Here is a 57,671-nt window from a genome sequence, read left to right as displayed (position 1 = left end):
TTCACAGATGCTAAATCCTGTAGCTACTATATTAGACAAGATAAAGCAAAAAAATGAAGTTTTAGAAGTAAAATTATTAGCAATGGAGTAAATATGTTAGAAGAAAAAAATTTCAAGAAAATAATTATTATTGCAACAATATTAGTGGCTCTTTTGGTAGCAGTAAGCTATACAATGTATTACAAAAGTATGCCTCAGTTAAGTAAAGATGGTCAGGTTAGCGAAAAAGCCGAAGAAAATAAATTTCCGATTTTGCCATTTGATGCTTTTTCTATGGTTAAAAGTGATTTAACCCTTAAATTTGGTGAAGGCACACAAGGTGACGGCTCAAACTATGACAACCAATATATTGACTATGATCAGCATTGGTTTAATAAAGACTTCAAAGCAAGATATTATTATGGACTGCAAGATAGAATTTATCAGATAAACCTACCGGTAAAAAAAGATGACATCAAGGCAGTATATGAAGAAATGAAAGTAGAGTTAGGCACACCTTTTTATGACTCACTGTTTGATAAATCTAAGCCGTTAGAAGAAAGCTATACACATTGGATAAAAGACTCTACAAGATACAGCCTTTTATACGACCAAGGTCAAGCCTTTGTAAAAATGAAATTAGAATATTATGCCAACCCTGATGGACACAATCTAGGTGCAAGACCTACAGTTATTCAAAGAATAGACAATGATAAAAAGGTACTTGGAGGAGATGCATCAAGCATCTTACTTATTGGTGACAAGGAAGAATACACACAAAAATATTATAAAAATTTATATGTTGTATTGGGCAGCAAAAAGGGTAGTATAGTAGGTAGATTACCAAAAGATACTGACGGAGGTATGTATCCAAAAATGAGCATAATGGATATTAATGGCTCAGGAAATCAAGATATTTTGATAGAGGCTGACAATGAGTATCTAAAATGGTTTACAGGTTTTGAATATAAAGATGGTAAGCTAAATGTCATATATTCAAAAGAAGACAGACCTGAAGAAGGCGATACAAACAACAAACTAGAGACTGAAAAAGAAAAATAGAAACTAAATTTAACAATTTAATATCAAGGAGGTCATATGAGTAATACAGCTACGAAAGTGACTGGCAAAGACCTACTACCAATTATAAAAAAAGCTCTGCCGGCAAATATCAGCTTGGTAGATGTAACAGATGATTTTTCTTATAAAGATGTTTTTGTATATGATTGTAAAATCAGTGCGAAAAATATGCACGTTGGCATAATAGACTCACAAGGCGATATAAAATATATAGAGCTTGAGGATATGATTTTAATAGACGATGAGGCTGCATTAATAATAGGCAGCATCACACAAAAGATAGAGGATGAAATAAGGTTAAGTCTAGGCATAGACAACGTAAGTGTAGACTATGAACCATATACATTTTTAGACTACAGATACGATATAATGTTTGTATTATTAGTCGATTTTAGTGATGAGGACAGAAGAGATTTAAGAATTAAAAGAAAAAAAATTGCCTATGTTCAGCAAACAGGCAAATCTAAATATTTAAATTAGGAGAATAAAATGGGATTAAAAGATTTTTTTGGATTTAACAAAAAAGCAGAAGAAAATAGCACATCAAAAACAGACAACTCTGATAAAAGTATGTTTTTAAATCAAGATAAAAAAATACCAAATGAAGACCTTTTAAAAGAAGAACCAAATTATGACTCAAAGCAAACAGAATATTTTGAAGATATGTTGGAGAAAAAAATTGTTCAGGGTCATGCAAACGCAGCAAATAGTCAAACTAATACAGCAGTAAAATCAGCACCAATAGAAGATATATACATTCCAAACTCCAATCTTTATGAGGCAGAGACTGTAAAAGCAGATATGGATAGGTTCGCAGCTCAAAATCAGAGCGTAGCTACACAAATAAAACAAGAAGATGTAGCAGCAAGTGAAGAATTAGAAAAAAAAAAGATGAGTCAAAATCTTTAGGTTTTTTTGCAAGATTAAAACAAGGTCTACAAAAGACAGGACAAAATTTTAGCGACAAGTTTGACAATTTATTCAAGAACCATATAGAAATAGATGAAGATTTATATGAAGAAATAGAAGAAGTTTTGATAACTAGTGATATAAGCTATGAAACCACACTAAACATCGTAGAAAAACTTAAACAAAACATCAAAAAGCATGGTGTAACAGAAGTAGATAAGGTACACGATGAGCTAAAAAATACAGTATATGAGCTTATACAAGACAATAATTCATCGCTGGATACCTCTTCAAAATCTGTAATAATAGTCGTTGGAGTAAATGGAGTAGGTAAAACCACCACAATAGGGAAAATTGCATTAAAATTAAAAAATGAAGGCAAATCAGTTTTACTTGCTGCCGGAGATACATTTAGAGCAGCTGCAGAAGAACAATTGGAGGTTTGGGCTGAACGTGCAGGCACGACAGTTGTTTCTCACAGTCAAGGAGCGGACCCCTCCGCAGTTATTTATGATGCGGTTCAAAAAGCTAAGTCTCAGGGAACAGACGTACTTATTTGTGATACAGCCGGTAGACTGCACAATAAGAAAAATTTGATGAAAGAGCTTGAAAAAATAATTAGAACAGTAGATAAAGAATACCCTGAAGCAAAAAAACAAGTCTTATTAGTAATAGATGCTACAACAGGACAAAATGCACTTAATCAAGTAAGTACCTTTGGAGAAGTGACCAAGCTGGATGGTATAGTATTAACCAAGCTAGATGGTACAGCAAAGGGCGGAATAATTTTGTCAGTAATAGACGAATATAAAGTACCGGTTAAATTTGTTGGAGTTGGAGAAAAAGTAGAAGACCTGCAGATTTTTGATGCTAAAAACTTTGTGGACGCCATTTTTGAAAAGTCTAAATAAAAGAAGGAATTTATATGAAAGATATTCCAAAAGAAGTATTGTATGATAATATAAAATATCTAAATTTATTATCAAACACTTTCACAAACATTACCTCTGCTGTAAGAGAAGTAGTAAATCTTAAAGCTATCTTGAATTTACCTAAAGCTACAGAACATTTTTTGACAGATATACACGGCGAAGCGGAAGCATTTAACCATGTTATGCAAAATGCCTCAGGTACAGTGAGAAGAAAAGTTTACGAAGAACTTGGTTCAACAGTGAGCATAGAGGATTTAGAAGAGCTGACCTCTCTTATTTATTATCCTCAGCAAAAACTTGACCTTATCAAATCAGAAAAAAAAGACCAGCTGATACTTGAAAACTGGTATAAGCTGACAATTTACAGGCTTATAAAAGTAGCTAGAGCATCCGCCTCAAAATATACTAGGTCAAAGGTAAGAAAGATGCTACCAAGTGACTTTGCATATATTATGGAAGAGCTACTACAAGAAGATGAGCATAGATTTAACAAAAAAGAGTATTATAACGAAATAATTGCATCCATAGTTGAATATGAAAGAGCGGACTTATTCATCATACAAATTTCACAAGTAATCAAAAGATTAGTTGTAGACCATCTGCACATTATAGGCGACATATTTGATAGAGGACCTGCTCCTGATAAAGTCATGGACAATCTTATGGAGCAAAGAGATGTGGATATTCAATGGGGAAATCACGATGTCCTATGGATGGGAGCAGCGGCAGGAAATCCGGCTTGCGTAGCAAATGTAGTAAGAATATCGCTCAGATATGCAAATGATGACACACTGGAAAATGCCTACGGAATAAGTCTACTCCCACTAATAACCTTTGCAAGCAAGGTATATGCTAACGATGAATGTAAAGATTTTATGCCTAAGGAGTCAAGGGGCGAAGCCTTTGATGTAAATAAAAAACTATTTGCAAAAATGCACAAGGCAATTTCTATCATTCAGTTTAAAGTAGAAGACCAAATCATAAGCCAGCATCCTGAATATAACATGGAAAACAGACGTGTATTAAGAGATATTGACTTGGCGGGCAAGACAGTCAAAATAGAGGGCAAAGCATACACCTTAAATGATGTGTATTTTCCCACAATAGATAAAGATAATCCGGCTCAGCTAACCAAGGAGGAACAGTATGTTATAGACACACTTTGTAAGAATTTTACCAATAGTGATAAGCTGAGAAAGCATATACGATTTTTATATGCAAAGGGTAGTATGTATACAATATTCAATGAGAATTTATTATTCCATGCCTGCATACTGTTAAACGAAGATGGTACATTAAAGAAAAAGAAAATTAATGGCGAATACTTCTCAGGCAAAAGTTTAATGGATAAATACGACCAATTGGCAAGACAAGCTTACTTTGACCGCAGAAATAATCCAAAAGTTACTGATTTTTTGTGGTTCTTATGGTGTAATGAGGACTCAACTCTTTTTGGTAAAGATAAAATGACCACCTTTGAGAGATATTTTATTGATGATAAAGAGTCACACGAAGAAAAATATTCTCCATACTACACCTTGATGAAGGTAGATGACGGCACTATAGCTAAAAGCATTTTGGAGGATTTTGGGTTAAAAGGAGCTGACAGCCATATAGTCAACGGACATACACCAGTTAGAGTATCCAAGGGTGAAAATCCAATAAGAGCCGGAGGCAAACTTTTAATAATTGATGGAGGCTTTTCAAAGGCATATCAAAAAAATACAGGAATAGCCGGATTTACTCTAACATATAATTCTTACGGACTGACACTAATAAGTCACAAGCCATTTGAATCAGTTGAAAAAGTTCTTAGAGAGGGCTTTGATATAAAATCTACAAAGCAGGTTGTAGAGCAATTGACCTCAAGAAAAAGAGTAAAAGATACAGATATAGGTAAAACACTGCAATCAAAAATATATGATTTAGAGATGCTGATAAATGCTTACAAAAAGGGTATATTAAAACCAAAGGATTGATAAATAATATATTTTTTAAATTAATAAAATTTAACAAAATTAAGGGGAAAAAATGATTAAAATTACATTACAAGGCAAGAACGAAAAAAGCTATGACGCTCCAGTAAGTGCATTAGATGTGGCAAAGAGCATAAGCGATGGATTTGCAAGAAGTGTACTAGCTGTAAAAGTGAATGGCGAAAGCAAAGACCTTACAACCGTCATCGACAAAGATAGCAATCTTGAATTTTTAAAATTTGAAGATAAAGAAGGAAAAGAAGTTTTTTGGCATACAAGCACGCACATAATGGCTCAAGCTATAAAAAGACTATATCCGCAAGCTAAGCTAGGTACAGGACCTGCTGTAGACAATGGTTTTTATTATGATATAGATTTAGATACTCCACTTACACAAGAGGAATTGACTAAAATAGAAGAAGAAATGAAAAAAATAGTCAAAGAAAACTTGGAAATAAAAAGAAGTGAATTATCTAGACAAGATGCTCTTGATTTATTCAAAAAAAGAAACGAAACATATAAAATAGAAATAATTGAAGGCATACCGCAAGATGCTGCTATATCTATCTATACACAAGGAGAATATATCGACCTATGTAGCGGACCACATCTTATGAGCACTAAGTATGTTAAAGCTTTCAAACTCACATCAGTAGCCGGTGCATATTGGAGAGCGGACGCTAAAAATAAACAATTACAAAGAGTATACGGCATTTCGTTTGAAAAGAAAAAAGACTTGGACGATTACCTAAATATGCTTGAAGAGGCGAAGCTAAGAGACCACAGAAAACTTGGTAAAGAGCTTGACTTGTTCTCAATGCACGAAGAAGGACCGGGATTTCCATTTTTCCATGCAAAAGGAATGGTTCTTAGAAATATACTTGAAAGCTTTTGGAGACAAGAGCATACAAAAAGAGGCTATGATGAAATCAAGACACCACTAATATTAAACGAAGCACTATGGCATCAGTCAGGTCACTGGGACCATTATAAAGAAAATATGTATTTTACAAAAATAGATGATGCTGATTATGCTATAAAACCCATGAACTGTCCAGGCTCAATCTTGATTTACAACTCACATAAATTCAGCTACAAAGACCTACCACTTAGATGGGCTGAAATGGGACAAGTCCACAGACATGAATTATCAGGAGCACTTCACGGCTTGATGAGAGTTAGAACATTTACCCAAGACGATGCTCACCTTTATGTATTACCATCTCAGGTTACTGACGAATTAGTTGGAATAATGGAATTAGAAGACTACGTTTACAATATATTTGGATTTAAATATCACGTTGAGCTTTCCACTAGACCTGAAAATTCTATGGGTACGGAAGAACAATGGGAGATTGCAACAAATGGACTTATAGAGGCACTGAAGAGAAAAGGCGTTGACTATGTAGTTAATGAAGGAGATGGAGCTTTCTACGGACCTAAAATAGACTTCCATCTAGAAGATGCTATAGGCAGAACATGGCAGTGTGGTACTATACAGCTAGACTTCCAGTTGCCTGAAAGATTTGATATGACATATACTGACAGTAATGACGAAAAACAACGTCCTATCATGATTCATAGAACAGTGTTTGGAAGTATGGAAAGATTTATAGGAATATTAATCGAACACTTCGCCGGTAAATTCCCTGCTTGGCTTGCTCCGGTGCAAATAAAAGTTTTACCAATATCTGACAAATTCCTAGACTACTCTAAAAAAGTTGCAGCAGAGCTTAAAGCACAAGGCTTTAGAGTAGAATTAGACACAAGAGCAGAAAAAATAGGATTTAAAATCAGAGAAGCCCAATTGGAAAAAGTTCCTTATATGCTTGTAATAGGTGAAAAAGAGGTAGAATCTTCCAATATATCCGTTCGTAGCAGAGATATGGGAGAACTTGGTGCAATGAGTATTCAAGATTTTATAACTAAATTAAAAGAAGAAGTTGAAACAAAAAAGATTTTAAGCAAATAAGCAAATAAAACTAAAATATAATAAAAGTGATAGCAATCTGATATTCATTTAAATATGAATATCAGCCATGCTATCACTTTTTGTTTTAATACTAACCTATACTAATACCTAATACTAAATTACTTTGAAAATTGTAGCATACATATTAAAAAGAAATTTATGCTAATACCTTATGCAAAAATTTTTATAATAAAAATGAATACTACATTTTCTTATGTAAGTTAGTATAAGATACATAATTAAAATATCTTTCCTTAAAAATATTGTAGCAATTATAACAAAAACTTATTAATTAAAAAGCCTACCAAAAAGGTAGGCTAAGTGTATTTTTATAAAAACTCTTCAATTTCTAAATCTGCGAAGTATTTTGATGACAAATCAATTAAATCTTTTGTATCGGAAATTTTTATAATTGGTCTTAATGGAGCATTTGTATTAATAAATAAAATCTCACCTAATTTGCCATTGGACAATTTTACAGGATTTCCAATATAGTTTGATGCAACTTTATTGATAAATTTGGATAAGATTACAATGTCAATTTTTTGCATATAATCAGTTTCTAATATATGTATCGCATCAAAAGGTGTATATTTATTTCTATATGGTCTACTAGAAGTAAGTGCGACAAAAATATCAGCAAGGGCAATGATTTTAGAAAATGTAGGAATTTGGTCGCCTTTTAAGCCATATGGATACCCTGAGCCGTCTGCACGCTCATGGTGAAACTTTACAGCGTCAATTATTCTATTATTAAAGCCGGCATTTGATAGTATTGTTACTGAATTATCAACGTGTTGCTTTATGGCCTCAAATTCAGTGAAAGTTAAGTTGCCTTTTTTTGTGAGTATTTCTTTTGGAATGTTATATTTACCTATATCGGAAAAAAGTGCAGCTAAAGATAACTCTTTCAAGTCATCGTCATTCATCTTCATCCAAGAACCGATGGTGTATGACATGAGAGCAACGGAGTTACAATGTGTAAAAGTAACATCTGATGAATTTTTTAGTTTTTGCAGTAGCTGAAATACATTTAAAGTACTATCGTATGTAGTGCTAAAGGCCTCCTCCAGCAAAAGCTCAGCATCAGCCTTATTACCTTTAGTAATTAAATTTTCGATAACTTCCGATTCAAACCTGTTGACACATTTAGTAAATTCTTCTATGAAATTTCTTATCTCATTTACTTTTTCTATATCATCAGCATAGAATTCTTTTAAGGCATCAGATACAGCCTGTGAGCTATCCTGCAAGGTTAATACTTTTATTTTTTTTATGTTATTGTTTTTTAGAAGCTGTATCATTTTATCATGGTCATTGACGGCAGAACCCTTTGAAAGTACTAATGACCCCAAGGAGGTAAATATATCTTCGTCTATAATCATGTTTTCTTTTAAATCCCTAATTGGTATTCTCATTTAACTTCACCATTATAATATTTCTATTATTTTATTGTTCTTATACATGTCACTTTGTAAATTAATTATTTGACCATCAGCTGTTTTTATAAATGGTAGCATAATCTGATTTTCCGGTACAAATACTACTACTCCGCTTGTACCATCTGAAAGTCTTAAAGTAGAACCGATGTATTTGTTTGCAACTCTGTGCAAGAAGATATATAAAATCTTTGGGTCAAGTAAAGGGAAGTAATCGTTTTGCATAACTTTTAAAGCGTCAAATATAGATAGTTTTTCATGTAATTCATTACTTGTGGTAAGTGCATGGAAAACATCAGCAATAGCAATTATTCTTGCATAGTAAGGAATTTCTTCACCGGAAAGACCTAATGGTCCTGAGCCATTACTTCTTTCTCTAGTTGAAAGGGCAGATTTAAGAACATTTTTAGATATGCTGTCAGTGCCCTTTAGTTCGTTTTGATTTTCACTGTTTATACCTGCAATAGTGAATACTCCTGCAAGCATTGCAGCTTTTGATAAGTCAGTCAACTCATCTTCTTCAAGACCCATCCATGCTCCTATAGCATAGGATAGTAAGGATACTTGTAAGGTATCGGAATATTTGTTGCTATTTTCAGTTTTTACTCTTTCAACTAATTGAAAAATAGTTAGCACTGAGTCATGATTATCTTTTGCAATATCTTCAGCTTTGTCAAGCTCTGTCAATTGGGAAATATCTTTATTTTCTGTGAAATCATCTATTTCTTCAACAAGATTTTCAACTACCTTGTTAAAGTCTGCCTTAAATTCTTCGACCTCTTCTACGACCTGTCTTGAGATTCTATCAGTTTCTTTAACTGTTTCAATGACATTTTCATCAGTATCTTTAATTGATATAAAGTTAATGCCATTTCTGTGTAGGACTATAGATACAAGGTCAGGGTTTTCAATTTTGAAACCCTTGTATAATAAAAGTGACCCACGTTTGCTAAATATATCGCTATTGACAATCATACCTCGTTCTAAGTTATTTACAGACACATCACTCATTTGAACTCTCCTAGAAATATTGTTGATAAAATCATATATCCTATTATAACCTTAATTGACTAACTTATCAACTTAAATTTTTATAAATTGCATATATATGTGTATTAATTTGATATTATATAAATCTAGTTTTTTGAAATATAGAAAAAATTAAAGAATAATTAAAGAATTTAGTATAATTTCTTTATGTATTTTCCAAATAAATTATATATTTTTTTGTTGACTTTAGGAACAATTTAGAATAATATAATAGTGTACATTTGCTTACATGATTTAGGAAGGTAATTATTAATGAGACTTAAAAAAGGTCTTAGATTGTCAGCTATTTCTAAGATACTTTCTGATAATCCAAACAAGATTATTTCATTTAGTTATTTTACACATAGGTTTGGCTCAGCTAAGTCTACTATCAGCACGGATATAAATAATCTAAAGTCGGTTTATGATGACCAAAAGCTGGGTAAGATTGTCACTGTAGCGGGTGCTGCTGGTGGGGTTAAATACATACCTACTTTGTATAAAGATGATGCAAAAGTTTTTTTGCAGAGTTTGGCAGAAAAACTTTCATCAAAAGAAAGAATTTTGCCGGGTGGTTTTTTATACCTGATTGATTTGATTTACGACCCGTATACGGTTGAAAAAATAGCTAAAATCTTTTCCGGTTCGGTAGATTATTCACAAGCTGATTATCTTGTGACGATTGAAACAAAAGGTATTCCCATGGCAATTATGACAGCTAAGATGATGAATTTGCCACTTTTAATCATCAGGAAAAATACCAAGATTTCTGAAGGGCCATCTATTAATATTACATATATTACTGGCAAGAACAACTCAAAAATTCAGACTATGTCATTGCCTATAAAGAGTATTAAAAGAGGAACAAAGGTCATTTTAATTGATGATTTTATGCGTGGCGGCGGTACTATAAAGGGAATGTGTGAGTTAATGGAGCAGTTTGATGTGTCTGTATTATCTAGTATGGTAATTATAGAAACGAAAGAGCCAAGAATTAAAAAAATTAGTGGTTGTAGAAGTCTTTTGACTTTAGATGAAGGGGATGGGAAAAATATTTTAAGACCGTCTGAAAATATTTTAGCATCTCTTGAGGATTGATAAAACAATTTAAGGGATTACCTTAGATTATTTTATATAAGCACATCATAATTTCGTCATAATTACATATGACAACAAAAGAAGGAGTATTAAATGAAAATCACAGATGTAAGAGTCAGAAAACTTTCTGATGAAGGAAAGATGAGAGGTATTGTTTCAGTTACTTTTGATGACGCATTCGTTGTTCACGATATTAAGATTATTGAAGGACAAAGCGGACTTTTCATAGCTATGCCTAGCAGAAAAATCAATGAAACTGAATTTCGTGACATTGCCCATCCAATCAATTCTGAAATGAGGTCAGAATTGCAAGACAAAATTCTTGAGGCTTATGAAGTTGCTAAAGAAAGAGCAGAGGTTGAAGAAGAAGAGTCTATGGCTAAAGAGCCAGCTGTAGATTAAACTAGTTTTACTTTTATTTAATAAATAAATTTATTTAACAAAAAAGCTTGTACCATTTTTGCTATGGTGCAAGCTTTTTTGTTTATTTTGAATTTTTAAAGAATTGCTAAGCTCTGTTTATAGAACCAAACATTTCCATTTTTTCTTTAACTGTCACTTTTATTGCTTCAAATCCCGGAGCTAATAATTTTCTAGGGTCAAAACCTTTGCCCTCTTTATCTTTACCTGCCTCAATGTATTTTCTAGTAGCATCTGCAAATGCCCATTGACATTCTGTATTTACATTTATTTTAGCAACACCTAGAGAGATTGCTTTTTTTATTTGCTCTTCAGGGATACCTGTACCGCCATGAAGAACTAATGGCATATCTCCAACTACCTCTTTAATTTTTGAAAGAGTTTCAAAGCTTAGTCCTTGCCAGTTGTCAGGATATTTTCCATGTATATTTCCTATACCGCATGCAAGCATTGTGATGCCTAGGTCAGCTATTTTTTTGCATTGCTGAGGGTCAGCAATTTCACCCATGCCTATTACACCGTCTTCTTCACCTCCGATGCCACCGACTTCTGCCTCTAAAGATAAACCTTTTTCGTTGCAAATTTTTACTAATTCTTTTGTTTTTTCCATGTTTTCATCAAAATCATAATGAGAACCATCAAACATTATAGAGGAAAATCCAGCTGATATGGCTTTTTTAGCTCCTTCATAGCTACCGTGGTCAAGGTGAGTGGCTACCGGTACAGTTATTTTTAACTCTTCAATCATGGCTTCAACCATAGCCTCTACAGTTTTGCAGCCACACATATATTTTCCAGCACCCTCAGATACACCAAGTATTACAGGAGAGTTATTTTCCTGAGCTGTTAAAAGTACAGCCTTTGCCCATTCTAAGTTGTTGATATTGAAATGTCCAACAGCATATTTTCCTTTTACTGCGTTTTGTAGCATTTGTTTAGCAGATACTAGCATAATATCCTCCCTAAAAGATAGATTTTTATTCAAATTGTATCATTATTTATTTTAATTATAGCACAAAATCTGTTATAATCAAATAAAATTGGAGCACACATTATGATAAAAATAAATATTAATAATTATGAAGGTAAAAAAATGAAGAAAAAAGACATAGCTATTGTAATTATAGTTTTAGTTATTTTAAGTTTAATTTTTTTATTTAAGTTTTTTAGACGAAATGACAATGTAATATTAGACAAATCTGACAATAATATACAAGCTCAGCAGGAAATTGAAATAAAAAGCTTAGCAGATACAAAGCAAAGCAATGAAGCACCTCAAAAGGAATACATAGCTGTCTACATCAGTGGTCAAGTAAAAGAGCCAAAGGTAGTAGAGTTAAAAAGCGACAGCAGGCTGATAGATGCTATACAAAAGTGTGGTGGATTTTTAGAAGATGCCGACAAAGATGCAGTAAATTTAGCAGTAATACTAAAAGATGAGGAGCATTACATAGTACCAAAAATTGGAGAAATCAATGTAGCTAATTGTCAAGCTGACAGCTCTGAAAAAAATGTAGCCATGACTGGGTTAGTAAGTCAGACGCCAAAACAAAGTGGAAAAATAAATATAAATACCGCAGATAAATCTGAGCTTATGAAACTGCCAAAGGTAGGCGATAAAACAGCAGACAAGATAATTACATATAGACAAAATAACGGAAATTTTCAAAAAATAGAGGATATAAAAAACATCAGCGGCATTGGAGACAAGACCTTTGATAGTATGAAAGATATGATAACAGTCGAATAGCAAAAAAAGAATTGGAGTTTTGTTTTATAAAAAATGTTTTGTGTAGTTTATTTAGAAATTTTTTACTATAAAAAATATTAAAAAATGCAAAACAGAAGAATTTAAAATATATGAAAATAAAAAATATTGACCTTGCAGGTGTAAATAAATATACCGAAAGTTTTTATGTATTGCCTGATGGTGGAGGAGAAAAAGACATAATACTTTCTAATCAAATCATTGTAATAAAAAAAGTATATATAGTGTCGGGAAAATAATGTATATATGAATTTTATCAGATATTATATCGCAAACAAAATTCCTAAATACATACTAATGAAGAACGTGGGAGTAATTGACAGGCAAATTAGGATAGTGAAAAAATACTTAACTCTTCCATGAAACCTGAACTTATGATATAGTAAAATATATTTTAAAGTTCAAATTAAGCTCAAAGTTTTAATATACTTTTAGATAAATAAAATTTTGGAGGGGTTAATGGGTAGTTCAAGGAGACGTAGAAAGAAAACTAATTTTTTACCAATTTTTGTAATTATACTGATAATATCAATTACAGGTGGATATTTTTTTGTTAATGGACTTAAAAATCCGGTAGACCCAAAGGCTACTGCTGATATAGAATTTACAGTGCCACAAGGCTCAGGGGCAAATCAGATTGGGCAGGCTCTTAAAGCTCAAGGCTTAATTAAAAACGCTAGATATTTTTCGTATTTTGCTAAGAAAAACAATTTAACTGATTTTAAATACGGAGTTTATGACCTAAAAAAATCTGATGATTTACTTACAATCATCAAAAGGCTCAATGAGGGCGGTAGACCTGAGGGTGAAAAGGTAACTATAATAGAAGGTTCTACTATAAAAGATATAGCGAAATTGATGGAGGAAAAGGGTATAATGTCCGCTCAGCAATTTTTAGACGCTATATCTGACAAGTCAAAATTTGAAACTGAATTTGATTTTTTAAAGCAAATTCCAAATGGAAACCTAGAGGGCTATTTATACCCTGCAACATATTTTTTTACAAAAAATGAAGCGCCTGAAGAAGTAGTAAAAAAACTTTTACAGCAAACGCAAAAAGTTTTTACTGACAATAATGTTTTAAATTCATATAGCAGGGTTTCACCTAAAATTAAAGATTTAAACGACTTCATCACTCTTTGCTCAATAGTTCAGGGTGAGTCAGGCAAGGTTGACGACATGAGAAAAATCGCCAGCGTATTTTTAAAAAGACTTTCCATTGACATGAAACTGCAATCTGATGCTACAATGCAGTACATCACAGGTGAGAATAAGCCAAGATTGTCTTATGATGACATATCTTCGTCAAACCCATACAACACATACAAGCACGCGGGCTTGACCCCAGGACCGATTTGCACTCCGTCAATAGCTGCAATAAATGCGGTGCTAAACCCTGATGACACAGATTATTTGTACTTTGTAGCCGATATGCAGGGCAACACTTATTTTTCTAAAACATATGAGGAGCATTTAGCAAAGACTAAGGAAATTTACGGAGAATATTAAGATGTTTAAACAAGACGATATAAGCTACGAAAAGATTTTTGAATATATAAAAGTATTTAACGAAAAAACGGATGAGCTGGAAGAGTTAAGAAAAAATTCCCTAGAAAACAATGTGCCGATAATAAAAGATGATGTAAAAAGTTTTTTAAGAGTGTATTTAAGTATAGCAAAGCCTAAGAAAATATTAGAGATTGGTACAGCGGTAGGCTATTCTTCGATATTTTTCGCTTTAAACTCAAATGCTACAGTTGACACCATTGAAAAAAGCGAAGAAATGTTTGCTAAAGCCACAGAAAATATAAAAAGCTTTGACTTAGAAGCTAGAGTAAGGGTACATCTAGGAGAGGCAACAGAAGTATTACAGACGATTGATGAAAAATATGATTTTGTATTCATAGATGCGGCAAAGTCACATTACAATGAGTTTTATGCACTTACCAAAGAAAAATTAACTGAAAATGGTACAACTATTTTTGACAACATTTTATACAGAGGCTTTGTCTGCGTAGATAAAATGGAAGTTCCAAGAAGAAAAAGGACTATTTACACATGGCTCAACGAATTTTTAGACAATATAAAAGTCACAGAAGATAAATATACCATGTTGCCGCTTGGTGATGGACTGCTTGTAATTTCAAAATAAAATTTAATATGTATTTTAAATGAAAAAGTCTTATTTCGGGTTTTAAACCGGTAAGACTTTTTTGAATTTTAGCAAACCTAAAGTTTCTAATTTATGGACTTTTAGACACTTTAATGGTACAATATTGATATATAATGTTTTATGCAATAAAGAGTTTCGGAGGAACAATGAAAAAAATAGAATTGCTTGCACCGGCAGGAGATTTGGAAAAATTAAAAACTGCAATAATTTATGGTGCAGATGCTGTATATATAGGCGGAGAAAAATTAGGACTTAGAGTAGCATCAAAGAATTTTGATGATGCTCAAATGAAAGCGGGTATAGAATTTGCTCACCAAAGAGGAAAAAAAGTTTATATAACTTGTAATATTACTGCTCATAATGATGATTTGGACGGAGTAGACGAATATTTTAAAAATCTTGAGGAGCTTGGAGCAGACGCACTTATAATTTCTGACCCGGCATTTGTGCAAATTTCAAAAGAGTCTGTACCGAATATGCAGCTGCATTTATCCACTCAGGCAAACACTACAAATTATATGACAGCAAAATTTTGGCAAAGTCAGGGTATATCAAGAATAGTTGCCGCAAGAGAGCTATCTATTCAAGAGCTTGCAAAAATTAAAGAAAAATGTCCTGACCTAGAGCTGGAAATGTTTGTCCATGGTGCGATGTGTATGTCCTACTCAGGCAGATGTCTTATAAGTAACTTTATGACAGGCAGAGATGCCAACAAGGGCGAATGTGCTCAGCCATGCAGATGGAATTATTCACTCATGGAGGAAAAACGCCCAGGCGAATATTTCCCAGTAGAGCAGGACGAAAGAGGCACATATTTCTTCAATTCAAAGGATTTATGTTTGATTGGAAACGTAAAAGAAATAATAGAGGCGGGCATTGACTCTATGAAAATAGAGGGCAGAGTAAAAACTGCTTACTATGTAGCCACAGTGGTTAGAGCCTATAAAATGGCGATAGACGCATATTATAAAGACCCACAAAACTATAAATTTGATGAAAAATGGCTAGAGGACGTTAGCAAAGCCAGTCATAGAAATTTTACAGACGGCTTTTTTCATAAAGAGCAGACAAATGACACAGTAAATCTGCAAAATTATTCCACAAGCTCATATATTAGGACTTATGACGTAGTAGCAATAGTAAAAGACTTTGATGAGCAAAAAAATATGGCAAAGGTAGTCCAAAAAAATAAATTTTTAAAGGGTGATGAGGTCGAAATAATCGGACCAAATTTTGCCACTCAAAAGGCAATCATAAATAAGATTATATCTGAAAAAGGAGAGCAGCTAGAACAATCAAATGTGCCTATGCAAGAGGTATATATAGATGTAGGTATGAAAATAGATAAGGATTTTATGATTATAAAACAATTGTAAATTATAAATATACAAGGAGGAATTATGTCTGATAATCTTGATTTAACGATGATGTTTAAAGCAGGCAACAAACCGAAAAAAATGACACCAAGGGAAGTCATAGCATATGTGAAGTCTGCACTGGACGAAAAGGGATACAATGCTTTAAATCAAATAGTTGGATATTTGCTATCAGGTGACCCGACTTATATTACCAATCACAAGGACGCTAGAAATATGATAACCCAATACGAAAGAGACGAATTGTTAGAAGAAATAGTAAAAGACTATATGGAGCGTAATCTTTAATGCGAAAAATGATGGGACTAGACATTGGCAAAAAAAAGATAGGCATTGCGATTTCAGACCTTTTAGGTATGACAGCCCAGCCTAATACAACAATTCGTAGCAAAAATTTGGACGAACAAATTCAAAAAATATTGGATTTAATCAAAGAAAATGACATCGTAGATGTCGCTGTAGGCTTGCCCAAAAAAGAAAATGGAGAGTTAGGCGACCAAGCAGAGTGGACGCAGGGCTTTGTAGAAAAAATCTTAGAAAAAAATCCAAATATTAATATCCATTACATTGACGAGAGACATACCAGCAAGATGGCACTAGAGCAATTAGGGCATCTTTCCATGAAAAAAATCAAAGAAAAAGAGTTAATAGATGCTCTTGCAGCTGTCAATATTTTGGAAATATATATGCAAAAGAAGGCACTGGGAAATTAAAATGCAAGACATTACAAAATTAAGTGCAACAAACTTAAAAGAATATCTAAAACAGGTAAATGTTGAAGATTATCCAAACTATATAAAAATGCTTGATACAAGCACAAAAAAAACTGTACTTGCAATAAAAACTTCGTTACAAAAAAAATACCAAGCTTATCAAGACGAGCTAAAAAGAATAGCTGATTTATACAAAATTCATCAAGATATCCAAAATCATTATGGCATTAAAAATATACTTTGCATTGATGAAGTGGGCAGAGGACCGTTAGCAGGACCTGTTACAGTATGCGGAGTAATGTTAAGTGAAAATCCGAACATACTTAATGTCAATGACAGCAAAAAATTAAACGCTGTAAAAAGACAGCAGATTTACGATTTAGCCTTAAATAAGGGTATAAATTACCATATAGAGTCAGTATCAAATAAAGAAATTGATGAAATGAATATATTAAATGCCACATTTTTTGCAATGAAAAAAGTGGTTGAACATTTTAAAACTGCAGAATTTGTGCTGGTAGATGGCAATATGAAAATACCAAATTTAAATTTAAATCAAAGTGCAATAATCGGCGGAGACTCAAAAGTATACGGTATAGGCTTGGCATCAATTATAGCAAAGGTCACTAGAGATACCTACATGGAAAAAATGTCTCAAATATACCCGCATTATTACTTTGATAAAAATAAAGGCTATGGTACATCTGAGCACATCGAAGGACTAAAAAAATATGGACCGTGTGAAATTCATAGACTTAGCTTTATAAAAAATATAATTTAAAACATTATAGTTTTATGACTAAAAAATAAAAATTATTTAGGAGTGCGATTTTTCGCAAGTATGAAGAATGCTTACAAATACAAACCTTGATATGAAAAACATACCTACTCATATAGGTATCATAATGGATGGCAATGGACGATGGGCAAAAAAAAGATTTTTGCCAAGGACAGTAGGACATAAGGCAGGAGTAGAAACTGTAAGGGAAATTGTCAGAAAATGTGCATCATTAAATGTGAAATACCTAACCTTATATGCTTTTTCCACAGAAAATTGGAGCAGACCAAAAGATGAAGTATCGGCACTGATGAGCCTGATAGTCACATATCTAAGAAGTGAGCTGGAGGAGCTAAATAAAGAGCAGGTAGTAATAAAAACCATAGGAGATATGTCCGCCTTGCCTGACTTACCAAGGCAGGAGTTAGAAAAAGCAGAGGAAAAAACTAAGGACAATGAAGGTTTGGTTTTGACCTTGGCTATAAATTATGGCTTTAGGGCAGATTTATTACAGGCTATAAATAAATTAGCACTTGAAAATGTCAAAGAAGTTGACGACAAAAAACTTAGGAGTTATATGTATACATCATTTTTGCCTGATATAGATTTACTTATAAGAACCAGCGGAGAAAAGAGACTATCAAATTTTATGATGTATGAAGCAAGCTACAGCGAATTATATTTTACAGACGTGTTGTGGCCGGATTTTGGACCTGATAATTTAGTTGAGGCAATCATAGATTATCAGAGCAGGCAAAGAAGGTATGGAGGACTTGCAGATGAAAACTAGGGTAATATCTGCTTTAATATTACTTCCACCACTAATTTTCGTGCTAGTCAAAGGTGACTTTTTATTAGCATTTTTAGCAATGATTGCAAGTTTAATAGCTATATATGAGTTTACAAATGCTATACATGTAAATATTGATAAAAACGAAAAATATATATTATACTTTGTTACTATATTGAATATGGCGGTGCTGTATATTAAAGGACAAAATCATATGCTATCAATTGTATTCTTACTTCTTTTGCTTGAAGGTTTTTTGGTAGTAAGTGACAAAGTTACTCCAAATAGTGCGGCTTATACTATGTTTACCTACGTTTATATAAGCCTGCCACTTGCAAGTATATATGCGATATCTAAATACCATGGAGACTTTTTTTGGTATATATTTATTTTTTCAATGGTTACTGATACTATGGCATACTTTTCGGGATATATATTTGGAAAACATAAGTTGTCTCCTAAGCTAAGCCCGAAAAAAACTATAGAAGGTGCAATCGGTGGAGTGATAGGCTGTACATTGGCATCAGTAGTTTATGCAATCTATTTTCATAAAGATATGATATTACAAATATTAATATTTTCAATATTTGGTTCATTAGTTGCTCAGGTAGGAGATATTTTTGCAAGTGCCTTTAAGAGATGGACTGGGATTAAAGATTACGGAAATCTAATCCCGGGGCATGGAGGTATTTTAGACAGGACAGACTCAATTTCGTTTTCTGCCTTATATGTATTTATAATAGCTCAGCTATTTTAATAAAACATTTTTCAATTTTATAGTTTGCACATACGTTAAGGAGGGAAATTTATGATAATTAATCATAATCTAATGGCAATGACTGCCTATCGTGCTTACAGTAATCATGCTTATAAACTAAGTGGCATAATTGAAAAACTTTCTACAGGTATGAGAATTAATAGAGCCGCTGATGACCCTTCAGGACTAATGATTAGTGAGAGAATGCGTTCTCAAATAAGAGGATTAAGGCAGGCATCATTAAACTGCTTGGATGGCATTTCTGTACTTCAGACAGCAGAAGGAGCACTAGACGAAGTCCATGCTATGCTACAAAGAATGAATGAGCTGGCTGTAAAAGCTGCTAATGGCACATGGAATAATAATGACAGAGAAGCAATGCAAATGGAAATAAACCAACTGGCAGAAGAAATTGACTCAATAACCTCCGGTGGAGGAACACAATTTAATAAAATTAATCTTTTTGATGGCACAATGGTTGGCAAAAAGCTGCAAACAGGTGCAAATGCCGGACAAACCATGGATATAGGTATTGAAAAGATAGACACAGGCACAATGGGTTTACTTGGCAAACAGACCATAGAAGTCAAAATGGAAGATGGCACTACAAAAAGAGTTGAGGTAAGGGGCATAAACGTTATGACGCCAAAAGATGCCAGTAATAGCATAGCTAAAGTAGCTAATGCAATTAATCATGTCTCTTTAAGACGCTCTGAGATGGGTGCAAAACAAAATCGATTAGAGTATAAAATAAATAACCTTAACAACCAAGCCGAAAATCTGCAAGCAGCTGAGTCACGCATAAGAGATGCTGACATGGCAAAATTAATCAGTGAATTCTACAAGGAAAGTTTCTTGATGCAAGCAGCACAGCTAATGCTGGCACAGGCAAATCAGGTTGCTTACAATGTATTATATCTTTTGAGAATGTAATTTAAATTGTGCTTATTTTTTACCATGAAAAAATTTAAAAGTCTTTCAAATAACAAAGCGGTAATTTCTGTTGCAGTTGTAATAATAATGACAGTAATTAATCTTATAGTGCTGGGAGCATTAATCTCAAACCAAAATAAATATCTGACGTCCTCTTTGAAAAGTCAGACCTATGCAAATGAATTGCTTGAGCAGTCTAAGCTGGCAGTGATTGACAAAGCTGTAATAGAAACCTTTAAAACCACATTTTATGAGGAAAATCCAAGGTTTATGGACTCAGATTTTGTCACATATATAAAAAATGATGGAAAGTCTGTACTACAAACATATGGAGTAGATAAAATTAATAAAAAATTTAGAACTAAATTTACTATAAACCTGCAATATTATGTGAAAATATATTGCCCAAAGGAATTTAATCTGAATGTTAAAGAGCTGTCCTCAATTTATGGCTCTAGTATAACAGATTTTCATGTATATACATTTCTTGATGACACCAAAAGAACTGAAAAATTGTATTATAGGCTTAATTCACCTAAGTTTACAGGTGAGGATATAGACTTGATATTATCAGATAATTGGGAGAAGGTTTTTGATAAGTATAAAGATATGGTTATAGTTAAAAGCTTATATTAATTTTATAATTAGGGTGCAGTTTTGCAGAAAAATAATTCACATTTCGGATTTACTCTATTAGAAATAATCTTGTCAATAACATTATTTTTTGTAGCAAGCTCAATTTTTATTGCGAATATAAATTTTACAGCCTACTTATCAAAAAATGAAATTGATACATTTATAAGCAATATTGAGCTGGTAAAAACAGCAAATGCAAGTGGTGACAGGAGTGCAAAAATTATAATAAAACCTGAGCAAAACTGCTATGAGCTATTGACAAAAAGTACAAAGACAATCTTCAACTTTACTAATGTAAAAATAACAGGCTGGACTCTTGACGAAATTAGATTTTATGAGGACTCTTGGACAAATGGCAACACAATTGATTTAGTCACTGATACAAAAAAATACACCCTTACTATTGCTGCGATAACCGGCAGAGTAAAAGTAGTGGAGGTATAAACCATGAGAAAAAATAATGGTTTTACATTATTAGAGGTAATCTGCTACATATCATTGATGCTGGTCTTTGTTTCAGCCCTGTTTAATTTTATGAATTTTTCATTAACCAAAGCCTCTATTACATATAATGACTCTATAAAATATCAACAAAGTCAAAATCTTGAATTATACATAAAAAATCAGCTTGCACAAGGACAACGAATACTAAGCCTACAAGAGGGCGACACGATTGTAAAATATGTTATTTTTCAAAAACCCCCAAATTTTAACGGGCTTTATAAATTGTCCAAAAAGGAGATTAAGTTATCAAAAAATTCTAAGCTACTATTGGAAACAAAAAATTGCATACTAAAGGCAGACGCAGAAAAATTTATCACATTAAGTGAAGAGCCGGTAGCTATTAATGTGATATTTGAAGATGTAACAGAGGCAAGTAGTCAAAAAATAGACAATGAGGCTGTCTTTAATTTTAAGATAAATTATGATGGTAAAGATAGTGAATTACAATTTTCGCTACCGTTTGAAAAAAATGAATATGAATTTTTAAATTGAAATATAAAAAATAATACTTAACTAAAAAATCTGCTAAAGGATTTGATTGATATCAAAAACTTTAGCAGATTTTTAATTTATATAAAATTATAATTTTGGCTCTATATGGACGTTAGTTTCAGTGCAGCTCCCAAATTTATTTTTCATTGCATTTATAATTGCATGGTTTAGTGTATGAGCCTCTCTTACTGTCATATCAGGATTTACATGAATGTGCATATCTACAAAAATTCTGTTTTTTGTGCCTCTAGAACGAATTTTATGCACGTCAGTAATACCATCAAATTGCTCAAGGACATTTAATATATCCTTGTCGTCTACAGATTTAGCATCTATTAAAATATTGCCATTCTCAGTCAGTACCTCATAGGCAGTTTTAAATATAACAAAGCCTACAAAAAAAGTAACTATTACATCCAATATTGGAGGAGCACCAAATTTTAATAAAATTAACGATATAAAAACTCCAATAGTTACAAAAATATCTGATTTAGTGTGATTTGCATCAGTTATTAAAAATGCACTACCAAGCTTTTTGCCCTGCTTTCTTTCTAATATAACCACGATTATATTTATCACAAGAGTTATAATTATAACAATAATACTCTGTTTTGATATTGACGGTCTTACCCCTGCAATATATTTTGTGATTGAGTCATATATTGCCTTTAAGCCTACAAATACAAGCATAAAGCCTACAACAAGAGCAGAAATAATCTCAATCTTATCATGACCATATGGATGCTCCTCATCCTCAGGCTTAGTCGCCAGCTGTATGCCTATAATGCCTATGATATTTGATGAACCGTCTGATAAAGAGTGAAAACCGTCTGCTACCATTGCAGAGGAAGAAATAATACTCCCTGCTAACATTTTCATACCTGCTACAAGAAAGTTAAATATCAAAATCACAAATAATACGAACTGAACCTTTTTTTGATTATCATTTACCATGTGAAATTTTCTCCTATTCATTTTCAATTAAAAGTATTATATCACAAAATTCCAGTTGTAAACACAAATATTAAATGTCAATTGATAACGACTTTAATTAAAATTTTTGTAGTATTGAAACTTGAATAAAAACGAAAAAATTTCACACAAAACAATGAAAAAAAATTTTTTTGAATAATAAAAAAAACTACTGGGCAATAAAAAAGTATAGATATAATTTACCTATACTAAAATACTTTTATCCAAATTACCAAGCTTGTCCAAACAATTTACCCTGAAAAGTATTTCTCTTTGTAAGCTCTTTGTCAATTGAGTTGAGGACATTTCTTTTATTTAAAATCCATTTCGGAGCAATTAGAATATCTTTTGCTCCATCTCCAGTGAGCCTATGAATTACAATATCTTCTCTTAAATGCTCAATGATATCGCAGATAAAGGAAACATAATCCTCTTTTGAATAAAGAGTAAACTTGCCATCAGCATAGTCTTTTTCTAAATCAGTACCTGATAAAACATTTAGCATTTGTAGCTTTATACCCCAAACAGGCAAAGAGTTTAAATGCTCTACAGTTTCTATAATCATTTGTCTATTTTCATTTGGAAGCCTCAATATTGTATGAGCAACGCACTTTATGCCACGCAAATTAAGCTTTGCTACAGCTTTATTGAAATCATCTACATCGTAATAAAGCCTTAAATATTTAGAGGACTTTTTGTGTATAGTTTGCAGACCAAGCTCTACAAATAAAAAAGTCTTTTTGTTTATCTCAGCAAGTAAATCCAAAACCTCATCAGCTAGACAGTCAGGTCTTGTGCCTATTGCCAAGCCTACGACATATTTGTAATTTAAAGCAGTTTCGTATAAATTTTTTAGCTCAGTCAAAGATTTTTTATAGGTATTTGTATAATTTTGAAAGTAAGCAATATACTTTGCATCAGACCATTTTTTTGAAGTAAGCTCTATTTGCTTTTCAAGCTGCTTATTTATAGACAAGGTTGAAAATGTAAAATCTCCTGAGCCCTTTGCAGAACAAAAAATGCACCCTCTGTTGTCAAGGGTGCCATCTCTGTTTGGGCAGGTAAAGCCGCCATCAAGGGATAATTTTACAATTTTTGTATCAAAATTTTCCCTCATGGACTGATTAAAGGAATAATATTTTTTTGGGAAATAAATCATTATATTCCTACTTCTTCTTTTAAGTAAAATACATATACAGAGCCCGGACCGGTGTGGCAGCCGATAATTATACAAGTGGAGTCTACTATAAAATCGCTGTCTTTAAATCCAAATTCGCTCATAAATTTATCTTTTATTTCATATATTAACTCAGTGTCAAGGCAATTACATAAATATATTGGAGCTACAGGAGCACCGTTACAGTCACTTTGTGCTTTTTCTACAAAATATTTTGCTAATTTTTTGTAGCCTCTTACCTTATCAGTCATATGAAGTTTGCCTATAGAGATATTCATTTCAATTATAGGCTTTAAGGAAAGAGCATTAGCGACAAAAGCGGTAGTTTTTGATATTCTTCCACCTCTATACAGATATTCCAAATCAGTTACCGCTAGATATGCACAAATCTTTGTCAAGGTGTCATCAGCTATTTTTATAAGTTGCTCAATTGTCATACCGTTATTTGCACCATTAAGCACCTTTGACACCACTAAATCGATACCCGCTGTTGCCATTTTACTATCATAAGAATACACATACTGTTTTTTGTATTTTTCGTTCAGTTCATTTATTGCCATTAATGAGGTATCGTAAGTAGAGCTAAGCCCCGATGAAAGGGAAAAATATATAGCCTCTTGCTTATTTTTATAAAACTCTTCAAAATATTTTAAGTAAGTAGAAATACCTACCTGAGCAGTTGTGTAGACTTGTTTATTAAGCATATTTTCATAAAACTGCTGCGCAGTTATATCTCCGGTGAAATATTCCTTATTATCTTTTTCTGATATGACAGGCATTGGTATTACAGTTATACCATTTTTTTCGCCAATTTCCTTTGTGTATTGTGACGCTGTATCAACGATTATTTTTACACTCATTTATTACCTCAATTATTTTTTAATTTAGTAAATTTAAATCTATTATACTTTATAATTACAGAAAAATCCACAATAAAATAAATGTATAGATATAGATAGATTGAATTATATACGTTATTTCTTAAATTATTATAAATAATTTAAAATTAAATATTACATAAATTGACAAACAAACGTTTTTGATATAGAATTGTCACGATACATAAATTTAATTAGGAGGATGGTAAATGAAAAAATTATTTACACTTGCTTTGGCTTCAGTATTATCCATCGGCTTAGTAGCTTGCGGTGGTTCTGACACAAAAAAAGCTGAACAGCCGGCAAAAGACGACAAGACTGCTACTGAGCAGGCTACAACTCAAGAGGCTACTAAGGATGCAAAGGGTACTTTTGACATCGAAGTTACTGACGAAATGAAAGAAGCTGCAAAAACATTTAAGGTTGGTATGGTTACTGATACAGGCGGTATCGATGATAAGTCATTCAACCAAGGTACTTGGGAAGGTATTAATAAATTTACAGAAATGACTTCTGCCACTGCTAACTATGCTCAATCTAATTCAGATGCGGATTATTTGCCAAATTTATCTACATTTGCAGAAGATGGTTCAAACCTTGTAGTAGCAGCAGGATATTTATTTGCTAGCTCTATAGAAGAAACAGCAAAAAATTACCCTGATACTAATTTCTTATTAGTCGATGAAAAAGTTGCTCCATTAGATAACCTTGCATCTGCATCTTTTGCAGAAAATGAAGGCTCTTATCTAGTTGGTATTGCAGCAGGAGAAACTGCAAAGGCAGCCGGAAAAACTATGGTTGGATTCATAGGTGGCGGAGACTCTGAATTAATTCAAAGATTTGAAGCCGGTTATGAAGCAGGCGTTAAGAGCGTTGACTCTAATATCCAAGTAAAAATTGAATATGTTGGTGGATTCTCTGATTCAGGAAAAGCTCAATCTATAGCTGCAAAAATGTATGATGAAGGTGCGGCTGTAATATTCCATGCAGCAGGTGGAGCAGGTAACGGTCTAATTAAAGAGGCTAAGGACAGAAGATTAAACGGACAAGACGTATGGGCAATAGGCGTTGATAAAGACCAATACGAAGAAGGTATATATGAAGATGGAAAATCTGCAATACTTACTTCTATGGTAAAAAGAGTTGACGTAGCATCATTTGATATATCAGTACAAGCTCTTAAAGGAAAATTCCCGGGCGGACAAAACATACTATACAACATCAAAAATGGTGGTATAGATATCCCTGAAAAAAATCCTAACCTTTCTGATGATATAATCACAAGGATTAATGCTGAAAAAGAAAAAATTAAGAGCGGTGAATTAGAAGTACCGGCAGTTCCTACTAGAATTTCAGGACAAAAATAATTTTAAACTCAGTAAATTTATTTGCTGATTATAATTAATTTGTATTCAAATTATAAAAGCTCTGCTTAATTGCGGAGCTTTTTTCTTGTCTAACAATTGTGAAAACCTTTATATTATGGTATAATCACTTTGACTTTTAGTCACAACTATGAAAAATGGTTTAAAATCATATTCACATTATCTTAATTATATACATAAAAAGGAGTTTAGATGGACTACGTTGTAGAAATGCTTGGCATAACTAAGAGATTCCCCGGCATTGTTGCCAATGACAACGTAACTCTTAGATTAAAACAAGGAGAAATCCACGCCCTACTTGGTGAAAATGGAGCAGGTAAATCAACTTTGATGAGTATACTTTTTGGGTTATATCAACCTGATGAGGGCGAAATACATATTAATGGTAAAAAAGTTGAAATAAATGACCCTAAGGTAGCCAATAAGCTGGGCATAGGTATGGTTCACCAACATTTTAAATTGGTGGAGAATTTTACTGTACTTGAAAATATAATCCTTGGCAGTGAGCCAAAGGGAAAATTTGGCTCTATAGATATTAAGGCTGCTAGGGAAAAGGTAAAAGCTATAATTGACCAGTATGGCTTAAATGTAGATTTGGATGCAAAAATCCAAGATATAGGTGTAGGTATGCAGCAAAGGGTAGAAATATTAAAAATACTTTATAGAGATGCAAATATTTTAATATTGGATGAACCTACAGCGGTACTTACTCCACAAGAAATCAGTGAATTAATAAAAATAATGCAGACTTTTATTACAGAAGGCAAGTCTATTATATTAATTACGCACAAATTAAAAGAAATAAAGCAGGTTGCTGATAATTGCAGTATACTTAGAAAAGGTAAATATATAGGCACTGTTGATGTTAAAACTACATCAGAGTCAGAAATGGCAAATATGATGGTAGGCAGAAATGTCAGCTTTAATGTAGTAAAAGAGCCATATAATCCTGGCAGAGTCATTTTAAGCGTACAAAATTTGACAGTAAAAAATGAAAACAAGCTTGATGCAGTCAGTGACGTCAGTTTTGATGTAAAGGCAGGGGAGGTATTTTGCCTTTGCGGTATAGATGGCAATGGGCAGACTGAAATCATTGAGGCTATTACTGGTCTTAAAGATGTGGAGTCGGGCAAAATATTTTTAGATAATGATGATATTACGAATAAATCCATCAGACAAAAAACAATGGGGGGAATAGGTCATATTCCTGAGGACAGGCATAAATTCGGCTTGGTTTTAGATTTTAATTTAGAAGAAAATATTGCTTTGCAGTCTTATTATACAAAGGAATTATCCAACAAGGGAAAAATAAATTTTAGTAACAGAGAAAAGCTTGCAAATGAGTTGATTGATGAATTTGATATCAGGACATCTGAGCTAAGAAGTAAAACAATTGTGAGGTCAATGTCAGGAGGTAATCAGCAAAAGGCTATAATTGCAAGGGAAATAAACAGAAAACCAAAATTAATGATTGCATCTCAACCTACAAGAGGACTTGACATAGGTGCAATTGAGTATATACACAAAAGATTGATTGATTGCAGAGACTCAGGTAATGCAGTGTTATTGTTATCCTTGGAGTTAGATGAGGTCTTGGATTTATCAGATGTGATAGCAGTAGTGCATCAATCAAAAATAGTTGGTATACTTGATGCTAAGGAAGCTAACGAAAAATTACTTGGTTTGATGATGGCGGGAATGAGTAAGCAAGAGGCAAAATTACATCTTGAAACAAAGGAGGTAGCAAATGAAAATTAAAAATCAAAATGTGTTAATAGCAATAATTGCTATCGTCCTTGGGTTTTTAGCCGGGACAATCACTATGCTTGTAACTGGGCAAGACCCATTAATTTTATTTAAATCTATACTTAGAGCTGTAACAGGTGTAAATTTAGATTTAGTCTGTACTGGCAAAAACTTCTTTTCAGTTAGAATGGTGGGAGAATATATTGTATATTCAATGCCAATTATTTTAACAGGGTTATCTGTTGCGTTTGCATTTAGGACAGGTCTGTTTAACATAGGCTCTGAGGGACAGGTAATAATGGGTTCTCTAGTAGCCGCTATAGTAGGTGTGCTGTTAGATATGCCTAGAATAATTGAGCTACCTATAGTAATAGTAGGTGGTATGGCGGCAGGTGCAGCGTGGGGTTATATTGCAGGCTTTTTAAAAGCAAAATACAACGTTCATGAGGTTGTTACGACTATCATGCTCAATTATACAGCTATGTATTTTTCAGCGATGATTATTAAAATGTTACCGGGAAGTTCTCCGGAAAAAACTGTACCACTTCATGATGGTGCACTTTTGTCAAGTTCAATTTTTTCTTCAATGACTTCAAATTCTAGACTTCATTATGGAATATTTTTAGTCATTATAGCATTGATAGTCTTTGACTACATAATTAATAAAACTACTTATGGTTATGAATTAAAATCGGTAGGCTATAATCCGTTTGCCGCAAAATATTCAGGCATGAAGGTCAACTCTAGACTAGCTCAATCTATGGCTATATCCGGAGCGTTTTCAGGATTAGCCGGGGTACTTTTGGTTAGCGGTACTTTCAAATACGGCAGAGTATTATATGCTTTTGAAAACTATGGATTTGATGGGATATCTGTTGCACTTTTAGGCAACAATACAGCCTTGGGTTCTTTATTTGGGGGACTTTTATTAGCATCTCTAAAGGCGGCTCAGCCACTGATGAGTGCGAAAAATGTACCTGATGCTATAGTTGACATAATATCTGCGTTAATAATAATGTTTGTAGCTATGAAATATGGCATAATCTATGTGATGGACAAAATGAAAAAGAGAGGTGAAAACTAATGGATTTGATAAGTTCAATTATGCAATCAACTCTTATTTATTCAGCTCCAATAGTTATTGCAGCAATAGGTGGCTTATATTCTGAACGAAGTGGTGTAGTAAACGTAGGTATCGAAGGTATGATGATGGTTGGAGGCTTTGCAGCAGCAGCGTCCTTATCACTTATGGAGGCAACTGTACCACACGCTAGATGGATATGCTTAATTTTTGCAATATTGCTTGGAACATTGGTTTCCGTCATACACGCTTATTTGAGCATAAATCTTAGAGCAGACCAAACAATTTCAGGTACAGCGATAAATATATTTGCAGGCGGACTTACAATTTATCTTTGTGGCATTATCTTTGGGCAACAAAGAACAAAAGCTTTTATGAGAGGCTTTGTAAAGTCAAATGTACCAGTTTTGTCAGATGTTCCAATAATAGGGGATTTGTTCTTCAAAAGAATATATAGTCCGGTATATCTAATGTTTTTAATTGTAATATTAACTTATTTGTTGTTATACAAGACACCGTTTGGATTAAGACTAAGAGCTACTGGAGAAAATCCCCATGCAGTTGACTCACTAGGTATTGGAGTATACAAGATGAGATACTTCGGAGTGCTGACATCAGGGGCACTTGCAGGACTTGCAGGTGGTATAATGGTGCTTACACAAGACACTCAATTTACTGAAACAAGTATACATGGTACAGGCTTTATTGCCTTGGCAGCATTAATATTTGGTAAATGGAAACCATTTACTACATTATTTGCCGGCTTATTTTTTGGATTTGCCCAAATACTGGCACTTTATTCCGACTCTATAGCAAACAGATTGCATATGGAGTTTTTATCAAAACTGCCTGACGAGTTTTATTTGATGTTACCATATATAATCACTGTATTTGCACTTGTACTACTTAGCGGTAAAGGAGTAGGGCCTAAAGCCTCAGGACAAATTTATGATAAGAGCCAAAGATAGGCTAAAAAAAGTAAAAAACTATTTAAATAATTGGAAAATCCTGATATAATAAATTAATTAAGATTTATTAATCAATCTAATTTTATAAACTTGAAGGGAGTCCAATGGTTAATGTATGCTAAGTTTATAACTTCCATAATACTAATACCTTTATTATTGATTTTTGCTATCCAAAATGGAGGTTTAGCAAACGTAAGTTTTTTGTTTATTAATATGGATATACCTTTAGTAGTTGTTATAGTAATAGCTGCAGTGTTAGGCTTTTTTATTTCGATGGGAGTATCTACACTGACAGAGCTAAAGTTGAAAAAGGCACTTCACAAAAGAAATATGGAAATAAAAAAATTAAAAAAAGAAGTGGCTGCCTTAAATAATTCTACATTTGTAAGAGACATTAAAGCCTTAGAGCAAAAACAAACAGATGCTGAACCAAAAGAAATTGATATAGCAAAGCTGGTTATAAAGGACAAACAGGGAAGACAATATGCCATAGGAGATACCATAAATAATAACAAGAGCCCTGAAGTGACAAAGCAAAAATCTGAAAAAGATAAAGCTTTTAAGAATGATAAAACAGATACAAAAAAACAAATAGCACAGGAAACATATTCCAAAGCTGATGAAAATAAAAAAGAAGGTGAAGAAAATACTTCTAAAAAGTCAGATAATTTTTGCAATATCTTAAACTTTGATGACAAAGATATGAAACTTAATTTTAAAAATAAAGATGTTCAAAAAAAATCAAAAGACATACCATGGTATATGGGAAACCATCCAAAAGATAGCAAAAAAGACGGACAAGCAGGTGACTATCAAATCAATCTAAAAAAGGAATTTGAAGATTATATGAGATATTCTTGCCCTATACCTGAAATAGAAGAAGTAACAGAAGAAAATGCTAAGAAATCTTCAAAAAATAGTATAGAAGAAATAGAAAATACTACCTTGGACGATACAAAAAAAATAGATACTAATTTGAATGATATCGAAACAGAGCAAAAAATATCTGAAACAGGAAAAATTGATAAAAATAAAGAAAATGATCCAAAAACCTTATCAGATGAAAATTTGAAAAAAGAAAATGATATAGAAAAATTAGCTCAAGACGATGATATTAATTTGGATTTTATTCAAGAAAAAGTAGCGGAAAATTCTTCATTACTTGAAGATATAAAATTAAAACTAAAACTGGCACAAAAACAAGCTGAAGAAAAAACTCAGAACCAAGATTTACAAAATCTAGTTAAAAACGAAGAAATTATTGAAAAAAATCCTCAAAAAGATGTAAATCATATTGTATCACAAGAAAATCATAAAAAAAGTGAGGTTCGTTCAGTATTAAACGATGAAACCACCTACGATGATGAAATTAATCAGATAGAACAAATTAAGAATCAGAAGAGTATAATAACCTTTAATGAAAATGGGAAAGGCAACATAGAAGAGGATTTAAATGCTCTTGAGCATAACAGCTTTAATTTTCTAAGGACTAAGCAAAATACCTCCCCTGAAAAAACCTTGTCAAAGGAGCTGGTTGCCAAGAAATTTAACTGGAAAACTCCACGGGCTGATTATAATTTAGAAAAGAGTGAAAAAGCCGAATCAGACAACAAAGCTCAAACAGATTTAAAGTCAAAGATAAGACGTGCATTAAAAGTTAAGAAAAATGATTAATTAGGAGATACTTATGAAAACTGTTTTGGATTTATTTATTGAGTCAGAGGCTTTATTGGAAGGGCATTTTCTATTATCCTCAGGAAAACATAGTGATAGATATGTGCAATGTGCAAAATTATTGCAATATCCGGACAAAGCGGCAAAAGTAGTAGAAAAAATCGTAGACCAAATCAAAGACATGGACATAGATATGGTTGTAGGACCTGCAATGGGTGGGATTATAGTGGCATATGAAGTAGGCAAACAGCTTGGAGTGCCGGCAATATTTACAGAGCGTGAAAATAATATCATGACACTTAGAAGAGGGTTTGAAATAAAAAAAGGTGCAAAAATTTTAATTACAGAGGACGTAGTAACCACCGGCAAATCTTCAAAAGAGGCAATAGAAGTAGTAAAACAACATGGTGGAGAAATAGTAGGGATAGCTTGCCTTGCAGATAGGTCGCAGGGCGAAATAGAGTATCCGGTATATTCTGCAATGAAATTGGACATCAAGCTGTATGATAAACAAGATTGTCCAATGTGCAAGGCAGGTTCTGCACCTGTAAAACCCGGTAGTAGAAAAATGGAAGTCTAGGTAAGATAATTTAATACAACAGTAAAATAAATAATACAAATCGGTAGTATAATTAATATTACCGATTTGTTTTTTTAAATTACAAATTGGCAAATGGTATAAGAAAATGACGAAATAAGTTTACAAAATGGAGAAGTTATGAAAAAATCAAAAATATTACCACTGATGCTTTTAACCCTAGGACTCAGTGCAAACAGTATATTTGCAGCATCTATGATTGAAAATGAGGTATATACAGCACCTCTATCAAAATCTATCAATTTTAAAAAAATCACAGAAAATTATGCAAGGACTGCAAACAATATTTATATATTGGAGGCAGACCTAAACGATAAAAACAATAAGCTTGATGTCATGCTCAATACCAATGGTATAAGCAACAGACTTAGTATCAAAAATACAGCACCTACTATTCCCGGCTTGGTAGGAGCGATTAATGCAGATTTTTTCTTGATGACAAAAAATTCATCCTCAATAGGTACACTGATAAAGGATAAAAAAATAATGTCCTCTCCTGCAGAGGCATATAATAAATTTGCCAATATAATAATTACTGATGATGGTGCAGTCAGCTTTGAGTACATCACTGATGGAGTTGTGGTAGATAATGAAACCAAAGGCAGCTCACAAAAAATACAAATTATGAATAAACAATTAAGTACAGCGTTTATGGGAAATGCGATACTAAGCTCAGATTTTTCTTATGCAACACCGGGGAAAAACTCTAAAAATCCAAAAAGAGTTGAAGTAATAGTTTCACCTGATGGCTATGTGACAGAAGTTAGAGAAAACAGTCCATCAGCTCCGATACCTTATGGAGGATATGCAATAATTTCATATAACACAACAGGTAGCGATTTAAAGACGATATATTCTGTAGGTGATAAAGTAACCCTTACTATGGACATATTAAAAGCTAGACCAAACATCAAAACAATCATTGGGGGAGGCTCAGTATTAATAAAAGATGGTCAAAAAACTTGGATAACCAACACAATACCCGGAAAAGCACAAAGAAGTGCATTAGCTATAACAAATGACAACAAACTACTAATGGTTGCAAATGATGGTAGACAAGCTCTTACAGCAGGCTTTGACGAAAAAGATATGCAAAACTATCTATACAACCTTGGCGTTAAAGATGCAATAATGCTAGATGGAGGAGGTTCAACCGCACTTTATGTAGATGGAAAAACTCAAAATTATCAACCAAGTGAAAGAGCTGTAATAAATGCGTTAGTGTTGAAAAATGAAAATCAAACCGGAGTGATTGAAAAAATAAATGTAACACCAATGGACGATATAATATATGTAGGAGACGAAGTGCCGGTAATTGCCTCTGCTCAAGCTACAAGCGGCGCTAAAGACACAAACTATAACACAGCCAATATGAATTTGAGCTCCCAAGGCTTTCAAAGTACAGTTAAAGGCTCAAGCATAGTGCCGACAACGGCAGGAAAGGGACAAATAATTGCATCCGTTGGAGGAGTTATAGGAGCAGCTGATGTAAACGTACTGGAGTCACACGCTCACGATAGCAAAAATGTAAAAGGAGCTATGCCAAAAATAAATATCTATCCTGATACACAAGACCAATCAAGCTTGATAACAGATATATTAAAATTTAAAATAATAGCAAATTCACAAGCCGGCGACATAAATATTTTAATTGGAAATGGCGATTTAACCTTTTCTAATAAATTAAATGGCGAAAATTTAATAGCAAATACAGGTACACCTCTAAAGACATTAGATAAGACAATAGTTGTAAGTCTTAATAGTGCAAAACCACTATATGATAATGAAGTACAGATACAAAATCTTGACAAAGCGTTGAATTCCTCAGCTCAAAATATAATTATAGCAATGCAGTCGGGAGCAAAGGTTGGATTGTTGGAGCAAGATGTATTTGACAAAAAATTAGAGTCCTATGCACAGACTAAAAATATTTATCTGATTTATAAATCAGATAAATATGACGCATATAAAAGAGGAAATGTGAGCTATATAAGTATAATCGATTTTAAAAATAACGCCCATCAAAATCTATCAAATGTAAAATATCTACAAATGTTTGAAGATGCAAACGGTGGCTTGACATATGATTATAAAGCTGTAGTTGAATAAAATAAAACGCTTTTTGAAATTAGCTTTAAATGTGAGCTTGCTCTTTTGAGCAGGCTCTTTTTTATGTGACAGACATACTATCTCTATTGGCGAACCTTGTTCGCCTGAAAATATTAAAAAAGGTTCTATAATATCTGCTGAGAGTTACCTCTCAACAAATATCATAGAACCCTTTAAATTTAAATTAGCTTTGAAGTCTTTTTTCTAAATTTTTACTTATATCTTCATAGCCTTTTTTGCCAAGTAGGGCAAACATATTTTTCTTGTAGCTTTCAACACCTTCTTGGTCGAATGGATTTACTCCGTTCATGTAACCACTTACTGCACAAGCAAATTCAAAGAAGTATATCATGTAGCCAAGGTTATACTCGTCATTTTTTTCTATGTTAAGAACTAAATTAGGCACTCCACCATCGACATGGGCAAGTATTGTACCTTTCATGGCTTTTTCCTGCACAAAGGACATATCTTTTCCGGCAATATAATTTAAACCGTCTAAGTCCTCACTATCACTTGGTATTGCAAGACTTCTTTTGGATTGATTAATCCTTATTACAGTTTCAAACATTATTCTGCTACCGTCTTGGATAAATTGACCAAGAGAGTGCAAGTCTGTTGAGAAAATTACAGAAGATGGATAAATTCCTTTTTGGTCTTTGCCTTCGCTTTCGCCATAAAGCTGTTTGAACCATTCGTTAAACATCATAAAGCTTGGCTCGTAGTTTACTAGGATTTCTACAGATTTACCTTTTCTGTATAAAATATTTCTGTATATTGCATATTTTAAAGCGTCATTTTCTAGTCCATCTTTTTGAGCAAATTCTTTTTGTGCATCTGCTGCACCCTGCATTAATTTTTTAATGTCTAGTCCGGCGGCTGCAATAGGTAGTAGTCCTACGGCTGTCAGCACTGAGTATCGTCCGCCGACTTCGTCAGGTACTACAAAGGTTTCATAACCTTCTTTGTCTGCTAATGACTTTAGAGCACCTTTTTTTCTATCCGTAGTTGCAAAAATCCTTTTTTTAGCCTCTTGCTTGCCGTATTTTTTTTCAAGTAGATTTTTTAAAATTCTAAATGCTATTGCAGGCTCTGTAGTTGTACCTGATTTGGATATTACATTCAGGCAAAAGTCTTTGTCCTTTAACATATCTATCAAGTCCTGAAGATAGGTAGGAGAAATATTATTGCCGGCAAAGACTACTTTTAATTCATTTTTATCATAGGCTGAAAAATTACTTTTTAGAGCCTCAATTACTGCTCTAGCTCCAAGATATGAGCCGCCTATACCAATAACTACTAAGACTTCAGCGTTTTGCCTGATATATTCTGAGGCTTTTAATACTCTATCGAACTCTTCTTTGTCATAATCTGTAGGTAAATTTATCCAGCCGGTAAATTCACCGGGTTTGTCTGCTATGGCAAATAAATTTTTCTTTGCTAAATCGGCATATGGTGCTAATTTTAAAGGTTCGCTTTCACTTACAAAGTCCTGACAATTTGAAATATCTAAGCTCAATTTATTCATATAAACCCCCTGAAATATTCTTAAATAATTGAAAATAAAGTAATTTGTATAGATTTTATCACCTATGGAATTATTTGTAAACATTTTAAGCACTGTAATTAATGTTTTGTGTTGTAATTTGTGGATTTTTAAAATTTATTGTGGTATACTTTAAAAAACAAAAAATATTTCAAAATTTGGGTATAATAGACATAATTGTAGTTATATCTTGAAATAAAAAATAAACATAAAAATTAAAGAGGTGTCTATTTTGGGTGAGTTTAGATTAAAAGTAAATTTTGGTTTTTTTAAAAAATTATTGTATACTCTATTGGCGTTAGCTTGCATTGGATTGGGGATATTTATTTATATAAAAGTGAAGGATAATGCTCAGGGCAATATGCTTAATACATTTATGGTTTATGTTTCTATAGGCTTTTGGGTTATGGCTCTTATCATTTTTATTATGCTGTATGTAGTTTCTAGTAGGGTAAAATTAGAGCTTTATGAAAATGGAATAAATGTCATGGGCAGAGTAGAGCCGATAATGTATAGGGATTGTGAGTCATTTTTCTTTGTGCCTACAAACAATAATGATATTAAGGCGGTAGCGATTAAAGCTAGATATGATACACCTGTATTTTCAGGCAATTATCTTGGAGAGGATTTTTTTAAATATATACAAAAAGACTTTAAGTCAGCAAATCTTGATGAATTTGAAAACAGGCTAAGAGCAGGAGAGTCTATGAGCTTTGGAATATACACGACAGTAGATATGGCATTTAGTGTATTTAAATCCAGTACAGCTTTGTCAAAGTTTAATTTCAAGAGGAAAGTAACACTAAAAAATGATGCACTAATTTATGAAAGCATAGAGTATCCATATTCAGAAATAAGTCCAAGCTACGACACAAAAACAGGCGAAATATCAATTGATAAGCTAAGCGGTGAAAAAATATTTTCAAATAATTACACACGCTATGAAATGGGAGACACATTCTTTTTCTTGCTTAGTCGCTTTATGAAAGACCAATCTACAAGCAAGACGCATTATATGTTAGCCTATGAACCACCTCAGATAATTACTACAGACAGTGAAGTAATTGACGAAACAATCATCATGCCTGACCAAGCTCAAAGTGCAGTAGACACTGATGTAAATAATACCTCAGATATATTACAAGCTGACCCAAGCATAAACAGTGCATCTGATGAAACCAGCACTGCTGATGATAAAGACAACACAAATAAAGACGATGAAAAAGGCTTTTTCAAAAATTTTTTCAATAATTAAAAATCAAGCCAATAAATAGATAAATAAATCTTAATCTAGGAGTAAAAATGTCTGCAATCATAATTGAAAATCTACTATCTAAATACGATTTAAAAAAGAATTATCCTGCCAAGGAGCTAACTAACTTTCACATCGGTGGAGCTTGTGACTATGTAGTCTATCCAAAGTCTATACAAGAAATAATTGACGTTATTTCTGTAGCAAAGCAAAATAAAGTGCCGGTTACGATTATTGGCAAAGGCACAAATCTTTTGGTGTCTGACAAGGGCATTAGAGGTGTTGTAGTAAGATTAGAGGATAATTTTTCTAAAATTACTATGGTAGACGATAATACCATTGAGGCGGAGGCGGGGGCATCACTAAAAGCTGTTTGTGACGTATCGTTGCAAAATAGCCTTACAGGCGTTGAGTTCGCTTGTGGGATACCGGGAGGAGTAGGCGGAGCAGTAGCAATGAATGCCGGTGCATATGGACCTAATATGCAAGACATCGTATATGAAGTTACAGCCTTAGACACAGACTTAAATATATTAACATTTAAAAATGAAGAAATGGACTTTTCATACAGACATTCAATAGTGAATGAAAAAAATCTGATTGTATTAAAAGTAAAATTTAAGCTTGAAAAAGGTGATAAAAGAGTAATAAAAGAGACTATTGACGACTTGATGTTCAAACGAACCAGCAAACAGCCACTAGAGGCATATTCAGCAGGCTCTACATTTAAAAGACCTGATGGATACTTTGCAAGTAAGCTTATAGAAGATAGCGGACTAAAAGGCTTAGTCGTGGGTAATGTTGCGGTATCAGGACTACATAGCGGATTTTTGATAAATACAGGCTCAGCCTCTTGCCAAGAGGTGCTGGATTTAATAGAATTTGTAAAGCAAGTGGTAGGCAATAAATTTGGCATTACATTGGAGGAGGAAGTAAAAGTCATAGGAGATTTTTCATAAATTTTCATAAAAATTAAAAGAAAAGAAATTTATGCCGATTATAAATTATATAGTTGTATTAAAAAATAATTTATAATCTCTACATATAGATTTAAATTGGAAAAAAGTCTTAACATTTTGAAAGGGTGTTTAAAATGCTAAAAAAAAGATTATCCTTTGTGTTGTCTTTACTACTGGCACTTGGGTTAGTGTTGCCGGCAAAAAGTTCTTATGCTGCCGATAAAGTAGCAAGCAAGGTAACTGCAAGTGTATATGAAGATGGAGCACTTTCAAATAAAAGTATTTCCTCTAATCAGACTAGCCCAACAAGCGAAGTTTCATTAGAAACTGGAATAGATATTACATTCCAAACTCCATATACAGTCACTGATGCGGCAAAAGCATTTACCTTAGAAAATATAACTACTCCGGCAACTTTAAAAATAGTACCAACATTAAAAAACGCCAATACAGGAGCTACAATTACATTTGATAAACTTACTAGTGATACAAAATATAGGCTAAAATTAGATAAAGCTTATTTTAAATATGCAAATAATAATTCACCTAGTGGGAACGGAGTTGAAAATTACTATTTCACGACAGAGTCTTTACCAACTCCTAGTCCTATAAGCGACCCGCTTTATGCTATGGAAAAAGAACAAAAAATAATAATTCCATACAATAAAAATATAGAAATAGTAGACCAAAAGAAAATTGTGATTGATGATAAACCTACAGGGGCAACTGTAGATGGTAAAAATTTGGTCATAACTGTCAGTGCTGCCAATGCAAAGGCACTAACAGTTGGAGCTCACAAAATAAACCTTGGGCAAAATAATATAAGAAGAAAAGGTTCAAAAGCTATATTTTCAGATAAGACATCAGTTGATTTAACAGTGAAAAAAGACCCTGCTGTAGCAGCAAAAGAGGCGGCAGAAAAAGCAGCCGCAGAGGCAGCTAAAAAAGCGGCAGAGGAGGCTAAAAAGGCAGAAGAAGAAAAAGCCAAAAAAGCGGCAGAGGAGGCAGCTAAAAAGGCTAAAGAAAAATTGGCAGCAGAAAAAGAGGCTAGAGACATTTTTAGAAACAGTGTAGCAAAAGCACTGATAGCTGAGATGGAAAAAAGATATCAAGCAGAGTATGGCTCTGACTCTATGTTTAAAACCTTTGATGACTACATGAGAGATGATTACATCAAGAGAAATGGAAAAGCACCTACAGATGCTAGTTACACAAAAAAATATTTGGAGGATAGAGGATATATAGATGACTTTATCTCTAAATATGGGCATGACAACCCTGATTTAAAAGCCTCAGCAATAGATTATATGAATAGATATGGTTCATTTGTATATCGTAGCGGCAGAAGATATGATAATCCATTCTATCAAGACCCATTTAGCTCTCCATCTTCAAAGAATGGATACTATGATAATTATAATTACTATGATTACGGATATAGATTTCCTAAAATGAGAGAAGGAGACGACAGCGTTAGCACTGCAAATTTAGAGCTTACTCAAAAATTGAGGGACAAAGAGCAAGAGCTATTGAATTTGCAAAAAGGCTATGCTATGACAAACAACTCAAAGTATAGACCTACAGCGGTAAACAGCCCTCGTATAGTGGTAAATTCTTACTCAAGATATGTATCCTATGAAGACCAATTTGGTAATACAAACCAAACGGATATGGGCGTGACTCCAGTATCAACAGGTGGCAGAACTTTTGTGCCGATTGCAGCATTGGCGGATTTGTCGGGTGCATGGCTAAATTATGACAACTCAACAAAAATTGCTACAGTGTCAAGACCGGGCAAGACAGCCTCAGTCAGTGCAAGCTCCAGTTATATTACATTAAATGGTAAATCAGAAAATATGGGGATAAGACCGATGGTAGTTTCCGGAAAAATTATGATACCGGTGCAGTATTTGGCAAAGGTGCTTGGACTGGAAGAAAATCAGGTTTCATACAGCAGCGGTCAAATAATAATACAAAGATAGAATATGTAATAGACAGTAAAAATTAAATAAATTATGGCTTTAAAAGGTGCAGAACTTAATTTTCGCCTTTTATTAGAGAATTGTATAATTAATATTTTTATAGAATATTAGTATAAATACTAACATCCCATAATATTTTTTAGGAAAAATTTTTCTAAAAAATATTATGGGATATTTTATTGTTAAAAACCTCTGTTTTCAGAAAATATTATAGTGAGTATAAAGTTTGGGAAGGAGTCAACTATCATTTGATAGCCTGATTTTTCGCATAGTTGTCTAAGCGATTTTAGTCCTGTACCCTCAACTATTTTTTCTTTTGGAGGTGTTCCGTTGTTGCTGATATATACTTTGTCATAAGACATATCTACATATATTTCAGTACCGCCTGCGTGTTTTAGCGTGTTTGTTATACATTGTCGCATAGCCTCTGCTGTTATTTTTCTGATAGGTTTACTATCTAATATTTGTCCTGTATATTTCATGTCAATATTCAGCTTTTTGCAAAGCTCTTTAAGTCTTTTGAATTCATTGTCGTTTTTGTCCTCTTGATCTACTCCGCTAAGCATTTCAAAAACTTTTGAGTATGACTGTAACAAAGACGCCTTTTTTTTGCTGGACGGCTGTTCAAAATAGTTTTTACTTTCAAGTAGGACTGCACCCATCTTATTGTGCAAATTAATTTTGGCATTTAAGATTTCTTGCTCTCTGATGATTTTAAGCATATCCTTGCTCAAATTTTCGATATCTTTTGCCATCATTTTTAGTTTTTCAGTTTTTTTGTTTTCTTCACATATCAGCTTGTATATGTCAGTTATGTCATAAGCTGTAAGCTGTATATATTTAGCGTCATTTTGATTTGTGATTATTTTTTTAAATTGCCACACTCTGTCACCACTTAATCTGATTGTATGTCCGCTTTTTATATAGATGACATTTGGCAGATTTTGCTCTACGGATATGTCTATAAGGCGTTGCATTATATCGTCAATTTCTAAAATATTAAGGCAGTCAATTTCGATGATTAGATTGTGCATGACATCGTTGCACATTATTTGGTAGCCGTTTTCATCATAAAATGACAAGCCCATAGGCAGGTAGTCAAAGCCCTCTTTTACGGACTCTTGGGAAAGGGTTTGATTTATTTTTTTTATATCAAAATATAGTAAGGCTATGCTGATTGTTAGATTTATGATTGAAAATATAAAGAAAAAGTGGTTTGGAAATTTTATTTTTTCAAAAACAGCTATATTATTTTCCTTCAAGCGTAGCATACTCAAAGAAAAGAAGGTAAACAGCAGGATAAAGAAGCTCAAATACTTTCTTTTACTATTAAAATTAAATTCGTAAAAGAGTGTGAAAAAGGAAATCACGATTATTAAATACATAAGTAGTGAGCAAACTAAGCACATACACATGAATTCACCCCCTCACAAGCTTGGAAAAAAGATAAAGTCCATCTTCTTCTTTGGTGATGTCAAATCCATCGATTTTAATATTTTTTTCATCTGTAGGTTTAATTTCGCAAAGTATTTCAAAATTATCTGAGTCTTTACTTATTGATATATATATGATTGAAAATAAATATGCACGCTCTATGACACTTTGCAATATATCATACATTTGTTTCACTGTAGAAGATGCAATTCTTGTTTGTACGATGTTTTTACCGCATTTAATATTTAATTTCTCAAGAAAAAAGAACGCTTCATTTAGATAATTGGATATTCGGTCTGTAAAAATATCATCGCCGTTATTAATTGAAAAAAATAAATTGCTCCTTCTCTTTATATAAATGCCGTTAATAATTATTTTAATCAGAGTGGTCTTTTCCTTTAATACATCCTCTTCTTGCTCAAATTCTTTGATAAGCACTTTCATTTGGTCGGTTTTTTCACAAATTGCACTAAACAGTCTATCAAACAAAGCGTTTTTATAATCTATGGATTTTCTTTGCTTTTCAAAGTCGTATTTTTTCTGCAAAACTATGTTTCTTTGACTTAAAGTTTCCTCTATCTCCTCTATATCCATGAGCAATCCTTGAGCCTCACTTATATTTTCTTTCCAAGCTATATATCCGCCTTTTATCTGCTTGCACTGTATCTTATTACCATCTTCTATTATAAGCTTGCCATCTTTTGCCTGCTTAATTAGTTTAGCTGATGTACCGGTGCAAAAGGAGGTTTGAAATAAAGTTTCAAAATTTTTATCAGTTATTTTCATCGGTATAGCTGAGATATTAAATAAATTTTTGTACTCTGTATTTACAGGGATTAGACGTGCGATAATGGAAAACTCTACCATCAGCATCACCATGATTAGCTGGAATGCAGTCATATCATTGATATAATCAAACACAAAGCTTACCTTTGCGGTATAAAGTATGGAATAAATCACACTTAAACACACCGGTATAAGTGGCAACACAAAGCTTAAATCTTTTTTAGCACTTTTTGAATTTTTTATAAGATTGTATAAAAAGCCTGCTATACATAAAACCGCCCACACCATATATACATAATACAAAAAACCGTAGGTGTAGTTATTTACATCGTACAGAGTTTCATGGGAAGCCCTTTTAAACACGAAAAACAGGTTATGAAAATCATTAGTCAGCACGATTAAAAAAAGCAGGCTTGAAACTATGTATACGGCAAAATATTTTTTTTTAGGCTTAAAATAAAAAGATTTACCAATAAATAATGAAAACATAAAAAGCTCTGTAGGGATAAAGATTATGGGCAGATAGTACAAGTACCATAAAGTCCTTGTGGAAAGTGCAGAAAATGCAAAATACCACTTGACAGTTCTAATGGAAAGCCAAAATACCGCTAAAAAAGCCAAGGCAAGTATATGGTATTTAGCCGACTGTTGAACTATTCGCATTTTTAGTGAAAAAAACCAGCCTACAAAAAGTAAAATATAAAGCACACTTAAAAGTAGCTCTGAAATGAGAAACAAGGGGTTTTCCAAAAAAGAACTTGGAGAAAGCCTTATAAAAAAATGAAATATAAAAAGAAAAATAATATAAAAAAACATCTTTTTGTATAAAGGCTGATTGTATAGCAAATAATTCTTTTTCATAGCATATCACCTTTTTTACAATACTTATATCAAAAGCAAATCATCGGTCAATTATATGTATTTTCACTTAAAAAACTTGTTATTTGTGTATATTTTAACACTCATAAACAATAAGTTCAAATATTTTAAAAATAAATTTTGCACCCATTTTAGACTAGTATCTATTGCACTTTCAATTAGAGTTTAGTATAAATTTATATTTATAAAAATTGAGGACTTACTACACTTAGATGTAGAAGTCCTCAATTTTTTGGTAGAAAATAGTGATAGTTTTTCTATACAGTATCTTTAGAAATTCTATTTATAATTTCCATATCTAACTTTATATACGAAGATAATCAAAAATAAAACAACGCAAACTGATATTAAAAAAGAGTTAAATGCTAAAGAAAGTAATATTGCAAGCATGATAGCCACTGGCAACATAATAGCGTCTAACAGTGGATGCGATTTTTTAAGGAGATTTTTTGAAAATGCGTCATTCTATTTTATAAAAGTACCCACACCATATTGGGCAAATCTTATAAGAGCAAAGATAAACAAATGAGCTGGGTAGAATGTATAAAAGAAATAGCGGTAGTCCTTGCCTCTTTTCCCATTGTAAAAAGCCAAGGGTATAAAAGCTATACATGAAACAATATTTTGATAATAAAGCGGTATAGCTCCAGCTACAAATTGAAGAGGTTTATTTTTTCTGAACAGATAAAATGCACCTACAGTCAATATACCTAGACCTTTTCTATCACACATGGTAAAGTTACCAATAAAATAAAATATGGTGAAAGTGGCTATAATTAGAATTATTTTTACTACAACATTTAACCCTTTCTCCTCTATTTTTTTAATTATATACAGCATTATTATTGAGAAGAAAAACGTCCACATGACATTGCCAAATATAAAAGAAATCAAAAATTTTTTTGTGTAAATAAAGGTTTGACCAAAGGCTATGTTATAGGCTGGAGTAGAGATTAAAGCGAAAATAAACAATCTTTTTGCATAATTTTTCGCATTTTTTGTCTTGATAAAACCCTCTGCAATAAGATATGCAAATATAGGAAATGCAATTCTACCAACCATTCTTAATAGCATATATATCTGCATGGAGCTAGGCGGCATTTTTGCAAAGCTACCACCATAGCTCATAGGATAAAGAATAGCTGCGTAATGGTCTATAACCATTGACACAACAGCGATGATTTTTAAAGTAAAACTATCTATTCCAAATTTCTTGGCTTTAGTTTCAAAACCAACTTCCTCCATAGTATCCCCCGTAAATTAGATTTAATATAAACATTTCTAACAAAAATCCGTATCCTTAATAATACAACTATTTACCTTGTGATTAAAAAATATCATGCCTAATGTCAATATAAAATTGACAATAGTAGTAAATCCATTTGGATTTAAGACATGGCTAGATATAATAGCAACCTTAGTATTATCATCAATAAAACTTACAAAAATAAAATAAGATATATAAACGATGAAAATGGTAAATACAGCAAATTTATTAGAGAAATCTTTCATTTGCAGATTACGACTTTTATTAACTTTTTTAACAATCAGTAAAAATAAAGTGTATAAAAATAGAACTAAAGCGTTAGTAAAAAATAAATTTGAGGCAAGACTGAAAAAACCCTTGATGGTATCTTTGTCAGGGAATAATTTGTATCCTATACTTAAAGATAATAAAATATATAAAATTTCAGCCAGTAGAAAAATGGCAGTCATAAGAGTATTTGCCTGATTAATTTCATTTCTAGTAGCCCCACAGGACAAGTGCAAAGAAATATTTTTTGCATTTAAATTATAAACAATAAGCCCATAGCTTATAGCGTAGTAAAGTGGCATAGATAGAAATCCTCTAGTAACTGGCATATTTATTGAAGTAATAAATATACCAATCATCCAAAATAAACTTAACAAAGAAGTAATAAGCTCTTTTTCCTTGCATGTATTTTTTATAATTAATTTGACATTTTTACTAATCATAGCCAACCTCCGTTATTCAAAATCCCTGTTTTTTAAAGCAGCAGCAGATAATTTATAAAAAACTACAAGCGAAATCAAAACTGAGATTACATAGGCAATAGCCATTGCAAAGTTCTTGCTATAAAAAATACTTGATGTCATTTTTGCAAAAATGAGCGAACTAAGTCCTCCAAGTCCTAAAAACCAAATCACAACAACGGATATTATATTGAAGGGAGCAAATACGAAGGCACAAAATATTATGAAAAATTCTAAGCAAAGAAAATGGCAAAAGGATAAAAGTAGTAGAGGCACTATATCTGCATTGACAGGTATTTTCTCAGAAAACATTTCAAGCATTCCCAAGTTTTTATAAGTGTCGTAATCAGGTATATATGTTAATTGATTAAAATTTTGTATACGAATTATCGCTATACCGGTAAATATCATAAAACCGATAAGGACAAACATAAAACCGATTATGAAAGTAGCATTTAAATAGTCTTTTCTAGGAATAGGCGTATTTGTAAGTAATAAATTTTTTGCTCTGCTTTTCATAGTAGTGCTTATAAACAAAGATGTTACTAAAATATAAAGAGCAACTGAGTTAATATAACCGGAAAAATCTGTAGTTTGTAAAGAGATTACCAAGGTTATGACAAGCAAAATGGCATAAGCAAAAAAGAAACGTTTAATGAGCTGTTTTATGGTAGTTTTCAACATATAATCACCCCCGTCTAAAGCGTTTGACTATCTTTTACTTTGTAAGAGTAAATCAAATCTTCAATACTCCTGTTTTCATTTTCTGCTAAAATAAGGTCTTTTTCTCCATTAAATATAATTTTGCCATTATCTATAAATATGATGTAGTCGGCGACCTTGTCCAAATCAGAAGTGATGTGAGTGGAAAAAAGTACACTTTTTTTGCCATCTGATATAAAATCATAGATTAAATTTACAAATTTGTGTCTAAAAATAGGGTCTACATTTGCTACCGGTTCGTCTAAGATTAGGATTTCAGGCTTGTGAGACAGAACCATAGCAAGGGCAAATTTCATTTTATTACCCTTTGACAGTTCTTTAAACTTGTGGTCTTCGTTTAACTCAAAATCTGCTAAATATTTATTATATAGCTCAAAGTCAAAATTATCATAAAATGGAGCAATCATTTGAGCATTATATTTCAAATTAAAATCATCAAAATAAAGTGGCACATCAGGTACATATCCGATTTTTTTCTTAATCTCAGTTTCAAAATCCTCAAATCTTTGTCCAAAATATGTGACCTCTCCACTATCTTTTACATAATTGCCCATAAGTAGTCTGATTAAAGTAGTTTTGCCTGAGCCGTTTGCACCGACCAAGCCTGTCACAAAGCCTGCTTTTAAATCAAAATTCATATCAGATATTTCAAATTTAGTAGACACCTTTTTGTTTAGGTTTCTTATTTCAGCTGAGTTATCCATATTTCACTCCTAAGTATTGATAAATTAATATAGGTAAACTAAAAATCAAATCATAATTACTTTTGTCAATCAATCAAAGCTATTAATAATTTTAATTAAGTCATCCTTATTAAAAGAATATAGCTCACAAAGATTTACTAATTTTTTAGCCTCCTGCTGTATAATTTTTTTCTTTTTGTCAGTCAATAATTCTTTGTCAAGCTCTCTTACATAGCTACCCAAGCCATGCTTAGTCACCAAAAATTCATCCTTTTCTAAGTCATCATATGCCCTTTTAGTGGTGATTACTGATACGCTGAGCTGTTTTGCAAGTGAGCGAATAGACGGGAGCTGGTCGCCTGATTTTAGTTCACCGGTAAATATTCTAAACAAAATCTGTTGTTTTATTTGCTCATATATTGGCAAATTGCCATTGATTGAAAAATTTTCATTCATGATTTACCTGCTTAATAAAATTAGAATAATAAATCCTAAATACAATTAGCAAATTATTTAAAAACTATACTGTTTATACTCTATATAAACAGTATAACTCTAAATAACTTTTAGTCAATACATTTTTAAAAATTTTATTAAAAAAAATTTTTTTATGCTTTATTAGTGATAATATTGCAGTAGTCACATTACAAAAATCAAAATACAAAATTTAAGCTAAAAAGCATATAAATTTCCGGACATCGGAGGATTTCAAATTTATCTTTGTGTGTATACATAATTTATGGTATAATATTTGTTATGATTTTTAGTAATATAAATTTAATGATACATTTTAGATAAAAGAAAATTTTTACCTTAGTTATAGCTCAAATACTAATACAAAAAGCAGTTAGGAGTAGCATGAATCCGATAGCATTTACATTATTTGGTATAGACGTAAGATGGTATGGCATAATTATTACGACAGGATTAGTTTTGGCAACGTATGTTGCTACAAAAAATGCAAAAAAAATTGGTATAAATGGAGATATGATTACAGATTTTTTACTATTTGCAGTGCCTGTTTCTATTATTTGTGCAAGACTGTATTATGTCATTTTTGAGTGGGATTATTATCAAGGGGATATAGTTAAAATTATAAATATCAGGCAGGGCGGACTTGCTATACATGGCGGACTTATAGGCGGATTTTTAAGTGCATATATATACACAAAATATAAAAAAATAGACTTTTTAAAATTTTTAGACCTACTTTGTGTATCAATTCCTCTTGGTCAAAGTATTGGCAGATGGGGAAATTTTGCCAATTCTGAGGCTCACGGAGTGGAAACTACTTTGCCTTGGGCGATTGAAATAGATGGCAAAATGGTTCATCCAACATTTTTATATGAATCAATTTGGGATTTGGCACTATTTTTCTTTTTACTGTATCTTTATAGAAATGACAAGCTGAAAAAAGGTCAGTATACAAGTGTTTATATGGTCTTGTATTCTATAGGAAGATTTTTTATAGAAGGGTTGAGGACAGACTCTTTGATGATAATGGGATTGAGGACTGCACAGATAGCCAGTCTATTAATGATTGCGATAGGAACGATTGGATTTATATTTTTCCAAAAAAGAAATGGTGAATACAGTGGAGTATAAGCATAAAACTGTTTTATTAAATGAAACAGTTGAAAATGTATTGGTGCAAGATGGCAAAAAATATGTGGACGCTACTTTTGGCGGTGGAGGTCACAGCTCACTTATACTGAATAGTGCCAAGAATATTGAGCTATTTGTGTTTGATAAAGACCTAGTAGCTATAGAAAATGGCAAAGAAAAATTTAAGGACTATGACAACATAATTTTTATAAATGACGATTTTTCTAACATAAAAAAGGATATTTTAAACCAAAACGTAGACAAGGTTGATGGTATTATTGCAGATTTTGGGGTATCTTCATATCAACTAGATACAGCATATAGAGGCTTTTCATATATGCAAGATGCTCCTCTTGATATGAGGATGGATAGAAAAAATACTTTGTCTGCTTATGAAGTAATAAATAATTACTCAGAAGATGAGCTTTATAAAATAATAAAAGACTATGGTGAAGAAAAAAGAGCTAAATATATAGCAAGGACTATAATTGAGCGAAGAAGTATATCTCCTATAAAGAACACGTTTGAGCTTGTAGATATAATAATGGCTGCCGTACCTGCAAGATATAGAGAGCAGGGCAAGCATTCGGCAAGAAAGACATTTCAGGCGATAAGGATAGAGGTTAATCAGGAACTAAAATCAATTAAGACTTTTATAAATGACGCATTTGAGCTTTTAAGCACTGGCGGCAGATTATCAGTGATTACATTTCATTCCCTAGAAGATAGGATAGTAAAAAATGCTTTTAAGGATTTTTCTACAGGCTGTACTTGTCCGCCTGATTTTCCGGTATGTGTATGTGGAAAAAAAGAGCGTGGTAAGCTAATCACGAAAAAGCCGATACTTCCGTCTGCTGAGGAAATTGAAGAAAATTCAAGAGCAAAAAGTGCAAAGCTGAGAGTTATAGAAAAATTGTAAAGCGATTTAGTAAATGCTATTTAGGTAAAAGTTAAATTTTGTGGAGGAAAAATGTTAGGAAAAAATAAAAAAAATATGAATAAAGCTCCTGCACAAAAAACTGCTACAAAAAGCTATACATACGAATTAGAAGAGCAAAGAGCTTTAAATAGAGCTACAAAAAATAAAAAAAGTGCTTTATCTAAGCCTGTAGCAAATTCAAAAAAAATGACTAAAAAAAATGCAAGGCAAACAAAAAATATAAATACACAAGCAAAACCCAAGAAGGTTAAAAAAACTGGGAGAAGTATAGTAGCCACAGTAAAAGAACTTATTTCTAAATCAATGCACCTTATGTTTGTCGGTTTATTTTTAGCTATGTTCTTTTTAACGGCATACAGATATACGAATATTTCTAAATTGAGGTACGAAATCAATTCAAAAAAAGGTCAAATAAGAAGTATCGACAATGATATTAAGGTGGAGACGGTAAAGTTATATGATTTGACCACCACACAAAAAGTAGAAGAAAAGGCGAAAGAGCTTGGTTTGCAAAAAAGAACGCAGGAGCAAACCATTTATATAGAGGTTGAGTAAATAGGTGATACAATGAGCACGCATGGGAATTCAAGAAGAAGATATGACGCTGGTAAGACAATGACCTCAAGGGTAAAAATTGCTCTAGTCATATTTTTAATTATGATTTTGCTTCTTATTTTGAAATTAGGCTACATAACAGTAGTAAATGGACAGGATTACAGGACTAGAGCTCAAAAAAGACAATACGCAGACCTTACAATAATGCCGGAAAGGGGTAGCATTTTTGACTCCAACGGCAAGCAGCTTGCCGTATCTGTACCGATTTATGATTTATGGGTGGAAATAGGTTCATTCAATTCTATTAAAGGCGGAAAAGATACTGAAAAAGCTAGAGAGGCAAGGTATAAGCTGGCAAATGAAATTTGCTCAGTTGTTAAATCTGCAAACAAAACAAATATAATTAAAAAACTTGACCAAGATATACCAAGAGATTTGGTATTAAATGGTATAACTCTTGATGAAAAGAAGACGCTAGAAAAAAATAAAAAATTAGAAGAAGAAAAAAAACAAGAGGAAAGAGTATTATCATTAATTTATTTTGATGAAAAATATAAAAGATACTATCCCTTTGGCACATTTGCGTCTTATGTAATAGGTCATACAACAGACGATGCAAGAACAGGACTTGCAGGAGTAGAGGCGTCAATGGACTTGGAATTAAGAGGAACTCCGGGGAAAAAACTTTATCTGCAAGATGCCGGCGGTAGTGAAATATCAGTAAATGACATGAAATTTGAGCAAGTAAAACAAGGAAATGATGTAATGCTTACAATTGACGAGGTTTTACAGCACTCCCTAGAACAAATCCTTAGACAGGCATATCTGACATACACTCCTAAATCAGTCACAGGTATAATTATGCAGACAAAAACAGGTAATGTTTTAGCTATGTCAACCATACCTGACTACAACCCAAATATGCCAAGAGATGCCGCTTACGACTTCTACGGTGATAAAATAAAAGAGGCAACAACAGACGAAGAAAAAATGAAAGAAATATACAAAATGTGGAGAAATCCTAGCGTAAACAATGTATTTGAACCGGGTTCTCCATTTAAGGTTATAACAGCCTCAGCAGCTTTAGAAGAAAACAAGACAAAAATGGACGAATATTTTAATGATGAGGGTTCTATAAAAGTTGCAGATACTACAATCAAAAACTGGACACCTGTACCATACGGCTCTATATCATTAAAAAAATCCATAGAGCAATCAGTAAATACCACCTTTGTAAAGCTTGGACAAAGACTTGGTGTGACCACATTTCTTGATTATATAGATGCTTTCGGATTTGGTAAAAAGACAAATATCAGCCTACCTGGAGAAGAGGCAGGTGTTTTAAGAACTATAGATAAAATAGGTCCGGTAGAGCTTGCAAATATGAGCTTTGGACAAGGTATTTCAGTAACACCCATACAGCTTATATCTGCAATTAATGCAATAGGTAATGAAGGAGTGCTTTTAGAGCCAAATATAGTAAAAAGTATAAATGACAAAGAGGGAAAAATAATCTCAAAAACTGAGCCAAACGCTTTAAAACAAGTGGTTTCAAAACAAACCGCACAGCAAATGCTAATGGCTATGGAGGCTGTTGTAAATAATGGCTCAGCAAAAAAAGCTCAGATGCCGGGTTACAGGATAGCAGGCAAAACAGGTAGTGCGAATAAGGTTATAGAGGGAGAAGGCGGATATTCAAAGACAAAATTTGTAACAGATTTTGTGGCAATACTTCCTGTTGAAGACCCTCAGATAACAGTGCTGGTAGTTATAGATGAGCCAAAAGAGGGCACACAGTTTGGTAGTGAGTCAGCAGTGCCAATAGGCTCTGAAATAATAAAAAGTGCCATAAATTATCTTGGTATTGCACAAAATGTAAATACTAGTCAAAATGCTAGTCAAGAATTGGTAACAGTGCCTGAACTAAAAAATATGTCATATACAGATGCAACTAATACTCTTAAAAATCTTGGATTAAATCCAATGTTTGAAAAAGACATAGTAGTAGAGCTGGAGTCAAGTGTAGTGGCAAGTTTCCCTGGTGCAGGGCAGACAGCAGAAAAAGGCTCAAACATAATGCTATATATGAAGTCCAATAAGGACAAAGATATGAGTATGCCAAACCTGATTGGTATGACTAAGGAGCAGGCAAAAGTAGTATTAGACACTTTAGAACTGAAATATGATTTTTCAGGTAGTGGACTTGTAAATTCTCAAGAACCAAAGCCGGGGCAACCAATTAGTAAAGATTTTAGAGCGAACATCAATTTGAAATAAATTTATAAAAATATTTTATAAGGAATATAAAATGAGTTTTAATTTAGAATATTTTTTTGCTTTCCTATTATCATATGCTATAGCTTTTGTTTTGTCTCCAAGAGTCCTAGCTATATTAAAAAGTCACAAGCTAAAGCAGGAGGAAAGACTTGAAGGACCGGAGTCTCACAAGGCAAAGAGCGGGACACCTACAATGGGTGGCTTGATATTTATTACATCAACAATAATTGCGACTTTAATTTTTGCAAGAGCCGATATCGGTTTAGCGGTCTATTATTTATTATTTATGGTACTATTTGGGATAATCGGCTTTGCAGATGATTATGTAAAAGTAGTAAATAAAAGAAATCTGGGGCTTACAGAAAAGCAAAAATTGGTAGTGCAAATAATTTTTGCCCTTATACTAGGATATCTTTCCTTGGTGATAAACAAGGGAAACACTGACTTGGTAGTACCATTTACATCATTCAAAATTCACACAGGATTTTTATACATTCCGCTTACTGCACTTGTAATAGTTGCTACTACAAATTCAGTGAATTTAACTGACGGAGTTGATGGTTTAGCCTCTAGTGTAACAGCTATTGTAATGTTTGCCTTTGCAATGATAGCGATTAATTTTTACTATGTGAGCTTGACTTATTTTTGTCTTGCAGTATGTGGCGGCTGCCTAGGCTTTTTGAGGATAAATGCTTATAAGGCAAAATGTTTCATGGGTGATACAGGCTCTATGGCTCTTGGAGGAGCGGTAAGTGCAGCTGCTATAGCTATGAATATGCACTTTATAATTATAATTATTGGAATTATTTATGTAATTGAGGCACTTAGCGTAATAATTCAGGTGTATTCGTTTAAAAAGTTTGGCAAAAGAGTTTTTAAGATGTCACCATTCCATCATCACTTAGAGCTTAGTGGTTATAATGAAATAAAGGTTGTAAAGACTTTTTGTGTAGTAACGCTGGTGTTCTCACTTGTTGGAATACTTAGTGTGATGTTTATTTGACAATAATTGGAGGCAATTATCTAATGGAATTTTATTCAAGAGATAAAGTATATATAAGGGTTATCACAGGGGTTATATTCCTGTTATTTCTTGGAGTTATAGGCTTTAACATATTTTTTGATGGGATAAATAATTTTATTTCAAAAATCCAAGTAAAATATTTTATGGCTCCTAATTTTGTAGTTTTGCTATTATATTTAATAAATATACTTTATCTTGCAGGGTACACAATTATTCAGCTAGAGTCATCGAAATACGGTATGAAAAAAAGAGTTATTGACAATTACTTATTTTATCCGGCATTTATGTTCGTGTTTATGGGATTAAACTTTCATTTCATACTAAATGACCATTATAAATTAGCTGCAACGGCATCCGTTTTTTACTTTTTAATCTCTGTAATAATTTATTACAAGGCACAAAGACTAAGACCATATATGTATAATGACGAAGTCAGAGCTTTTTTAGTACCTTTTGCCAACAATTTATCGTGGAGCTTGGTTTTATTATTCATGAGCTTAAATCTGATGTTTGAGAGCATGGGTTCGTATGAAAGCTCAGCTTTTAGAGTAACGATGGCAATTGTGCAGCTATTATTTATAATTGCACTTTGCGGATTTGTGCTTTGGATTTTTACGGACAAAATTTTCCCTATTAATACATTGCTTTACCTTGTGTCGGTTTGTGCGTCAAGCTATCTAAATGGCTATTTTATGCCTGTTGGATATTTATATTTTCTTACTATAATTGTAATTTTGGTTATAATATATAAGGTAAATAAAGCTCAAAAATCAAAATAGCCAATAAAGTATTTTTAAATTAATAATTTTTAAATATATACTTATGTGATATAATATAAAAAATTTCTATAAAAATAAGAACTTAAAGTAAAAATTGGAGGAATTATGCCTATTAAAGTTAGATTCGCACCATCTCCAACAGGATTTGTGCATATTGGTAGCCTAAGAACAGCTTTATATAATTATCTTTACGCAAAAAAAGAAAAGGGTGTGTTTTTACTAAGAATTGAAGATACAGACAGGACACGCTTAGTAGAAGGAGCGGTTGAAAACTTATTAAACTCTTTGAAATGGGCTAACATAGAGCCGGACGAAGGTGTGATAGTAAATGAAGATGGCAAGATAATTAAAAAGGGTGACTCACCTTCATATATACAATCAGAAAGATTACCGATTTATAAAGAATATATAAATTATCTGTTGGAAAAAGGCTATGCTTATCCATGCTTTTGTACTAAAGAAAGACTTGACACTTTAAGAGAAGAGCAAAAGACTAAGGGTCAAGACACTATGTATGATGGTTTGTGTAAACATCTATCTAAAGAAGAAATCCAAAAGAGGATTGACGCAGGCGAACCGTATGTAATAAGACTAAATGTACCGGAAAATGTTGATATAAGCTTTGAGGACAAAGTAAGAGGTACAGTTGTAATCAATTCAAATACAGTAGATGACCAAGTGTTGATGAAATCTGACGGATTTCCTACTTATCACTTCGCAGTTGTGGTAGATGACCATCTTATGGGCATTACACATATTATAAGAGGTGAAGAGTGGCTTACCTCCACACCTAAGCACGTATTATTGTATGATATGTTTGGCTGGGAAAAACCTGTATTTGTGCATCTTCCAAATATACTTAATAAAGATAAGAAAAAATTATCAAAGCGTCAAGGCGATGTAGCTGTAGAGGATTTCAAAGCAAAGGGTTATCTGCCTGAGGCTCTTATTAACTATATAGCATTACTTGGCTGGTCTCCGGGAAATGAACAGGAAATTTTTAGTATAGATGACTTGATAGAGGCATTTTCACTAGATAAGATATCAAAAAGCGGTGCGGTATTTGACGTAGAAAAATTAAACTGGGTTAATCAGCAGTATATTAAGACCTATGATGATGAAAAGCTGTTAAGCTTATTAGAACCATTCATAGTTGAGTCAGGACTTTTCACACAAGAAGAATTAAAAGCAAAGCATAATTATTTAATCCTTGCTACAAAAACTTTGAGGGAAAGAATTAGTTATCTAAAACAATTCCCTGAGGAATTAAAAAATCTTATGACGGGTGAAATTTCAGAAGTTGAGCAAGAGGCAATAGATTTTATGAAATTAGAACACATGAAACTGCTGTTTGACATAGTTGAAAAAGAGGTGCAAAAAGCGGATAAAATTGACAATGACTTTGTAGACAATTTAATTTCAATTTTAAAAGAAAATAAGATTAAAGGTAAAAACCTATTTATGGGCATGAGGGTGTTAGTTACAGGACAAACTCACGGACCGGATTTACACAATTCAATAGAGCTTATAGGAAAAGATAATCTTTTAAACAGGCTTAATCAAACCAAGAAATATGTATTCTAATTATCGAGGTGAGAGTGATGAATTTTGATGCTTATGTAAAAGTAATTGAACACATCCATGATGGAGTATATTTTGTAGATAAAAATAGGGATATTGTGTTTTGGAATAAAGCGGCTGAGGAGATTACAGGCTTTACGGCTGAAGAGGTAGTAGGACATAATTGTGCCGACAATATACTAGACCATGTCGATGAGGATATGAACCATATTTGCGTGCTTGGCTGTCCATTAGATGCTACTATACATGATGGCATAATGAGGGACGAGGTGCTATATCTTCATCACAAGGATGGACATAGAATAAAAATTCACACAAAGATTTTACCTATATACAATGGTGATACTATTGAGGGAGCTTTTGAAATATTCACAGACAATAAGCACTCTGTCAATTCCTCCATGTATATAAAAGAATTAACAAAGGCATCATACAACGATTATTTGACAGGAATACCTAATAGACAATATATGGAAAAGCAGCTGGACTCATGCCTTAGGGATTACAAGGTGCTGGGTATTAATTTTGCATTGCTGTTTATAGACATAGACAATTTTAAATCGTTTAACGATAATTATGGGCATGATGTGGGAGATATGGCATTAAAGGCAGTTACTAAATCTGCTACTAATTTACTTGGAAAGAAAGATTTTCTAAGTAGATGGGGCGGAGACGAATTTGTGATGTCGCTAGTAGAGATAGATAAACAACAGCTGGAAAAAACAGGGCAAAGACTTGCAAAGCTAATAGATGCCTCTGCAATGACTATAAATGGTGAATATGTACCGATTACAGCCTCAATTGGAGCGACTATAGTTAAGCCTGATGATACTATAGACTCAATCATAAAAAGGGCAGATATGCTAATGTACAAAAGTAAATTATCTGGTAAAAATAGGGTAACGGTTGGATAAAATCGTTTTATCTAGGTTTAAAGGAGGATTTATGAATAATACTGTTTTGATTGTAGATGACTCATTTTTAAATAGAGTAATGATGAAGGAGCTGCTGCAAAAAAATCTTGATGACATAAATTTTTTAGAGGCAGAAAATGGTCAAGACGCATTTACAATTTTAAATGAAAAAGAAGTAGACCTTATGATATTAGACCTTAATATGCCAATAATGGATGGATATGAGGTACTAAAAAAAATTAAGGCCGATGAGAGAATGATAAACTTACCAATCATTGTAAATTCATCAGTTACTGATTATGAAAAGATGGCATATGCAATATCTCTAGGTGCTAGGGATTTCTTCACAAAAACAAAAGCCTCTGAAGAAATGGGAATAATTTTATCCACAAAAGTAAAAAATATTTTAGAATATTCACATAAGATAAATGATATATTGTACTTAAATAAGTTACAACAGCTTGATATGGATATAAGCTCCAAAATTCAAAAAAGCTTTGTAAAAGATATTGTAGAAAATGGAGATTTGGACATAAGCGTGCATTACCAGCCTAAGGATATGTTAAGCGGGGATATAATCTCATCAATTTCTACAAATAGTGGCAAAAATTATTTATTGCTGGTAGATATGCAAGCCTCAAGCATTAGCTCCGTACTTATGGCGGTGCTGTTTAGAGAGCTTTTCATGAAAAAGGCAAGGCACGCAGAGTCAGCGTCCAAGCTTATGCAGGATTTAAACGATGATTTTATTGTACTTACTGAGGATTTAAACCAGCATATATTATTTTCAGCATTTATTGCACAATTTGATGAGAATGGTTTGTCAGTATGTAATGCCGGATTTTCAACAATACCATTTATATTTTACTCCAATAATGCAGGTATAGAAAAAATTGTTTCAAGTGGTAAAATGATTGGTATGAATAAGGGCACTAAGTATAGCTTGGTTAATTATGAACTTTCAAAAGGAGATGCAGTAGTTTTTTATACAAATGGTCTTTTCCAAGAGGATGAGCCAATGGATATAAACAAATTACAAAGCTATTTTGAAGAACTATATGCAAATATAACGGATAAAGACAAATTGGACACAAAGGATATTACTGAACAAATTAGAGCCCATTTTGTTGACGAGAACTTCATTCAAGATGAAGACTTGACTATAGCTACTATTAAAAAATAAAATTTGGAGAGGTAAATGCTATTAGTTTGTGATGTAGGAAATACAAATATAGTTTTTGGAGTGTATGAAGGAGACGATTTAAAACTAGTATTTAGATTAGGTACTAATGCACTTAGAACATCAGATGAATATGGAGTTTTCGCAAGAGTTTCAATGAGCCAAGCGGACATATATTTTAGAGATATAGACGATGTGATTATATCATCTGTTGTACCGGAGGTTATGTATTCCCTAG

General features: G+C 32.7%; 57 protein-coding genes (1 of these 57 running past the window's edge). 43 read left to right on the top strand and 14 right to left on the bottom strand.

Annotated features, from left to right (window positions below; genetic code table 11):
• The 7 genes in view from BBG48_RS03525 to thrS are tightly spaced (at most 52 nt apart) and all read left to right on the top strand, a layout consistent with a single transcriptional unit that may run on beyond the window.
• A protein-coding gene (locus BBG48_RS03525; RefSeq protein ID WP_068911986.1) for an ACT domain-containing protein crosses the window boundary here: on the top strand, positions 1–91 show its 3' portion. It extends 344 nt beyond the left edge of the window; 91 of the gene's 435 nt are visible here — the last part of the coding sequence; its start codon lies off the left edge, out of view; its stop codon occupies positions 89–91.
• Between the two features lie 2 nt (positions 92–93).
• Positions 94–1,041 carry a hypothetical protein gene (locus BBG48_RS03520; RefSeq protein WP_068911984.1) on the top strand — a complete coding sequence of 316 codons (948 nt, stop codon included), beginning with the start codon at positions 94–96 and terminating at the stop codon, positions 1,039–1,041.
• A 36-nt stretch (positions 1,042–1,077) separates the two neighbouring features.
• Positions 1,078–1,539 carry a hypothetical protein gene (locus BBG48_RS03515; protein ID WP_068911982.1) on the top strand — a complete coding sequence of 154 codons (462 nt, stop codon included), beginning with the start codon at positions 1,078–1,080 and terminating at the stop codon, positions 1,537–1,539.
• A gap of 9 nt (positions 1,540–1,548) precedes the next feature.
• Positions 1,549–1,968, top strand: a complete 420-nt coding sequence (locus BBG48_RS03510) for a hypothetical protein (protein WP_068911980.1) — start codon at positions 1,549–1,551, stop codon at positions 1,966–1,968.
• A complete protein-coding gene (gene ftsY / locus BBG48_RS03505; protein ID WP_094754354.1) occupies positions 1,935–2,879 on the top strand; it encodes a signal recognition particle-docking protein FtsY in 945 nt (314 codons plus the stop codon). Before BBG48_RS03510 ends, ftsY begins: the two co-directional genes overlap by 34 nt.
• 14 nt (positions 2,880–2,893) lie before the next feature.
• Positions 2,894–4,879, top strand: coding sequence for a fructose-bisphosphatase class III (locus tag BBG48_RS03500; RefSeq protein ID WP_068911976.1), 1,986 nt, complete (start codon positions 2,894–2,896; stop codon positions 4,877–4,879).
• 52 nt (positions 4,880–4,931) lie between these two features.
• Positions 4,932–6,848, top strand: coding sequence for a threonine--tRNA ligase (gene thrS, locus BBG48_RS03495; RefSeq protein WP_068911974.1), 1,917 nt, complete (start codon positions 4,932–4,934; stop codon positions 6,846–6,848).
• A gap of 329 nt (positions 6,849–7,177) precedes the next feature.
• Here the strand turns inward: thrS and BBG48_RS03490 are convergent, their stop codons facing one another.
• Entirely contained in the window at positions 7,178–8,266 is a 1,089-nt protein-coding gene (locus BBG48_RS03490) for an HD-GYP domain-containing protein (protein WP_068911972.1), read from the bottom strand.
• 12 nt (positions 8,267–8,278) lie between these two features.
• Positions 8,279–9,298 carry an HD-GYP domain-containing protein gene (locus tag BBG48_RS03485; RefSeq protein ID WP_068911970.1) on the bottom strand — a complete coding sequence of 340 codons (1,020 nt, stop codon included), beginning with the start codon at positions 9,296–9,298 and terminating at the stop codon, positions 8,279–8,281.
• 291 nt (positions 9,299–9,589) lie between these two features.
• Between BBG48_RS03485 and purR the strand changes: the two genes are divergently transcribed.
• Both purR and spoVG read left to right on the top strand, forming a co-directional pair.
• A complete protein-coding gene (purR, locus tag BBG48_RS03480) occupies positions 9,590–10,414 on the top strand; it encodes a pur operon repressor (RefSeq protein WP_068911968.1) in 825 nt (274 codons plus the stop codon).
• Positions 10,415–10,507: 93 nt separating this feature from the next.
• Positions 10,508–10,816: a septation regulator SpoVG gene (spoVG, locus tag BBG48_RS03475; protein ID WP_068911966.1), complete on the top strand. Its 309-nt coding sequence runs from the start codon at positions 10,508–10,510 to the stop codon at positions 10,814–10,816.
• A gap of 106 nt (positions 10,817–10,922) precedes the next feature.
• Here spoVG and fba read toward each other — a convergent pair whose 3' ends face one another.
• A complete protein-coding gene (gene fba / locus BBG48_RS03470; protein ID WP_068911964.1) occupies positions 10,923–11,786 on the bottom strand; it encodes a class II fructose-1,6-bisphosphate aldolase in 864 nt (287 codons plus the stop codon).
• Between the two features lie 102 nt (positions 11,787–11,888).
• On the opposite strand from fba, the gene BBG48_RS03465 reads away from it, so the two are divergent.
• The 14 genes from BBG48_RS03465 to BBG48_RS03405 all read left to right on the top strand — a co-directional run bounded on the left by BBG48_RS03465 (position 11,889) and on the right by BBG48_RS03405 (position 21,754).
• Positions 11,889–12,584, top strand: coding sequence for a ComEA family DNA-binding protein (locus tag BBG48_RS03465; protein ID WP_094754353.1), 696 nt, complete (start codon positions 11,889–11,891; stop codon positions 12,582–12,584).
• A gap of 110 nt (positions 12,585–12,694) precedes the next feature.
• Positions 12,695–12,841 (top strand): hypothetical protein, encoded by a 147-nt coding sequence (locus tag BBG48_RS10955; RefSeq protein ID WP_158527897.1) that lies wholly within the window; start codon positions 12,695–12,697, stop codon positions 12,839–12,841.
• Between the two features lie 220 nt (positions 12,842–13,061).
• Positions 13,062–14,111, top strand: a complete 1,050-nt coding sequence (gene mltG, locus BBG48_RS03460; protein WP_068911962.1) for an endolytic transglycosylase MltG — start codon at positions 13,062–13,064, stop codon at positions 14,109–14,111.
• 1 nt (position 14,112) lies between these two features.
• Positions 14,113–14,754 carry an O-methyltransferase gene (locus BBG48_RS03455; RefSeq protein WP_068911960.1) on the top strand — a complete coding sequence of 214 codons (642 nt, stop codon included), beginning with the start codon at positions 14,113–14,115 and terminating at the stop codon, positions 14,752–14,754.
• Positions 14,755–14,921: 167 nt separating this feature from the next.
• Positions 14,922–16,151: a peptidase U32 family protein gene (locus tag BBG48_RS03450; RefSeq protein WP_068911958.1), complete on the top strand. Its 1,230-nt coding sequence runs from the start codon at positions 14,922–14,924 to the stop codon at positions 16,149–16,151.
• Between the two features lie 24 nt (positions 16,152–16,175).
• Complete coding sequence (locus tag BBG48_RS03445) at positions 16,176–16,439, top strand: IreB family regulatory phosphoprotein (protein WP_068911957.1); 264 nt, start codon at positions 16,176–16,178, stop codon at positions 16,437–16,439.
• Positions 16,439–16,864, top strand: a complete 426-nt coding sequence (ruvX, locus tag BBG48_RS03440; protein ID WP_068911955.1) for a Holliday junction resolvase RuvX — start codon at positions 16,439–16,441, stop codon at positions 16,862–16,864. Before BBG48_RS03445 ends, ruvX begins: the two co-directional genes overlap by 1 nt.
• A 1-nt stretch (position 16,865) precedes the next feature.
• Positions 16,866–17,645 carry a ribonuclease HII gene (locus BBG48_RS03435; RefSeq protein ID WP_068911953.1) on the top strand — a complete coding sequence of 260 codons (780 nt, stop codon included), beginning with the start codon at positions 16,866–16,868 and terminating at the stop codon, positions 17,643–17,645.
• A 67-nt stretch (positions 17,646–17,712) separates the two neighbouring features.
• Positions 17,713–18,432 carry an isoprenyl transferase gene (locus BBG48_RS03430; protein WP_068911951.1) on the top strand — a complete coding sequence of 240 codons (720 nt, stop codon included), beginning with the start codon at positions 17,713–17,715 and terminating at the stop codon, positions 18,430–18,432.
• Positions 18,422–19,189, top strand: coding sequence for a phosphatidate cytidylyltransferase (locus tag BBG48_RS03425; protein ID WP_068911950.1), 768 nt, complete (start codon positions 18,422–18,424; stop codon positions 19,187–19,189). The genes BBG48_RS03430 and BBG48_RS03425 overlap by 11 nt, the downstream gene beginning before the upstream one ends.
• A gap of 51 nt (positions 19,190–19,240) precedes the next feature.
• Entirely contained in the window at positions 19,241–20,122 is an 882-nt protein-coding gene (locus BBG48_RS03420; protein ID WP_068911948.1) for a flagellin N-terminal helical domain-containing protein, read from the top strand.
• A gap of 24 nt (positions 20,123–20,146) precedes the next feature.
• Complete coding sequence (locus BBG48_RS03415) at positions 20,147–20,758, top strand: hypothetical protein (protein ID WP_068911946.1); 612 nt, start codon at positions 20,147–20,149, stop codon at positions 20,756–20,758.
• Between the two features lie 21 nt (positions 20,759–20,779).
• Positions 20,780–21,202 carry a hypothetical protein gene (locus tag BBG48_RS03410; RefSeq protein WP_068911944.1) on the top strand — a complete coding sequence of 141 codons (423 nt, stop codon included), beginning with the start codon at positions 20,780–20,782 and terminating at the stop codon, positions 21,200–21,202.
• Positions 21,203–21,205: 3 nt separating this feature from the next.
• The gene (locus BBG48_RS03405) at positions 21,206–21,754 is read left to right on the top strand and encodes a prepilin-type N-terminal cleavage/methylation domain-containing protein (protein WP_068911943.1); all 549 of its coding nucleotides are present in this window, start codon (positions 21,206–21,208) and stop codon (positions 21,752–21,754) included.
• A gap of 87 nt (positions 21,755–21,841) precedes the next feature.
• On the opposite strand, the gene BBG48_RS03400 is transcribed toward BBG48_RS03405, so the two are convergent.
• The 3 genes from BBG48_RS03400 to BBG48_RS03390 all read right to left on the bottom strand — a co-directional run bounded on the left by BBG48_RS03400 (position 21,842) and on the right by BBG48_RS03390 (position 24,763).
• Positions 21,842–22,708: a cation diffusion facilitator family transporter gene (locus BBG48_RS03400; RefSeq protein ID WP_068911941.1), complete on the bottom strand. Its 867-nt coding sequence runs from the start codon at positions 22,706–22,708 to the stop codon at positions 21,842–21,844.
• Positions 22,709–22,955: 247 nt separating this feature from the next.
• On the bottom strand, positions 22,956–23,885 hold the full coding sequence (locus BBG48_RS03395; protein WP_068911939.1) for a TIGR01212 family radical SAM protein: 930 nt from the start codon (positions 23,883–23,885) through the stop codon (positions 22,956–22,958).
• Positions 23,885–24,763: a DegV family protein gene (locus BBG48_RS03390; RefSeq protein ID WP_068911937.1), complete on the bottom strand. Its 879-nt coding sequence runs from the start codon at positions 24,761–24,763 to the stop codon at positions 23,885–23,887. Before BBG48_RS03390 ends, BBG48_RS03395 begins: the two co-directional genes overlap by 1 nt.
• 227 nt (positions 24,764–24,990) lie before the next feature.
• Here BBG48_RS03390 and BBG48_RS03385 point away from each other — a divergent pair, with 227 nt between their 5' ends.
• The 7 genes from BBG48_RS03385 to BBG48_RS03355 all read left to right on the top strand — a co-directional run bounded on the left by BBG48_RS03385 (position 24,991) and on the right by BBG48_RS03355 (position 34,342).
• Entirely contained in the window at positions 24,991–26,148 is a 1,158-nt protein-coding gene (locus BBG48_RS03385) for a BMP family lipoprotein (RefSeq protein WP_068911935.1), read from the top strand.
• A gap of 210 nt (positions 26,149–26,358) precedes the next feature.
• Positions 26,359–27,924, top strand: a complete 1,566-nt coding sequence (locus BBG48_RS03380; protein WP_068911933.1) for an ABC transporter ATP-binding protein — start codon at positions 26,359–26,361, stop codon at positions 27,922–27,924.
• Positions 27,914–28,996, top strand: coding sequence for an ABC transporter permease (locus tag BBG48_RS03375; RefSeq protein WP_068911931.1), 1,083 nt, complete (start codon positions 27,914–27,916; stop codon positions 28,994–28,996). The genes BBG48_RS03380 and BBG48_RS03375 overlap by 11 nt, the downstream gene beginning before the upstream one ends.
• Positions 28,996–29,961 (top strand): ABC transporter permease, encoded by a 966-nt coding sequence (locus BBG48_RS03370; RefSeq protein WP_068911930.1) that lies wholly within the window; start codon positions 28,996–28,998, stop codon positions 29,959–29,961. The genes BBG48_RS03375 and BBG48_RS03370 overlap by 1 nt, the downstream gene beginning before the upstream one ends.
• 111 nt (positions 29,962–30,072) lie before the next feature.
• The gene (locus BBG48_RS03365; protein ID WP_068911928.1) at positions 30,073–31,635 is read left to right on the top strand and encodes a lipopolysaccharide assembly protein LapA domain-containing protein; all 1,563 of its coding nucleotides are present in this window, start codon (positions 30,073–30,075) and stop codon (positions 31,633–31,635) included.
• A 13-nt stretch (positions 31,636–31,648) separates the two neighbouring features.
• Complete coding sequence (gene pyrE / locus BBG48_RS03360) at positions 31,649–32,215, top strand: orotate phosphoribosyltransferase (RefSeq protein ID WP_068911926.1); 567 nt, start codon at positions 31,649–31,651, stop codon at positions 32,213–32,215.
• 138 nt (positions 32,216–32,353) lie between these two features.
• The gene (locus tag BBG48_RS03355) at positions 32,354–34,342 is read left to right on the top strand and encodes a phosphodiester glycosidase family protein (RefSeq protein ID WP_068911924.1); all 1,989 of its coding nucleotides are present in this window, start codon (positions 32,354–32,356) and stop codon (positions 34,340–34,342) included.
• Positions 34,343–34,526: 184 nt separating this feature from the next.
• On the opposite strand, the gene BBG48_RS03350 is transcribed toward BBG48_RS03355, so the two are convergent.
• On the bottom strand, positions 34,527–35,867 hold the full coding sequence (locus tag BBG48_RS03350; protein ID WP_068911922.1) for a glucose-6-phosphate isomerase: 1,341 nt from the start codon (positions 35,865–35,867) through the stop codon (positions 34,527–34,529).
• A 250-nt stretch (positions 35,868–36,117) separates the two neighbouring features.
• Here BBG48_RS03350 and BBG48_RS03345 point away from each other — a divergent pair, with 250 nt between their 5' ends.
• The 3 genes from BBG48_RS03345 (at position 36,118) to BBG48_RS03335 (ending at position 40,078) form a co-directional block, all read left to right on the top strand.
• Positions 36,118–37,140: a hypothetical protein gene (locus tag BBG48_RS03345; protein WP_068911921.1), complete on the top strand. Its 1,023-nt coding sequence runs from the start codon at positions 36,118–36,120 to the stop codon at positions 37,138–37,140.
• Between the two features lie 47 nt (positions 37,141–37,187).
• Positions 37,188–38,096, top strand: a complete 909-nt coding sequence (gene murB, locus BBG48_RS03340; RefSeq protein WP_068911919.1) for a UDP-N-acetylmuramate dehydrogenase — start codon at positions 37,188–37,190, stop codon at positions 38,094–38,096.
• Positions 38,097–38,230: 134 nt separating this feature from the next.
• The gene (locus BBG48_RS03335; protein WP_068911917.1) at positions 38,231–40,078 is read left to right on the top strand and encodes a copper amine oxidase N-terminal domain-containing protein; all 1,848 of its coding nucleotides are present in this window, start codon (positions 38,231–38,233) and stop codon (positions 40,076–40,078) included.
• A gap of 182 nt (positions 40,079–40,260) precedes the next feature.
• Here the strand turns inward: BBG48_RS03335 and BBG48_RS03330 are convergent, their stop codons facing one another.
• The 7 genes from BBG48_RS03330 to BBG48_RS03300 all read right to left on the bottom strand — a co-directional run bounded on the left by BBG48_RS03330 (position 40,261) and on the right by BBG48_RS03300 (position 47,034).
• Positions 40,261–41,340, bottom strand: a complete 1,080-nt coding sequence (locus BBG48_RS03330; protein ID WP_147292823.1) for a sensor histidine kinase — start codon at positions 41,338–41,340, stop codon at positions 40,261–40,263.
• Between the two features lie 157 nt (positions 41,341–41,497).
• Positions 41,498–43,036 (bottom strand): histidine kinase N-terminal 7TM domain-containing protein, encoded by a 1,539-nt coding sequence (locus BBG48_RS03325; protein ID WP_158527896.1) that lies wholly within the window; start codon positions 43,034–43,036, stop codon positions 41,498–41,500.
• 606 nt (positions 43,037–43,642) lie between these two features.
• Positions 43,643–44,422, bottom strand: a complete 780-nt coding sequence (locus tag BBG48_RS03320) for a TraX family protein (RefSeq protein ID WP_068911911.1) — start codon at positions 44,420–44,422, stop codon at positions 43,643–43,645.
• A 36-nt stretch (positions 44,423–44,458) separates the two neighbouring features.
• Positions 44,459–45,154, bottom strand: a complete 696-nt coding sequence (locus BBG48_RS03315; RefSeq protein ID WP_068911910.1) for a hypothetical protein — start codon at positions 45,152–45,154, stop codon at positions 44,459–44,461.
• A gap of 12 nt (positions 45,155–45,166) precedes the next feature.
• The gene (locus tag BBG48_RS03310; RefSeq protein ID WP_068911908.1) at positions 45,167–45,856 is read right to left on the bottom strand and encodes a hypothetical protein; all 690 of its coding nucleotides are present in this window, start codon (positions 45,854–45,856) and stop codon (positions 45,167–45,169) included.
• A 14-nt stretch (positions 45,857–45,870) separates the two neighbouring features.
• Positions 45,871–46,599: an ABC transporter ATP-binding protein gene (locus BBG48_RS03305; RefSeq protein WP_068911906.1), complete on the bottom strand. Its 729-nt coding sequence runs from the start codon at positions 46,597–46,599 to the stop codon at positions 45,871–45,873.
• Positions 46,600–46,668: 69 nt separating this feature from the next.
• Positions 46,669–47,034, bottom strand: a complete 366-nt coding sequence (locus tag BBG48_RS03300; RefSeq protein ID WP_068911904.1) for a GntR family transcriptional regulator — start codon at positions 47,032–47,034, stop codon at positions 46,669–46,671.
• 402 nt (positions 47,035–47,436) lie between these two features.
• Here BBG48_RS03300 and lgt point away from each other — a divergent pair, with 402 nt between their 5' ends.
• From lgt to BBG48_RS03250, 10 genes are all read left to right on the top strand, one after another.
• On the top strand, positions 47,437–48,183 hold the full coding sequence (lgt, locus tag BBG48_RS03295; protein ID WP_068911902.1) for a prolipoprotein diacylglyceryl transferase: 747 nt from the start codon (positions 47,437–47,439) through the stop codon (positions 48,181–48,183).
• On the top strand, positions 48,173–49,102 hold the full coding sequence (rsmH, locus tag BBG48_RS03290) for a 16S rRNA (cytosine(1402)-N(4))-methyltransferase RsmH (protein WP_068912009.1): 930 nt from the start codon (positions 48,173–48,175) through the stop codon (positions 49,100–49,102). Before lgt ends, rsmH begins: the two co-directional genes overlap by 11 nt.
• Positions 49,103–49,153: 51 nt before the next feature.
• Positions 49,154–49,678 carry a hypothetical protein gene (locus BBG48_RS03285; RefSeq protein WP_068911901.1) on the top strand — a complete coding sequence of 175 codons (525 nt, stop codon included), beginning with the start codon at positions 49,154–49,156 and terminating at the stop codon, positions 49,676–49,678.
• Between the two features lie 12 nt (positions 49,679–49,690).
• Complete coding sequence (locus BBG48_RS03280) at positions 49,691–51,955, top strand: PASTA domain-containing penicillin-binding protein (RefSeq protein ID WP_068911899.1); 2,265 nt, start codon at positions 49,691–49,693, stop codon at positions 51,953–51,955.
• 31 nt (positions 51,956–51,986) lie between these two features.
• Positions 51,987–52,958, top strand: coding sequence for a phospho-N-acetylmuramoyl-pentapeptide-transferase (gene mraY, locus BBG48_RS03275; RefSeq protein WP_068911897.1), 972 nt, complete (start codon positions 51,987–51,989; stop codon positions 52,956–52,958).
• A 23-nt stretch (positions 52,959–52,981) separates the two neighbouring features.
• Positions 52,982–53,758: a hypothetical protein gene (locus BBG48_RS03270; RefSeq protein WP_068911895.1), complete on the top strand. Its 777-nt coding sequence runs from the start codon at positions 52,982–52,984 to the stop codon at positions 53,756–53,758.
• Between the two features lie 105 nt (positions 53,759–53,863).
• The gene (gene gltX, locus BBG48_RS03265) at positions 53,864–55,342 is read left to right on the top strand and encodes a glutamate--tRNA ligase (protein ID WP_068911893.1); all 1,479 of its coding nucleotides are present in this window, start codon (positions 53,864–53,866) and stop codon (positions 55,340–55,342) included.
• A gap of 17 nt (positions 55,343–55,359) precedes the next feature.
• Positions 55,360–56,253 carry a sensor domain-containing diguanylate cyclase gene (locus BBG48_RS03260; protein WP_068911892.1) on the top strand — a complete coding sequence of 298 codons (894 nt, stop codon included), beginning with the start codon at positions 55,360–55,362 and terminating at the stop codon, positions 56,251–56,253.
• Between the two features lie 31 nt (positions 56,254–56,284).
• Complete coding sequence (locus tag BBG48_RS03255) at positions 56,285–57,436, top strand: response regulator (protein WP_068911890.1); 1,152 nt, start codon at positions 56,285–56,287, stop codon at positions 57,434–57,436.
• A gap of 15 nt (positions 57,437–57,451) precedes the next feature.
• Positions 57,452–57,671 (top strand): type III pantothenate kinase (locus tag BBG48_RS03250; RefSeq protein ID WP_116170935.1); only part of this gene is annotated, 220 nt, incomplete at its 3' end.

It is taken from the genome of Criibacterium bergeronii (assembly GCF_001693775.2).
Classification (GTDB): Bacteria; Bacillota; Clostridia; order Peptostreptococcales; family Filifactoraceae; genus Peptoanaerobacter; species Peptoanaerobacter bergeronii.
Note: the sequence above shows the minus strand (reverse complement) of the source record. Positions and strands in the feature narration are given on the sequence as shown.

Excerpts from the sequence above, each read along its gene's own strand:
- BBG48_RS03270 (WP_068911895.1), top strand. The coding sequence starts at position 52,982 with ATGGAATTTTATTCAAGAGATAAAGTATATATAAGGGTTATCACAGGG.
- BBG48_RS03255 (WP_068911890.1), top strand. The coding sequence starts at position 56,285 with ATGAATAATACTGTTTTGATTGTAGATGACTCATTTTTAAATAGAGTA.
- mltG (WP_068911962.1), top strand. The coding sequence starts at position 13,062 with ATGGGTAGTTCAAGGAGACGTAGAAAGAAAACTAATTTTTTACCAATT.
- spoVG (WP_068911966.1), top strand. The coding sequence starts at position 10,508 with ATGAAAATCACAGATGTAAGAGTCAGAAAACTTTCTGATGAAGGAAAG.
- BBG48_RS03335 (WP_068911917.1), top strand. The coding sequence starts at position 38,231 with ATGCTAAAAAAAAGATTATCCTTTGTGTTGTCTTTACTACTGGCACTT.
- BBG48_RS03300 (WP_068911904.1), bottom strand. The coding sequence starts at position 47,034 with ATGAATGAAAATTTTTCAATCAATGGCAATTTGCCAATATATGAGCAA.
- BBG48_RS03355 (WP_068911924.1), top strand. The coding sequence starts at position 32,354 with ATGAAAAAATCAAAAATATTACCACTGATGCTTTTAACCCTAGGACTC.
- BBG48_RS03380 (WP_068911933.1), top strand. The coding sequence starts at position 26,359 with ATGGACTACGTTGTAGAAATGCTTGGCATAACTAAGAGATTCCCCGGC.
- BBG48_RS03430 (WP_068911951.1), top strand. The coding sequence starts at position 17,713 with ATGCTTACAAATACAAACCTTGATATGAAAAACATACCTACTCATATA.
- BBG48_RS03450 (WP_068911958.1), top strand. The coding sequence starts at position 14,922 with ATGAAAAAAATAGAATTGCTTGCACCGGCAGGAGATTTGGAAAAATTA.
- BBG48_RS03415 (WP_068911946.1), top strand. The coding sequence starts at position 20,147 with ATGAAAAAATTTAAAAGTCTTTCAAATAACAAAGCGGTAATTTCTGTT.
- BBG48_RS03390 (WP_068911937.1), bottom strand. The coding sequence starts at position 24,763 with ATGAGTGTAAAAATAATCGTTGATACAGCGTCACAATACACAAAGGAA.
- ruvX (WP_068911955.1), top strand. The coding sequence starts at position 16,439 with ATGCGAAAAATGATGGGACTAGACATTGGCAAAAAAAAGATAGGCATT.
- BBG48_RS03310 (WP_068911908.1), bottom strand. The coding sequence starts at position 45,856 with ATGTTGAAAACTACCATAAAACAGCTCATTAAACGTTTCTTTTTTGCT.
- BBG48_RS03370 (WP_068911930.1), top strand. The coding sequence starts at position 28,996 with ATGGATTTGATAAGTTCAATTATGCAATCAACTCTTATTTATTCAGCT.
- BBG48_RS03455 (WP_068911960.1), top strand. The coding sequence starts at position 14,113 with ATGTTTAAACAAGACGATATAAGCTACGAAAAGATTTTTGAATATATA.
- purR (WP_068911968.1), top strand. The coding sequence starts at position 9,590 with ATGAGACTTAAAAAAGGTCTTAGATTGTCAGCTATTTCTAAGATACTT.
- BBG48_RS03405 (WP_068911943.1), top strand. The coding sequence starts at position 21,206 with ATGAGAAAAAATAATGGTTTTACATTATTAGAGGTAATCTGCTACATA.
- BBG48_RS03385 (WP_068911935.1), top strand. The coding sequence starts at position 24,991 with ATGAAAAAATTATTTACACTTGCTTTGGCTTCAGTATTATCCATCGGC.
- BBG48_RS03485 (WP_068911970.1), bottom strand. The coding sequence starts at position 9,298 with ATGAGTGATGTGTCTGTAAATAACTTAGAACGAGGTATGATTGTCAAT.
- BBG48_RS03350 (WP_068911922.1), bottom strand. The coding sequence starts at position 35,867 with ATGAATAAATTGAGCTTAGATATTTCAAATTGTCAGGACTTTGTAAGT.
- BBG48_RS03425 (WP_068911950.1), top strand. The coding sequence starts at position 18,422 with ATGAAAACTAGGGTAATATCTGCTTTAATATTACTTCCACCACTAATT.
- BBG48_RS03400 (WP_068911941.1), bottom strand. The coding sequence starts at position 22,708 with ATGGTAAATGATAATCAAAAAAAGGTTCAGTTCGTATTATTTGTGATT.
- BBG48_RS03320 (WP_068911911.1), bottom strand. The coding sequence starts at position 44,422 with ATGGAGGAAGTTGGTTTTGAAACTAAAGCCAAGAAATTTGGAATAGAT.
- BBG48_RS03420 (WP_068911948.1), top strand. The coding sequence starts at position 19,241 with ATGATAATTAATCATAATCTAATGGCAATGACTGCCTATCGTGCTTAC.
- BBG48_RS03395 (WP_068911939.1), bottom strand. The coding sequence starts at position 23,885 with ATGATTTATTTCCCAAAAAAATATTATTCCTTTAATCAGTCCATGAGG.
- BBG48_RS03500 (WP_068911976.1), top strand. The coding sequence starts at position 2,894 with ATGAAAGATATTCCAAAAGAAGTATTGTATGATAATATAAAATATCTA.
- fba (WP_068911964.1), bottom strand. The coding sequence starts at position 11,786 with ATGCTAGTATCTGCTAAACAAATGCTACAAAACGCAGTAAAAGGAAAA.
- BBG48_RS03375 (WP_068911931.1), top strand. The coding sequence starts at position 27,914 with ATGAAAATTAAAAATCAAAATGTGTTAATAGCAATAATTGCTATCGTC.
- BBG48_RS03510 (WP_068911980.1), top strand. The coding sequence starts at position 1,549 with ATGGGATTAAAAGATTTTTTTGGATTTAACAAAAAAGCAGAAGAAAAT.
- BBG48_RS03280 (WP_068911899.1), top strand. The coding sequence starts at position 49,691 with ATGAGCACGCATGGGAATTCAAGAAGAAGATATGACGCTGGTAAGACA.
- BBG48_RS03285 (WP_068911901.1), top strand. The coding sequence starts at position 49,154 with ATGTTAGGAAAAAATAAAAAAAATATGAATAAAGCTCCTGCACAAAAA.
- gltX (WP_068911893.1), top strand. The coding sequence starts at position 53,864 with ATGCCTATTAAAGTTAGATTCGCACCATCTCCAACAGGATTTGTGCAT.
- thrS (WP_068911974.1), top strand. The coding sequence starts at position 4,932 with ATGATTAAAATTACATTACAAGGCAAGAACGAAAAAAGCTATGACGCT.
- BBG48_RS03435 (WP_068911953.1), top strand. The coding sequence starts at position 16,866 with ATGCAAGACATTACAAAATTAAGTGCAACAAACTTAAAAGAATATCTA.
- BBG48_RS03445 (WP_068911957.1), top strand. The coding sequence starts at position 16,176 with ATGTCTGATAATCTTGATTTAACGATGATGTTTAAAGCAGGCAACAAA.
- murB (WP_068911919.1), top strand. The coding sequence starts at position 37,188 with ATGTCTGCAATCATAATTGAAAATCTACTATCTAAATACGATTTAAAA.
- pyrE (WP_068911926.1), top strand. The coding sequence starts at position 31,649 with ATGAAAACTGTTTTGGATTTATTTATTGAGTCAGAGGCTTTATTGGAA.
- BBG48_RS03315 (WP_068911910.1), bottom strand. The coding sequence starts at position 45,154 with ATGATTAGTAAAAATGTCAAATTAATTATAAAAAATACATGCAAGGAA.
- BBG48_RS10955 (WP_158527897.1), top strand. The coding sequence starts at position 12,695 with ATGAAAATAAAAAATATTGACCTTGCAGGTGTAAATAAATATACCGAA.
- mraY (WP_068911897.1), top strand. The coding sequence starts at position 51,987 with ATGAGTTTTAATTTAGAATATTTTTTTGCTTTCCTATTATCATATGCT.
- BBG48_RS03260 (WP_068911892.1), top strand. The coding sequence starts at position 55,360 with ATGAATTTTGATGCTTATGTAAAAGTAATTGAACACATCCATGATGGA.
- BBG48_RS03520 (WP_068911984.1), top strand. The coding sequence starts at position 94 with ATGTTAGAAGAAAAAAATTTCAAGAAAATAATTATTATTGCAACAATA.
- BBG48_RS03365 (WP_068911928.1), top strand. The coding sequence starts at position 30,073 with ATGTATGCTAAGTTTATAACTTCCATAATACTAATACCTTTATTATTG.
- BBG48_RS03515 (WP_068911982.1), top strand. The coding sequence starts at position 1,078 with ATGAGTAATACAGCTACGAAAGTGACTGGCAAAGACCTACTACCAATT.
- BBG48_RS03490 (WP_068911972.1), bottom strand. The coding sequence starts at position 8,266 with ATGAGAATACCAATTAGGGATTTAAAAGAAAACATGATTATAGACGAA.
- BBG48_RS03305 (WP_068911906.1), bottom strand. The coding sequence starts at position 46,599 with ATGGATAACTCAGCTGAAATAAGAAACCTAAACAAAAAGGTGTCTACT.
- lgt (WP_068911902.1), top strand. The coding sequence starts at position 47,437 with ATGAATCCGATAGCATTTACATTATTTGGTATAGACGTAAGATGGTAT.
- BBG48_RS03465 (WP_094754353.1), top strand. The coding sequence starts at position 11,889 with ATGATAAAAATAAATATTAATAATTATGAAGGTAAAAAAATGAAGAAA.